A 43,561-nucleotide genomic window follows, 5' to 3' on the forward strand; every position below is an offset into this window, starting at 1 on the left:
TTCCATTTCCAGACGCCTGATCTGTTTTTCCAATGCCGGTATCAAAGTACACAAGCGATGAAAAGAAACGATAGAGCGGAGTTTTTCGGATGCAAAACAGCATCACGGGCATCGTTATGCCCATTTTCGCGGGTTGCAGAAAGTTCAGATACAGTGCCTGTTGGCGGCAACAGCACAAAATATCAAGAAGATAGCCTTACTGGCGGCGGCACTTTGTTGGTTTTATCTGTGGCTCATCCGCGAATGTCTCGGGGCAGAAAACCAATCCTATGCAGGAAAAGTGCATATTGGGGATCAATAAGGAAAAATTGGCAGATAATGACTGTTAATTAATGTGACAAACCCCGTTATTTTCAACGAGGTTTGTCAGCGGTCTGACCTCGCAGTTTTACTGCGAGGTTTATGTTTATAACGAAATAACCCTATTGACTGACGCAATCGTTGTTTCTCTGTGAGCAATAATTACACGGGTTATATTTAATCCTTTTATAGCCTGATTTACGTAATTTTCACTTTCTTTATCTAATGCACTGGTAGCCTCATCCATAAATAAGATGCTAGGTTTTCTATAGAGTGCTCGTGCGATAAAAATACGTTGTTTTTGCCCACCAGATAACCCTTCACCCAATTCACCTATTAGTGTTTCATAGCCCATTGGTAAAGCCATTATTGTATCGTGAATGTAACTGGCTTTAGAGCAATCAATCATCCATGTTTCGTCAATTGTCTCTGAAAAACCACAAATATTTTCACGTATCGAACCTGAAAATAATTTATCATCTTGCATCACACAACCAATAATTTTGCGATAATTATTAATGCCCAGTTGTTGAATGTCGTTCCCATTGACAATTATCTTACCTGAGCTAGGTTCAAAAAGCCCGCATAATACCTTCATTAAAGTGGTTTTTCCTGCTCCAGAAGGACCAATAATTGCCACACTTTCACCTGGAGCTATAGCCATATTTAGGTTACTGAAAATGTTTTGAGATTGACTATCATAGCGGAAATTAAGATTCTTAGTTTCTAATGATATAGGATGTGTAACGGCCTGATAATTATTATCAGGTTTTCTGGATTCCTGTTCATTGAGAGCTATATCGGCAACTCGCTCATTGTGAAGACTAATCATTCGTAGATGAAGAAAAAAATTAGTCAGTGAAGCGACTCGATCAGAAAACTGTCCTCTGTATGAACTGAATGCCACAAACATCCCTATGGTCATTTGATTTTCAATTACCAAACTTCCCCCTAGCCAAAGTATGACTATTTGGTCACAGGCAGCAATAAAAGTATTGACCCCACCAAAAAACAGATTCATTTTAGTAACTTTTATTCCAGTATTTATCGAGTCTATTTTCATGTTAATCCAGTGGTTTTGGCGACGTTCCCCCATTCCCTGTATTTTGACAGTCGCTATTCCATATAATGTTTCCATAAAGTAGGAGCTTACACGAGCATCACGGATCAATGATTCTTCTGATAGCTGACGGTAGGACTGATAAGTAAACAATCTAATAAGAACATAAAGAGTGGTAAAGCCTAAGACGATCCAAGTTAAATAACCTCCATATAGGATAAGCATAGTAAATAGGCCTATTACCATGATACTGTCCATAATGACACCGACAATACTGGACGTAAACGTGCTTTGGAGTGTATTTAATGATGCAAAACGCGATTGAATATCGCCTAATTTTCTCCGTTCAAAATAATTGAGAGGCAATTCTAACAAGTGTTTAAATAGCCCTGATTGCCATTGTACATTGATCAACGTAGCCATCACTAATGATGACCAAGAGCTGATTATACTTAGCAAAGTGCGCAACAGTATAAACAACATAACGCCTGCACAAATTGCCATAATAAATCCCTTGTCACCTGCCGGAATAGCATGGTCCATGATTAATTGCGTTCCTATGGGCATAATAAGATTGATAAATTCGATTATCAATGACAAGAAAAAAATTTTTGTTAAAGTTCCCTTAATTCCATGAATGCTCTGGAATAACGTTTTTAATTGAAGTCGGCTTTTTTTTGTTTCAGCAGTAAATTTGCTGTTCGGGAAAATCTCAAGTGCGATGCCGGTAAATGATCGCGACATTTCAGCTAGCCCAACAACTATCCGTCCTTGCGCCGGGTCATGAAGTATAAATCGATCTTTTCTTACACTGATAAGAACTACAAAATGGTTAAAATTCCAATGCAGAATGCAAGGTGTTTTCAGTGCATTAATCTCATCTAAATCCAGTGATAATGCACGACTCGTCATATCTAACTCTGCAGCCATTTCTTTTACGCTAGCTAGAGTAGTGCCACGTGCAGAAAGGTTAAATCGTTGTCGCAATGTTATTAAGTCAATATTTTTACCATAATACCCAGCAACCATGGCCAAACTAGCCATTCCACACTCTGACGATTCTGTTTGGTGGATCAGTGGCACTCGATGACAGAAGCCAATATCTAACTTGCTTAAAAAGGATTTCAACGTTTTATTATTCATTTACGGGTCCTTGTACGCTTTGTTTCATGTCATAAAATGGTGAAAACATCCATTGGTAAATATTTCTTTTTTCGAGAAATAATGTAATCTGAGCTTTCATACCATTTCTTATCGGTACAGTCTTACCATTGTAATGAATGCTCTGTTTTTCAGGTTTAACAATTACTTTGTAATAAGGTATGGAAAGTCCTTGCATATCTTTAGGTGCCCCTGGATAAGTCAACATTTCCTGAGGGGAAGCAGGGGTTTTTGAAACCAATTCAACAACGGCAGAAAATTGACCAAATTTTTCGGATGGGAAAGCTTCATAACGAATATTTACTTTATCACCATTGAAGAGATAGGGGATCGCGTCATTAGGAACCCATATTATTAAATAGTAGTTCGCTATTTTTTCTGGAATAACCTGCAACAGACTATCTCCAATATTCACCATCTGCCCTACAGTGACGCTAAAAGAATCTATTATTCCGTCAGATGAAGCCCTAATAATAATGTCTCCACCGACGTCAGTATTTAACAATTCCTTTTGCAAATCATACCGTTTAAGCTCCGTTTGATAAATTTGATTATCAAACTCTGCCGATTGAGTCTGAATCTGGCTCTCTAAAATAGTTACTTGCAATAAATTTTGTTCATTTTGGCCACTTAGGCTTAGTAAACCATTTTGTTGCTGATAATACGTTGACACTTGATTTGTTAATTGATCTTTGTTAATTAATCCTCGGGCATGATAACTTCTATAGTTCTCCATGTTTTCTTTCGCAATTTTTATCCCCTCCTCCGCATGTTTAATAATTTTAGAGGAATGGCTAAGAGCTTCTGTATATTGTTTCTTTTGCTTTTCTAAGGTCTCTAATGTTATTTTTTTGTTTTCTCGAAGTCGAGTAATCATTTTATCGATACGCACTAACTGGTTTTCAATGCTTTTTTTCTGGTTATCACTAACAACACCGCTTCTTGTGCTTTTACTTACGTCAATTTGATAAATAGGTTGATTTTTTTTTACTGCTTGCCCTTCTGTTACAAACTGTTTTACAACAACCCCCTGCACATTAGAGTAAATATTAACCGTTCGAGGTGAAGTAATAACTTCTCCGGTAACATTAACTCTTCGTGTGTATGAGCCAAAGATAATAAATGATATAAAAATAACAAGAAAAAAGAGGCTTGCTATACTGACCAAGCGGGGGGATAACCCTGGAAGCAAAATTGCTTTTCCTTGCCATTTTTTCTTTCTGTTCTCAATTGCCTGTTGACGAAACAATTATTCTCTCCGAATCTGAACAATAAATTCCCACCATAGTTATATGGTTATTAAACACTTTATCGCTGTAATGTTGGATTATTTTTGCACAGGGCGGTTAACTCCTTAATATATACTTAAGTTGTCAATTGTATTTCACATGTTTTTTATGCAATAATTTTATTTTTATGTATTGGAAGGATAATTCCTGAGCAAGACTTTCATGTTTATGTCGTTATTGCTTATTTATGAAACATAGGGGTAAAAACCAATAGATATTGGCCCTTACTGTTTTACCATTTAGCAATAAATAACTACGAGCCATGGATATTATATCTTTTGGCCAAAAACTAGAAGCTCAACTATGAACATATCTCAAAAGATATTTTGTAGTATAATTATTCAGCCTTTTTATTAATCTCTATTTGATGGTGATTATAAGCAGTAATAACACACCACAATAGCTTATTTCTGATGAACTTTAGAAAAAAATGAATCCGTTACTGCCTAAACATAAAACCCATCATTCTTTGGGATACAATCGTGTCGATGAGCATTGCCGTGAATGCTACCGTCTTTGCCTTAAGAACCGGATGTCAGTGGAATGCCCTCAATACAACAGGAATTGGCTTTACAAGCAGTACTCACTGCCTTTTTCAGGAGTGGCAGATTATGGGCGTATTTAAATATTTTGGAATTATAACCGTTTAATTATTACTTATAGAGAAACAACGATTGCATCAGTCAATAGGGTTATTTCGTCATAAAAATAATCCTCGCAGTAAAACTGCGAGGTTTATTTTTGACCGACTGGATAAACTCCTAGCACACTTTACTCCAGTCCATCAAACATCAGTTATATCGTTATAGGCACCGATGCATTCCATTCTCGCTCAGAATAAATCTACAAAAGTTGTCCATCTGTAAATGAATTAACTTAAGCCACCTATTAGGATTTGATTTCACAAAACTCCAAGTGCCTTTCTTTCTTCATGAATTCGATTCGCCATCTCCTCAGTCATGTAACCAAAACTTGGTATCACTGGCATTGATGGCATTGATGGTGGCACATAGGGTGCTGGTGTCTGAATACTCGCTCCAATAGCCATGCTAACTCCCCCTGCTACTGCTCCAACCACAACGCCTACAGGCCCCCCAGGAAGTCCAGCTGTTGCGCCAATAATTATTCCTGCCCCGATAGCATTCTCTTTTGTCAAAGGAGCGCCACCGGCACCAGAAACAACATTTAGTAAGTTATTATCAAGTTCTTTCATATTATATACCTTTTAATGTAATTCATTGTAGGAGTAATAATTATTATTAATTTAAAAAAATATTTCAATTAATTTTTTACATATATATTTAAAACCAAAAAATGATAAAATTGCTAATATCACATCATAATAATGATGTAAATAACCATGTTGCGTTATTGATAGTGATGACTGACTTATAAGAAGTATGGAAAGACATAAACTAACTATATTTGAAAAAGCCATTGTTTTTAATTTATTCATTTTAGTTACCAACCTTATTGATTGCTAGTTATTAATATACCTTGCAATTAAAAATACATAAATTAATTATACATTATCAATTTCTGGTTACTACCGAATTCGGAAAAATAGTACACTAAGTGCAACAGCTAAGCCATAATTGCCAGTTTGAAATGCACTCTATAAAGATAATCAAAAATGTTCAATGACAAGCGAAATAACCGAACAGTGTTAAAGTTGAATGAATATGACCGACTGCTCAAATGTCTTTACCTGTTGGAATATGGGGTTTTCCGACCATAGCCCCCATTTGTTCCCTCGACCCCCTTGCTACGACAGGTTTTCAAGGTAAATATCGTTTTCTGCACTCATCAATAGTAATTCAATAACTTTTTGAATATTAATGCTTTTGTCTTTGTTGCAAAATTCATATTTTCCTAAGAAGCTTAAATGCCGCCAAGCAACGGGGGACATTTGAGCTATCGCTTTCGCTTTTTGTTGATCTTTCTTTAAAAAATACTCATAGAGTCGACATAGCAACTGTGCATTGTAAAAAATAACTATTGTTGCAATAAGGCGAATGGATTCTGTATTGATACCCAAGTCTATTTCATCTTTTCCATTTAACACTTTACCGCCACTAATCTTTGCTATTGCTGATGTTAATTGATGGTAAAATTCACCACGACAAAGGCTGGATTGCACAATTTCACGTATTTCCTTCGAATCTATGTAGTCTAATATATAATCACTCATGATGATCCGATCAAATTCTATCAGTGCTTTCAATGTAGGATTCTTTTTATAAACTGATAACTTACGAACAATTTGGCTTTGTGTTGTTTGTTTTAATGCTAAGGAGGCTAAAATCCTTAAAACATTATCCCATTTATTAATAATCAACCCAATATCTGCTTTATCACTCGGTTTTATCACATATCTAGCGTATTTTTTTGGTTCCAAAAATCCCACTAAGTTATTATTGGCTTTATTATTTAGCTGTTTAAATCTCAGCATAAAACGGTATCCAAATAAATGGAGTAATGCAAAGTTCCCCCAATTAATGCTGTGCATATCACCGGAAATGGAAGCTATTTCAACGTCGGACTGATTACTTTCAATAATCCAAAATATTTTTTTGAATACCGAGATTTTATTGTACTGTATTTTGTACCGAATTTTTGTCCATCAACACTGGCATGAACTCCATAGTCTGCAAGATTATATTCACTGAAAATAGGGAGTTTTTTCATTTCATTAATAATCAGATCACTTGCGTGGCTGAGTGTTTGCTTTCGGATAAAATTGTTCTGCATATTTTCGAAATTGTTAGCTTCAACATCGCTGATTTCTTGCATTTTAGCCGGTTCTATACCTGTAGCACTTGCAACTATGACTGCATGAAGCGCCTCTTGGTTTGGTTCTGTTTTTGCGTGACGAGGCTGAATATGAATAAAAGATTTGATATAACGTGTTTCTTCGGCAACAAAACACATAAGATCACCAATGCTTGATACGGGTAACTTCTTAAATAAGTGGTTATTTACATCATTATCTGTCTTAATATAAGGGATATTCCACTTAATTAATTCTCCATTCTTTTTGCATTTGGCTTTAAAGCCAGTATTTTCACCTTTAAGGATACGGGTATTAACGACATGGTATTTATTTTCTAAGGATATTTCTAATATCTCCAATAAATTAGAGATATCGTGTTTTAACAATGGCATATTTAACTGTGAAATAATTTTTTCTTTATCTCTTTTCCATACCTCAGCATTAATTAACTCGTCTTCCAGTGACCTAAAATTATTGCTATCTCGAATAAATACAGTACCATTTTCAATGCCTTTCATCAGGTTAAAATACAGCATAAATTCGTAACAGCCTGAATTAATCGATTTGATTTGTTTACCATCTATTGATTTTATTTTATAAAATAGGTGATTACGTTGTGCTTTTGGAAAAAAATCAAAAGGAATATCGTCCATAGAGATAGAGTGGAAATTAACACCACCTTCAAGGAGATAACGTTTAAAAAATGTCATCGCACTTCGTAATTCGATATTTGTACAGGTGAATTCTAATACTTTGAATATTGGTCGAAGATTTCTTTTGATAACAAGAGATTGCTGTCCATACCATTCCCAGCGATAGACATCACGGTTTAAATTTGGCTTATGGAAATCTTTCAGAAATTTTTTGTAATTTGATTGAGGAATAACCTCAAACGCTCTTTCCCTGATTTGGTGATCGGGAATGGTTTTGTTGATATTGATTGCTAATATTTTACTTGCCTGTGCTCTACGTTCTTTATTTTCAGCTTCAAAAGTCTCAACTTTCGAACGCTGATATTGCTCAGCATCATCTTTGTATTTGTTTATTTTGTAGGAAAAACTGTTCATCAAATAATCATTAAAAATGAGTAAACGGCGATGAATATAACAAAGGAGATACAATCTCGCTTGATTACGGCTTTTAAATCGCTCTAATTTTTGAATTGTATAAAATTCAGCCAAATTAGCGTAATAAATCACATTTTGTTCAGAGATATTAAGGCGAGAAATGAGCTTTTTTGATTCATAAAAAAGAGGATAGATCATTTGTTGCTTTTTAACTGTATTGATTATCTCCATTGTAGTGAAATCTTTCTGATCCTTTTTTATCAGTGTTAATTTATAAAATAAATCATCCATATTTAAAAGGTTATCTAATTGGCTTCGAATCGTCGGTTCTATTTTGGCATAAAACTTATTATTTAATCTCTGTTGTTCTTGGCGAAGTGCACGAGAAACAATGTTCTACATTGTTGAGTAAGCTGGACGTAATAGATTGTTATTTAAACAGTAATCTAATAGTTCTTGAAGAATAAATTTAGGTAAAGCGTGGCGTTTGAATAGTGATTTGGCTTCTTTTTCTAATTGACTAATCATCACGTTATTTATGTCAATTACGCCATATTTGTTTATCACAAACGTCGATTATTATAGTGGTATTTTCTCGCTATTTGCTTTTTAGGGAAAGTTTCATCAGGAAAATAACGCTTTAAGATAAAAAGGACATCAGACTTTCGTTTTTGGAAACTAAATTGAAAAAAGTAATTGGTCGCTTTGTAGCATCCTAATTGAAGTATATAATTAATTTTCTGAGATATATTTTTTATTGAGTCAAGGTATTTTATGTCTTCAGCGTCTAACTCAAACAAGAATTCTCTTTCTTCGTCATTAATATCAGGGATTTCATAAAGGGAGTAAATTTCTTCATCGGTAAGAATGGATAAACGCGAATACGTCATCTTAGCCCCCCTTTCTGTGGAAATTAGCCTAAAGTCTATCGGAAAACAGTTGTTTTTCGATAGCGTCTATTTCCAAATATTTCCAAGGGAAAAACAGCAATAATTCGGTAAAAAAACATACAAAAAACTCTGTCGGTATATTATACCATACGAAAATGATAAGTTATAGGTTTTCCGAACATGCTTGTTGGTTATATGAGAGTTTCTTCCTCTTCTTATCGTCAAACTACCGATCTTCAACGAGATGCTCTGTTGGCTGCGGGTGTTGACCCTCGGCATTTATTTGAGGACAAAGCTTCCGGGGCAAAAGATGATCGTCCTGGGTTAATTAAAGCCCTCGATTTTGTTCAGTCTGGCGATATTTTGATTGTTTGGAAACTCGACCGACTTGGTCGCTCTTTACCCCATTTGCTAAGCATTATAAATCAACTGCAAAGTCAAAATGTCCAGTTCCGGTCTTTGACGGAAGCGATGGACACAACCCTTCCATCAGGTGAATTATTGTTTCATGTGTTTGGTGCTCTGGCGCAATATGAACGTTCTCTGACAAAAGAACGCGTTATCGCCGGTTTAGCGGCAGCCAATCGGCGAGGAAAACGAGGAGGAAGGCCACGAGCGGTCACAGGTGAAAAATTGGAGGCAATTCTTACCACATTGGAAGGCAGTATGTCCAAAACCGCTATTTGCCGTAATTTTGGTGTAAAAAGAACAACCCTCATTGATACATTGAATCGTATAGGTCAAGATAGAAAGAATAAACAGGAATGATTCCAAAGGTAGCCAAACGGATTACATGAATTTTTAAAAAAAATAAAAAAACCTATATTCAACAGGTTATCATGTTTTATCAAGTGCTATTCAAAATCAATTTTTTCGTTGAAAGCTAGACGTAGCAAGGGCTAAGAGGGAGCAAGGGAACAAATCGGGGCTATGGTCAGAAAACCCCTTATCCAGAATTCAGGTTAATTAATAACCCAGAGTTATAATACCACCCTCACTAAATATGAATGAACACCTGATGTGGTTGCTTATCTAATATGAAAAAATAAGCATCGCGTAATGATCATTAATCTGGAATCGCACTTTTTGCGTATACGATAAAACAGAAATTCTTAAAATGGGCCACACAATAACGTTAGTCATTATTCGTATCGCTATCTTTTCAGCTAAAGGCCCACATATGTGGGAGGAAAATATGTTAGAAAATGTTATCAACGATATTGTCAAATGGTTAGAAAGCCAACTTCAACAAACTGAAGGGATCAAAATAGACGCCATTGCCCATAAAAGTGGCTATTCAAAATGGCATTTACAACGAATTTTTAAGGAATTGAAAGGCTGTACGTTAGGTCAGTATGTACGCCGACGCCGCCTACATGAAGCGGCTAAGTCTTTGCGTGAAGATAAGTTGCCAATTCTTGATATTGCTCTGCAATATGGCTTCAGCTCTCAGGCTACATTTACCCGCATATTTAAAAAGTATTTTAATACTACACCCGCTAAGTTCAGAGAGAATGGTCATCTCCCTGAATTTAAGACCTTCTTATGTTGTAGAGAATAATGTTGTAGAGAATAAATAAGTTGTGGGAAATAAATACGCAATAAGAAGTATCTCAACCATTTTTATCATAAGTGTCACCTTTTAGGGTCAACATCACCCTCGTTGACCCTTTTTTTTCATGCCCACCTGATTTTTCACTCACTTTAATTCATTGACTAACCAGTCATGCAATTGCTGTAATTCCGGGTCTAGGGAGGGATATATTTCACTGATTTGCTGAATAATCTGCCCGACTGCCTTTGGCTGATACAATACACCAATCAGTTTTTCAGCCAGTAATTCGAATGGAGCCGGATCAAGACTGTCAGTAAACATCTGGCAGCGGCTGATCACACCCTGTTCGATATCAACATGTAATTCAATACCACCCCAACGGAATCGCGTGTCCAGTGTGTGACAGAATGCAGGAGCCTGACCAAAATTCCATTCCCAACTACTCTGTTTAGCAAAAGTATCGCTAAAACCGGGCAAATCAGGTAAAGCTTGCGGTGAAATTATTTCTGCCTTCGCTGTCTCACCAAAATATTCAAAGAATGCGGCAATAATACCCCGACACACTTTTTCATGTGTGATATCCGGCAATAATTCAGATAGGTTGGTTACTCTGGAACGAACGGAAGTGATACCTTTCGCCTGTAATTTTTTAGGATCAGGATTAAGATAATCGGCAAGACGATTTAAATCTGCATTAATCAATAAAGTCCCATGATGAAATCCCCGATCTTTCGTTTCCCTATACGCAGAGCCAGAGATTTTACGCTCCCCTTCAGGTGAAGATAAGACTAAATCATTACGCCCGGAAGCCGTTGCATTAATACCTGATTTTTTTAATCCATCCAGAATGATTTGTGTAGAAACAGTTTTGTTGTATTCAGGTTTGCCAGCCATAAAGGTAAAACATGTATTACCTAAATCATGAAAAACCGCCCCGCCTCCACTACTGCGTCGAGCCAGTTTTACTCCGTTCTGTTCCATTCGTCGGGTGTTGCACTCTTTCCACGGGTTTTGCGCCCGTCCGACCACAACGGTATTGGCGTTACGCCATAAAAACAGAACACGCTGATTTGCTGGCATCTGCCGGAAAATACATTCTTCAACAGCAAGGTTAAACCAAGGGTCATGGGAATCTGACAGCAATAGGCGCAATGTGGACATTTTTGACTCCGGCCAAGAAAAACAGAGCATTAAAATATCATAAAGTACTACCGGAATAATGGATTGAAGATAGGATTGAAGGTGATATCACATTCTACGAGCTTGCCAAAAAACGCGACGCCAATATACATTGTCCAGGGAGGAACGTATTACGCCTTTACTGGTTGATGCATGAATAAATTCATTGTTTGTATCATAAATACCGACATGCAACCCACTCTCACCACTGCCTGTCTTGAAAAAAACCAGATCGCCGGGCATCAGATCATCTTTGCTAATCCGTGTGCCTAATTTGGTCTGCTCACTTGTTGTGCGAGGAAGTTGAATATTGAAGCGATCATGGAATGTACGGTAGACGAAACCCGAACAATCAACACCGCGCCTATCCATGCCACCATAGCGATAGGGTGTATAATGCCATTGGACAAGTTGATCTTTTAGCTGCGCGATAACCATTATCGGGTCCGAAAGAGCTGATCTCAACGGAGGCAATTTAGATTTTGAAACAGGATTGGTACAACCAATGAGAAGAAAACTCAATAATAAGCATAAATGTCCTACTCTTATTACCATCCCCTTCCCCTTATTCATCGCGAAATTTCTGGTCTGCTGATTAACCAAACTCCCAATAGGATAAAAATAATTCCCGCTGTTTTCAACAATGAAATAGTTTCATTAAACCAAGGCAATGAAGCTGCCATTAAATAAACAAAAACATAACTCAAACTGATAATAGGATACGCCTTGTTCAATGGCAGATATTTCAAGGTAAAAAACCAGCATAACATGGATAATGCATAACCAGACAATCCAGCCATAACCATCAATAATGAGTTATGATTAGACCAAATCCAGTCGATATCCAACCAATGCGCCGATAGCGAAAGCTCAGGCAAGTGGGCAACCCCCAACTTCAACAGTAATTGTGCTACAGTGATCAATAAGACACTCGACAGCCCCCAAACATAACCCTTCATTGATTCAGACTCATCAATAAAATACCCAACATAATGGCAAAAACGCCGATCCAGTGTTTTAGCCCCACTTTTTCTTGGTACAGAAATTGTCCAATTAAAGTCACGACGACAAAATTCATGCTGAGCATAGGATATGCAACGCTCAGCGGCAAAAACTGCAATAATCGCAGCCAAAATATCATTCCTATACCCAACAGAAGAATAGCACCAGACAACCACATCGCCATAAATACCCCCTTATTGGGGGTATCTTTTTTCTGCCACCAGATAACTGCCTGCTTTTGGCATAACTGTCCCCCACAGGTCAACAGGCTAACCAAAACCAATAATGTTATATTGCTGCTCATGCTTGTTTCTTATAAATGACAAGGACAAAACGATGATTGCGGCGGACGGCATCAGGTTTTGGTAATTCAGGGAGATCGCCTTTTGAAGATAATAGGAAAACCATCGCGACCTGACCTTCTTTACGTGCTTGCGCCAGCCATGCAGGCAATTCGTCTTGTGTAACATACCGATATTGGCTGTCAGGATAAGCAAGCCCATATTCCAATTCCCCGGTGCGATCGAACATATAAATATCGCTGCGTTTTAATTCCCAGGCTATCGCCGCTCCCACACCAACGGACCGAGACAGAATATATTTACTGTCAGCTAACTCTTTTTCATTTTGTCTGACGAAGGATTGAGGAAGTTTTGAATTCATCGTCTTAGTTGGTAGTGCACTGCCTATCGACAAACTGAGCACAATTGTACAGGCAGCAGCCCATAACCAATATTTACCATTGCGAATAAAGCTTAAGTAGCCAACTATGCCCCAAAACCCAAAGGCAATAATGCCCATAATCCATTTCAGGTGCTCATTGGGCTGATAAAGTGAATGATTGGGAAGCTTTTCCATGACAAAAAGCACCAGAATTGCAATCAATCCAAAGGAAACATTCACCAGCCCGTTCATTTTCAACGCTTTCATGTTGCCATTTTTGACACAATCAACACTGTATTTTGCCATCATCACGGCCAAAGGGCCGATAAATGGCAGGACGTAAGTTGGCAATTTTCCTTTTGCTATGCTGAAAAATACAAGTGGCACAACAAACCAACAAAACAGGAAAAACATTTCTGGGTGACTTTTTTTCTCTTTCCAGCTTTTGAACAAAGCACCGGGCAGCAATCCCAACCACGGGATCACACCTAAAATAAGTATCGGCACGTAATACCAAATGGGGGCGATATGTTGTGCTTTCTCAGAAGCAAAACGCTGTATATGTTCTACCCAGAAGAAGTAATGCCAGTAATCAGGTTCACGTAAAGCAATCGCAATGACCCACGGCAAACTGATCAAAACCGCAAAAATGACAGCAAGAGATCCGAAACGAATCATTTCCAGAAAGCGTTTCTGATACATCGTAATAGGTATCATGGTAATGACAGGCAACGCCAAGGCCAGAAAACCCTTAGTCATAAAAGCCATGCCGCAAGTCAGCCCCAGTACAGACCATGCCAGAACCCGTTCTCGGGTACTGCCTGCCTTAAGTGCCCAATAGCAACTCACGATCCCCGCAGTAATCCATAAAGAAAACATCGGGTCAAGAACACTATAAGAACCAATGGAAAGAACAATGAACATGGAAATATAAATCAGGCCGGCAACAAAAGCGGTCTGACGACATTGCCACATCATCATTGCCAGTCGATAAAGGAGAACCGCACTGATTAGGATACTGAATACAGAACCGAAACGAACAGCAAAGTTGTTGTGGCCAAAAATCCACTGGCTGATATTGTTTATCCAATACCCAGCAACAGGTTTTTCAAAATAACGAATATCCAAGAAATGAGGCACAATCCAATCCCCACGTAGCAGCATTTCCCGGCTTATTTCTGCATATCGCGTTTCATCTGGTTGCCATAACAGGCGACTATCCAGTGGCAACAGGTAAGTAAGGATAAAAAAAAGAGCCATCAGAACGGCTCCAGCTTTACTCGTCCGAGTATTCAACATATTTGTGTTATACCTCTTGTTGGCAACCTAACCAGCCTTCACGACCGGGAAAATCCGAACGAACAATTTTCCCAACAGGAAGTGTGTCTCTATTTTCAGGTAATAAATGACTTAATTTACAAAACTGAATATCTTGTTGATGAAGCATATTCAGCAATGTTTCAAACTGTGAAGACTTAGACATACCCTCAACTTCGGTATGGATGGTATAAACAGGCACTCCACGATCATTTTTAATCGCGTCGAGGATAAAATGATTAAAGTCTGCATCACTTACCAATGTTCCGACAACTTCGTCATAAGTAGGCAATGTGACAGGAATTTGTACACTTCCCAAGCACCCAGCAGGTAAAAGAGGTCTGAATGGATGTGTTCCCCGGCAATCGCTGTTGTAATCAAAACCAAACTGCTGTTTAACCGCCAGTACATGTTCATCCGCTCGCCAACCGGCAACTGCTGAGCATGTAATAGCCTGCCCTATCGCTTTTTCCAGTGCATCAACCCCTAATTGTATTTGCGCTGATAATTCAGCTTCTGGCCAACGTCCTGCGTTCGCCTGCCAACCCTGATGATCCCATGCATGCAGGCCAACTTCATGACCCGCATCTACGGTTTGTTTCATCAAATACCCCAGTTCTTTGGCGATTTTTTTTCCCGGCCAAGCCGTACCAGCCAGTAAGATATCTAAACCATAAAGGGATGCGGCATTTGACCTCAGCATTTTCCAGAGAAATTTCGGACGCAACAGGCGCCATAAATGGCGCCCCATATTATCTGGCCCAACACTGAAGAAAAAACTGGCTTGAATATGATGCTTTTGCAAAATCTCAAGCAACTTAGGTACTCCTTCCTTTGTACCCCGATAAGTATCCACATCAATTCTCAAACCAATTTTCTTCATCACTTTCTTCCTACGCTTTTCCTAATATCTTCCTGACTTAGCATTGATTTTTAATTTTCCCGTTTTAATTCTTCAACAGCCCCACGCAGGAAGAAATCCAGTGTTTCATCAATGGTTTGCTTCATATCAATGGTGGGTTTCCACCCCAATAGACGCTCTGCGTTCTTAATGCTGGGTTTACGATGTTCAACATCCTGATAACCTTGACCATAATAGCTGCTGCTTTCAATTTTCTTGAATCCAGAAAACGGTGGAAAATATCCGCGCAACTCATGTTTTTCAAAGCTATCCAGCAGCATTTCAGCTAATTGGCGAATACTGGCTTCATTAGTTGGATTACCGATATTGATAATTTGGCTGTCACATAAACCATCCCGGTTTTCGATGATTCTGAACAGTGCTTCAATGCCATCATGAATATCAGTGAAACAACGTTTTTGCTCTCCGCCATCCACCAGCTTGATAGGAGAACCTTCCACCAAATTCAAAATCAATTGGGTGATCGCTCTTGAGCTACCAATTCGCGCTGAATCTAAGTTATCCAATCTTGGCCCCATCCAGTTAAACGGACGGAATAAGGTGAATTTTAAACCTTCTTTTGCACCATATGCCCAAATGACACGATCAAGTAATTGTTTAGAGACTGAGTAAATCCAACGCTGTTTATTGATTGGCCCCACGATCAGACGTGATGTATCTTCATCGAATTCTTTGTCGTCACACATGCCATAAACTTCAGATGTTGACGGGAAAATAATCCGTTTGTTGTACTTAACGCAATAGCGGACAATTTTCAGATTCTCTTCAAAGTCCAGTTCAAAAACACGCAATGGGTTACGGGTATATTCAATCGGGGTAGCGATTGCTACTAATGGAAGAATGACATCACATTTTTTGATGTGATATTCAATCCACTCTGTATGGATGCTGACATCCCCCTCAATAAAATGAAAACAGGGATTGCCTATAAACCGTTCAATGGCTGAAGAACCAATATCCATCCCATAGATGTCATAATTACCATCATCCAACAAACGTTCAGTCAGATGATTACCAATAAATCCATTAACACCTAAAATCAGGACACGCTTGCGGCGACTGACTTGCGTTGTTGCTTTCTGACCAACATGAACACCCGTCACAATCCCCATCTCAAGAGCCAGACGACTGCCTTGAACATAAAGCCCTGACTCCGCCTGTCCGCTCACAATTTCCAATGCACCATCACCACAAGCAATCACCAGAGGGTTAGTCGAAATTACAGTGCCGGGACGTTTACCATGCTCCTGACTAAGCGGGCGTGAGCGCCAGATGGTTATTTTTCGTTCACCCAAAAAAGTAAATGCGCCAGGATAGGGTTCTGTTACTGCTCTGACTAAATTATTAATTTCTTGTGCAGATTTATCCCAGACGATTTCACCATCCTCAGCGGTACGACGACCAACATAAGTGGCCTGACTCTCATCCTGCGGAGTTGATGGATAAGTGCCCGTTTTTATTTGAGGAAGAATATTATTTAATAATTCAACGGACGCTTCACGTATTTTTCCATGTACTTCTAGTGATGTATCGGTTGCACTGATCTGTACAACCTGCTGCGCAACGATGTCACCTGCATCCGGTTTTACCCGCATTTTGTGCAGTGTTACACCCGTTTCGGTTTCGCCATTGAGCACAGCCCAGTTAACCGGAGCACGACCACGATATTTCGGCAATAAGGAACCATGAAGATTAAATGTGCCTTTTTCAGCCAGTGATAAAATATCCTGACTAAGCATCTTGCGATAATAAAAAGAGAAAATGACATCTGGTTTCATTTCACGAATGCGTTCAACCCAGAGAGGATGATTCACATTTTCTGGTGCGAAAACAGATAGCCCTAAATCTGCGCCAGTACGTGCAACAGATGAGAAAAAGTGATTTTCATTCGGATCATCGGTATGTGTAAATACAGCCTGAATATCAAAACCAGCTTTAACTAACGCATTAAGTCCGACACAACCAATATCATGATAGGCAAAGATAACTGCTTTCATTAGCTTTTTTCCTGATTGTCGTTGGTCTTTTTAACTCCGACCACTTTTTGAATAAAATAACGCGGGCGAGCACGAACGTCGTTATATATCCGGCCAATGTATTCACCGAGCAAACCCATTGCGACGAACTGTGCGCCAATGAACATAAAAAGAATTGCAAACAGGGTAAACACACCTTCAGCAGCCCACATTGAGCCAAAGATAAGGCGAAGAGTAATCAACAGTACCGCCAGCATGAAACCTGTTACGGCAATGATGCTTCCCACAACGCTCAATAACCGCAATGGCGCGGTAGTCAGGCAAGTCAGCAGGTCATACATCAGGTTTATCAATTTCATGAAACTGTATTTAGAATCCCCGAACTCACGTTCTGCATGGGATACATCAATTTCTGTCGTTTTACGTGCAAAAGTATTGGCCAGGATGGGAATAAATGTGCTGCGTTCATGGCATTGCAACATCGCACGTATAATATGATGACGGTAAGCTCGCAGCATACACCCGTAATCTCCCATTGAACGCCCCGTCGCCTTAGTGATCATGGCGTTGATAATTTTGGACGCACTTTTACGGAACCAAGAATCCTGACGGTTGGCGCGTCGTGTGCCCACGACGTCATACCCTTCTTCTGCCGTTTTAACTAATCTGGGGATCTCTTCTGGCGGATTTTGCAAATCAGCATCAAGCGTAATAATTAAATCACCATCAGCCTGATGAAACCCTGCCATAATCGCAGAATGTTGCCCATAATTGCGGTTGAGCAGAATGGCAATAACATGATTTTCAGGAACTTCTGCCGCCTGAGTTAAAATATCAGCAGAGCTGTCGCGACTACCATCATCGACCAATATTAATTCGTATGTCTGTTCGAGTTTTTGGCATGTTGCGATTGTTCTTTCCAGTAACTGGGGCAAGCTTTCTTCTTCGTTATAGACTGGAATAACAACAGAAACCTTTTTGATCTTCTCAAATGTCACTTATTTATGCTCCAAAAGAATTTCAGTTATTGCATTCACGACACGATCTACATCGGCATTGTTCATATCTGGAAAAAGCGGTAATGAACAAAGTGTGGCGGAGTTCCACTCAGATGCGGGCAGAGAAAGTTGTGGATAACGCTCCCGATAATATTTCTGTGTGTGCGCAGCTCTGAAATGCAAGCCTGTACCAATATTCCTGTCCTTTAGGCGTGCCATGAAAGTATCACGATCAATGCCACAAATATTTTTGTCTACTCGCACCATAAAAAGATGATGGGTATGCAAGTGTTCATATTCGGGAACACTCAGCATTTGCAACGGTGAATCCGCAAGAGCAGCAGAATACCGTACCACCAGCTCACTGCGGCGGGCGTTCATTGAGGCAAGTTTACCTAGCTGTATTACCGCCATCGCTGCATGGATATCTGATAAGTTATATTTAAAACCCGGCTCAATCACTTCTGCCTGTGGTTTCCGTCCCTGAATTTGCCTATCAAAAGCATCAACAGCCAATCCATGGAATTTTAAACAGCGGATACGTTGGGCAAGTTCGTCATCATCTGTAACGAACATGCCACCTTCAGCACAGGTCATGTTTTTAATGGCATGGAAAGAAAAGATTGCTGTTCCCCGCTCTCCTACCCATTCATTTTTATAACGAGTCCCTACAGCGTGGGCAGCATCTTCAATCAGCGGGATATTGGCTTCTTGGGCAACCGCTCGTAATGCATCAAGATCACAAGGCGCTCCCGCATAATGAACAGGAATAATCGCCCTGGTTTTGGAAGTAATCGCTTTTTTGATTGTATCTGCACTAACCATCAGAGTGTCACGGTCAACATCAACCATGACAGGTTCAGCACCCAGCAGACAAATCATATTGATAGTGGAAACCCACGTTTGGGAGGGGGTAATGACTTCATCTCCAGGACCTATCCCCAATGCCAGCAGAGCAAGATGCATTCCCGCAGTCGCGGAACATAACGAAATCGCATGTTTGCATCCAAACATACGTAAAAAATCTTGCTCTAATTGGTGATTTTGTGGCCCTGTAGTTATCCACCCTGAACGTAAAACCTTTTCTATTGCTTCTATCTCTTCATGTCCAATCGATGGACGAGAAAATGGCAGAAAACTATCCATAATTGCCTTATGCCTTCTTATGCCTTGCGTAATCTAATTCGTTTTATAATGAGAAATTCTAGATGATGCTTATTCAACGAAACATAAACGAACGAAAGAACAGGTTCAGACCAACCGAAGAATCAAAGGAAATTTAAAAACAATCAATTATGGTATAATTCACTCACCGAAATTACATACGGCTGACCCTCCATAATTTATAGCTGGTATTTTGGATATGTCTAATATTTGCTTCAAAAATTTCTGATAAATTTCGTTCATTCATAACATTCTGTGGTACACCCGATGTCAATAATTTACCCTGTGACAGTAACCATACTCCATTGGCTTGCTCGTATGTGTGGTCAAGATTATGGCTACTCAATAGTACGCCCCCCCCTAACGCACAAAATTTATTGATTAGATTATCCAAAATGGCCTGCTGGGTAATATCAAGATTATTTGTCGGCTCATCAAGTAGGAGTAATTTTCCTTCACGATTCAATTCCGGCCATACTTGAAAAAAAGTCCCGGCTAATCTGACACGCTGCCACTCTCCTCCTGATAACTGCCCGATTGACGAAGAAAGTAAAGGCAGGAGTTTCATTTGCTGACAAAGTTCATATAACACGCTTTCACTTTGAGCCAATGGCGCAGCTTCAGGGCGAAACATATCCAGATACTGAAAAACAGGCATAACCGGAATAGATACTGATTGAGATAACCAAGCCCGGCATTTTGCCAATTCGTGTTGGCGGTACTCCTTCAAATTTCGTCCATTCAAATGAACACTGCCACTAAAGGATAAAATTCCGGCAACGGCTGAAAGCAAGGTACTCTTCCCTGAGCCATTTAGTCCTACCAGATGTATTTGCTCTCCAGCCATTACAGACTCAGATAATGCAGTCAGCCTATTGCCAACCGTAACATTATTCAATGTCAAAACGGGTTGTTTGGTCATGACCCTCACCTTAGTTGACCTCATTGGCAGATTTCATACATTTATCTATGGTGTGTTCTTAATAACAGCCATATAAAAATGGGTGCCCCTAATGTTACAGTGACAACACCAATCGGAACTTCTGCATGAGATAATGACAGACGGGAAAATAAATCAGCCAGCAATAGACCGCTGCTTCCTGCTAATGCGCTTGCTGGAAGCAATGTTTTATGATCTGTCAGGCCAACCAATCTTAAAATATGGGGGATAACTAACCCGATAAAACTTATCGCACCAGCTAAAGCAACACTCAAACCAACCAACAATCCAACTATTGATACAAATAAATTGCGCCATTTATGATGAGATATGCCCAATTGACGCGACTGCAATTCTCCTAGCGACAGATAATTCAAAATGCGACCTTTGCTGCTTAGCCAGAAAATAGCAGGGATCAATGCAATAGCCAGCCATTTCTGACGCCAGTCAATACCACTGAAACTGCCCATCATCCAATACATTAACTGCCGCAAATCTAAACTTGTGCTGAAATAAACCATCCATGTCATCAAAGCGCCAAATATCACGCCAAAGGCAACACCAATCAATAGCAGACGAGCATTGGTTACATGGTGTCTTCTTGAAAATCCCAACAAGATAGCTGTCATAAAAAGCGCCCCAAGGACTGCACCTATGCTCAATAGCCACAATGGAGCGATACCATGAAAGGCAAGTATCAAACCCACCACTACAACGCCTGCTCCATTACTGATGCCGAGTAATCCCGGCTCTGCCAAAGGATTTTCAAACAAAGCCTGCATGACAGCACCCGATACGGCCAAACTTGCACCGACCACCATCACTGCTATCGCTCTGGGTAACCTCAATTGCCAAATAAACAGTTGAGCAGAGTCAGACAGCCATTCATTAGGCCAAAACCAAATTTCGCCTGAGCATAATGAAAAAACAAATAGGGTAATAAAAAAAATGGACAAAACAGCCATCACTCGATGGTCACGTTTTCTCTGATAAGTGAGCAAATCATAGACAGAATTCATGATGGTATGAAATCATTCAAAAAGGAGAAACCATCCCGATATATTATTGGGATTTAGAGATAAGAAAAAGACCGTACAAGTACGGCCTTTTTATGTTTTATTCTTTTGGTAACGCTTTTTCCACCCGATTTTTTAGTTTCTGGCCCGGTCGAAAAGTGACAACACGACGAGCTGTAATCGGAATATCTTCACCTGTTTTCGGATTACGGCCTGGACGTTGATTTTTGTCTCTCAAATCAAAGTTACCAAATCCAGATAATTTAACCTGCTCCCCATTCTCCAAAGAGCGACGCACTTCTTCAAAGAACATTTCCACTAGATCTTTAGCGTCACGCTTGCTAATCCCCAGTTTCTCAAATAGATTTTCTGACATTTCAGCTTTAGTAAGCGCCATAAGTTCAGTCCCTCAAGGATGCTTGGAATCGCTGTTCTAATGCAGCAACGCATTTGTTGACGGTCGCAGCAATCTCTTCTTCTTCCAGTGTACGCACTGTATCCTGCAAGATTAAGCTAATAGCAAGGCTCTTGTAGCCTTCCGCGACACCTTTACCACAATACACGTCAAATAAGTTTATGCCAACTATATGATTTACGCCAACTTTCTTACATTCAACCAGAACATCTTCTGCGGCTACATTTTCAGGCACAACTATGGCGATATCACGGCGATTAGAAGGGAAGCGAGAAACTTCCTTCATCTCAGGAATCATGCGGTCCACCAGATTGGTCCACAGTAATTCGAATACCACGGTACGGCCGTTTAAGTCAAGTTTGCGTTCCAGTTCTGGGTGAACAACACCAATATAACCAATATAATTATTTTCCAAATAAATCCCAGCACTTTGTCCAGGATGTAAAGCAGGATGTTCTTCTGCCTTAAAGGAAATGCTAGATAGTTTACCTGTTAATTCTAAAACAGATTCTAAATCACCCTTCAAATCAAAGAAGTCAACGGCTTGTTTTTCCATCGACCAGTGTTCTTCGAAACGATTCCCTGCAATAACACCACCAAGCATCAACTCCTGACGGATACCGTGTTCTGCATTTTCATCCGGTACAAAACGCAATCCTGTTTCAAACAAACGAACCCGGTTTTGCTGACGATTTTGGTTATACACAACAGTGGTCAATAACCCTGTAAGCAGAGATAAACGCATCGCGGACATATCAGCCGAAATTGGATTTGGCAGGATCAGCGCTTCTTCGTGTGGGTGCAAATGCTTCTGAACTTTAGGATCAACAAAGCTATAAGTAATTGCTTCTTGGTAATCTTTGTCCACTAACATTGTTTTGACACGTTTCAGTGGCAAATTCGCTTCACGATGTGGCGTCATTACGAGATCGGCACGTACCGGCACATCTGGGATGTTGTTATAACCGTAAATGCGTGCAACTTCCTCAACCAGATCTTCTTCAATCTGCATATCAAAACGCCAGCTAGGCGCAACAACTTGCCAGCTATCGTCCTGAACAGTTACCTGACAACCTAAACGGGTCAGGATATCCGTGACTTGCTCATCTGCAATGTGATGACCAATCAAACGATCCAATTTTTGGCGATTCAGAGTAATGGTTGCTGGTTTCGGCAAATGGGCTTCGTTGGTGATATCTACGATTTCTCCCGTTTCACCGCCACAAATGGCAATCAGTAACTGAGTAGCATATTCCATAGCCTTATGCTGAAGCTGCGGATCAACGCCACGTTCGAAACGATGAGAAGCATCTGTATGCAAACCATAGCGACGAGCACGACCTGTAATTGCCAAAGGTGCAAAGAATGCACACTCCAGCATAATATGCCGAGTTTCAGCGCTAACACCAGAATATTCTCCGCCAAAAACCCCTGCCATAGCAAGCGATTGTTTTTCATCAGCAATCACAAGTGTATCAGCAGAAAGTTCGGTTTCATTGCCGTCTAGCAGAGTGAGTTTTTCACCTTGCTCGGCTAAACGAACAATAATAGAGCCATTTAAACGTTCCAGATCGAACGCATGCAGCGGCTGCCCTAACTCAAGCAAGACATAGTTGGTGACATCAACAACCGGATCAATGGAACGGATACCACCGCGACGCAGTTTTTCACGCATCCACAATGGTGTTGCTGCTTTGACGTTCACATTCTGGATAACACGCCCGAGATAACGCGGACAGGCTTCAGGAGTGTCAACACGAATAGGGAATGTCGCATCTGTGGTTGGCTTAACCGCTTCGATTTTTGGTTCTGTTATAGACAGTTTATTAATAACAGCCACATCACGGGCAACACCCATAATACTTAAACAATCTGCGCGGTTTGGTGTAATGCTGATTTCAATCGCGCTATCATCCAACTTAATGTAATCGCGCAGATCAGTACCAATCGGTGCATCCGCTGGCAATTCGATAATGCCATCATGATCATCTGCAATACCCAATTCGGAAAATGAGCACAACATCCCTTCTGACGGTTCTCCGCGCAGTTTGGCGGCCTTTATTTTGAAATCACCCGGTAGTACTGCGCCAACTGTAGCAACAGCTACACGCAGTCCCTGACGGCAATTCGGCGCACCACAAACAATATCCAGCAGACGTTCGCCACCAACATTGACTTTTGTAACACGCAGTTTATCTGCATTCGGATGCTGGCCACATTCTACAACTTCACCAACAAATACACCGTGGAATTGACCTGCCACTTTTTCAACACCATCGACTTCCAAACCAGCCATGGTGATCTGCTCAGACAATGCTTCACTACTAATGGCTGGGTTTGCCCACTCGCGTAACCAGAGTTCACTGAATTTCATGGATATACCCGCCTTATTTAAATTGTTTAAGGAAACGCAAATCATTTTCGAAGAATGCACGCAAATCTGTAACGCCATAACGCAGCATAGTCAGACGCTCCATTCCCATGCCAAAGGCAAAACCAGAATAAACTTCAGGATCAATACCAACATTGCGCAATACGTTCGGATGTACCATCCCGCAACCCAATACTTCTAACCACTTACCATTTTTACCCATCACATCCACTTCGGCAGAAGGTTCAGTAAATGGAAAATAAGAAGGACGGAAGCGAACTTGCATATCTTCTTCAAAGAAGTTATTCAAAAAATCATGCAGTGTGCCTTTCAGATTGGTAAAGCTGATATTTTTATCAACAATCAGACCTTCTATCTGATGGAACATCGGGGTATGTGTCTGATCATAATCATTGCGGTATACACGCCCTGGCGCAATAATCCGGATCGGAGGCTCACGATCTTTCATAGTACGGATCTGTACGCCAGAAGTCTGGGTACGCAGCAAACGCGTTGCATCAAACCAGAAAGTATCATGATCAGCACGCGCAGGATGGTGCGCAGAGATATTCAGTGCATCAAAGTTATGATAGTCATCTTCGATTTCTGGGCCGGATTCAACAGAAAAACCCAACTCGCCAAAGAAAGTTTCAATACGTTCAATCGTGCGGGTAACAGGATGTAATCCACCATTTTCCATACGGCGACCAGGCAATGAAACATCGATTTTTTCTGCTGTCAGGCGTGCATTCAGAATATCTGATTCCAGCTTTGCCTTACGCGCATTCAATGCTTCTTGTACTTCTTGTTTCGCCTGATTAATAACAGCCCCTGCCGCTGGACGCTCCTCGGCGGGTAAGTCACGCAGCGATGACATCTGGAGAGTTAAATGGCCTTTTTTTCCCAGGTATTCAACTCGCACCAAATCCAACGCGGCAACATCCTGGGCTTCCTCTACGGCTGCTTTTGCCTTTGCAACCAGCTCAGTAAGATGTGACATCGTTTTCCTCTTCCTTCGGCCAGATGTGGCCCTTTAGTTGTTATCGACTATGTCCTCAAGTTATCTATTCCTGAGGTCATAAAAATAAAAAAGCCTCCACACTGGAGGCTCAAGCGCTGTTTTTCGTTTCTTTTCTTACGCGCAAAGCCCCCTGATTTCAAGCGCTAAAGTAAAAAAAGGAACGAAAAAAGGCTAATTTCATCATTTTTATTTTCTCTCTTGTATTCTTCCTGAACCCATCGTTCTTAATTTAATCAACAGTAAGCCATATTTTGGACAAAAGTAAAAGAGGGAGCAAGCTCCCTCTTCTAATCTGACTTATGCCAGAGCACCCTTCGCTTTTTCAACCAGAGCAGCAAATGCTACTTTGTCGAATACAGCGATGTCAGCCAGGATCTTACGGTCGATTTCAATCGAAGCCTTTTTCAGGCCATTGATGAAACGGCTGTAAGACATTCCGTTCTGACGTGCAGCAGCGTTGATACGTGCAATCCACAGTTGACGGAATTGACGTTTACGCTGACGGCGGTCACGGTAAGCGTACTGACCAGCTTTGATAACAGCCTGGAAAGCAACACGATAAACGCGCGAACGAGCACCGTAGTAACCTTTCGCTTGTTTTAAAATTTTCTTGTGACGTGCACGGGCAACAACACCACGTTTTACGCGAGCCATATACTTCTCCTATCGTCTCTAAATTCTAATCTAAAAAAACTTGCTTATGCGTATGGCAGGCAGGCAATAACTAAACCCAGATCCCCTTTGGAGACCATGCCTTTTGGACGTAAATGACGTTTACGCTTAGTTGATTTTTTAGTCAGAATGTGACGAAGGTTAGCGTGCTTACGCTTGAAACCACCACTTGCGGTTTTTTTGAAGCGTTTAGCTGCGCCGCGTACTGTTTTAATCTTTGGCATTTTAATTTCCACTTCGCATTGTTAATTACAACGAACTAGTAAGGCGAATAGACTCCGACCAAAACTGGCTGAAGTCTATTACTTGTTTGCCTGACTATTTCTTCTTAGGAGCGAGCACCATGATCATCTGGCGGCCTTCGATCTTCGTTGGGAAGGATTCGACCACAGCCAGTTCACTCAGATCGTCACGGATGCGGTTAAGCATATCCATACCAATCTGCTGATGCGCCATTTCACGCCCACGGAAACGCAGGGTGATTTTAGCTTTATCGCCATCTTCCAGAAAACGAATCAGGTTGCGTAGTTTGACCTGATAGTCGCCTTCATCTGTACCAGGACGGAATTTAATTTCCTTGACCTGAATAACTTTTTGTTTCTTTTTCTGCTCTTTGGTTGACTTACTCTTCTCATAGAGGAACTTGCCGTAATCCATGATCCGACAAACCGGCGGTTCGGCATTTGGGCTGATTTCAACTAAATCAACACCAGCTTCCTCAGCTGTCTCAAGAGCTTCCCTCAGACTGACAATACCAATCTGTTCGCCATCTAATCCAGTTAAACGAACTTCAGTGGCGCGAATCTCTTCATTAATGCGATTTGGGCGCGCCGGTTGAATTCTTTTTCCGCCTTTAATACCTTATTCCTCCAATTGATGAAGATTACGACTGCGAATTTCTGTCAGCAGTTTTTCTGTAAACTCAGTGACGTCAATGCTGCCTAAATCCTTGCCACGACGTGTGCGAACGGATACTTTTCCTGATTCGACTTCTTTATCGCCACAAACAAGCATGTAAGGCACACGACGTAAAGTGTGTTCACGGATTTTAAAACCAATCTTCTCGTTTCTCAAGTCTGCTTTTGCACGAATGCCTGCATCTTGAAGTTTTTTTACCAATTCCTGTACATAATCTGCCTGACCATCGGTAATATTCATGACGACAACCTGCTGAGGTGCCAACCATGTTGGGAAAAACCCAGCATATTCTTCTGTTAGAATACCAATGAAGCGCTCCAGAGACCCCAGAACTGCACGGTGAATCATTACAGGAATCTTACGTTCGTTATTTTCACCTACATATGACGCACTCAAACGCGCTGGCAGTGAAAAATCCAATTGCACAGTACCACATTGCCACGCACGATCCAAACAATCATATAGAGTAAATTCAATTTTAGGGCCATAAAATGCCCCTTCACCCGGCTGGTATTCAAATTCAATACCATTTTGGGTCAATGCTTCAGCAAGATCGGCCTCTGCTTCATCCCATTGTTTGTCTGTACCAATACGTTTTTCTGGTCGGGTGGACAATTTTACAATAATTTTCTCGAAACCAAATGTATTGTAGACATCATAAATCATTTTGATACAGCTACTGACTTCCTGATTGATCTGCTCTTCGGTACAGAAAATATGAGCATCATCCTGAGTAAAGCCACGCACGCGCATTAATCCATGCAATGCCCCTGACGGTTCATTACGGTGACAGCTACCAAACTCAGCCATACGCAGCGGTAAGTCACGATAGGATTTCAGGCCTTGATTAAAAATCTGGACATGTCCTGGGCAATTCATTGGTTTTACACAATATTCACGGTTTTCAGATGAAGTTGTGAACATGTTTTCTTTGTAGTTTTCCCAGTGACCGGTTTTTTCCCACATGATACGATCCATCATGAATGGGCCTTTCACTTCTTGATACTGGTATTCTTTTAATTTGACGCGGGCAAAAGTTTCCAGCTCACGGAAAATTGTCCAGCCATCATTATGCCAGAAAGCCATACCAGGTGCTTCTTCCTGCATATGGTACAGATCGAGCTGTTTACCAATTTTACGGTGATCGCGTTTAGCCGCTTCTTCCAAACGTTGTAAATAGGCACTAAGCTGTTTTTTATCAGCCCATGCAGTACCATAAATACGCTGCAACATCTTATTGTCGCTATTGCCGCGCCAGTATGCACCTGCAATTTTTTGCAGTTTGAAATGGTGGCAGAAACGCATATTGGGAACGTGCGGTCCACGGCACATATCAACGTATTCTTCATGGTGATACAGTCCCGGACGATCATCACGACTGATATTCTCATCCAGAATTTGTACCTTATACTCTTCGCCACGAGCCGCAAATGCGTCGCGAGCTTCTTGCCAACTGACTTTTTTCTTTAGAACGTCATAGTCTTTTTTAGCAAGCTCCAGCATACGCTTTTCAAGCAGCTCGATATCTTCCTGCGTCAAAGAGCGATCCAAATCGACATCATAATAGAATCCATTGTCAATCACAGGACCAATAGCCATTTTCGTATTAGGCCACAATTGCTTGATTGCGTGCCCTAACAAGTGAGCGCATGAGTGGCGGATTATTTCCAGACCTTCTTCATTCTTGCTAGTGATAATAGCAAGATTGGCATCGGTTTCGATTAATTCACAGGCATCAACCAATTCACCATTAACACGGCCGGCAATACACGCTTTTGCTAAACCAGTACCGATATCACGCGCTACATCCATTACAGAAACAGCTTGCTCAAATTGACGTTGACTACCGTCAGGAAGAGTAATTACAGGCATTTAAAATCCTTATATACAGTGGTGACCCACACGAAAGATCACTTGCATTAAATCAAATTTATTATTAATCAATACGTTAGAAACAAACTCTTGCTTCACTCCGCAAGATGTGTACGCGTTTATGGACACATTGTTCAAAAGTACCCGGTACATTTGTTCTAACTCATTCAACATACTATCACACAGAACATATGTTGAAATAGTTCATATTGATATCAAATCAGCTTGATCAATTAATTGATAATTATTTATTCTGGTGCAAAATCAAAAGCTATCTTTTCGACATGCATTCTATCGAAAGGTTTTGATATCTTAGCAGGTAAAACAGTTTTTTTCGCAATGCCACAGAGTTCTTTATCATTTTCTTCATGACAACTACAACAGCAATTTTTCCTTATAATATTAATGATGCATAATAATAAAATAAAAAATCATTATATTAACCAAAAAAATATAACTTTTTCATTTAACATATAAAAACATTTAATCTTAATAAACTTGCCACTCAATAAAGCATAGATGTAAATTATTAAATTAAATAAAACATAGAACTTAAACTCATAAAGGAAATGGGCAATACTACTCTAATTAACCAAAAAAATAGTAAATTGGAGATTTTATTATGCAACGGAAAAAACCTCAACTGACAGATTCACAGCACATAAATAAAAGGATGTATATTTTAATTAGACAATTACGAGATAAAATAGGAGGCTTTGTTCCTCAACATCTCATAGCACTACAACATTATGCAAAAAAGAATAATTGTATCATCGGATTTCGACCTGTCGAAGTATTAGCAAAGGGACTAATTAGTGAAGGACACTCTACTAAGTCACTTAATATAAAAGGAAAAAGTTCCTCATGGGGAATGCAAGCGGGACATGTATGCTTAAACCAATTTTATAGTAAACTAGAAAATACGAACGCTGCAACTATCGATAAATACAATACAGAAGTACAAAAATGTATAAATAACCACCATGCAATCTCTGTTCATTTGGTTCTAACACGTCAACGTATAAACGAGTTATTACAGAGAAATATAATCAAAAAAGAAGCATCCTCCAAATCTATGCATACATATAATGCGGCTGGACCAAGTAGGATAAATTATTTATATCAAGCTGTTCCGGTTAAATCCAGAAAAAATCGGTTTCAGATTTATTGTCAAGATAAACCGCTTTACGTATTAGCCCCTGGAGCTAACAGAAGACCATTCACAGCAGATTATGATCTTTTATTGGTTGCTCCTCATATTTCTGACTTTGGTCCTAAAGATAAATTTATAAATAATGATTTATCTCAGGAAGAATTCTATGAGAAACGTAAATATATGAGAGGATATCACAAATCAATAAACACAGGTGATTCAGATAGTCTCAAGGAGAAATTACATCCAAATACCTTAAACTTGTGTTATCAATCAATTAATCTAAAAGAAGATCACCCGGAATTAGGTAATGTATCACCGCGGATAAAGGAAATAATTAAAGATATCAACAAAATAATTGCTAAAGATGGAATAAAAAATGTAGTACATCACGGGCCTGATAGCGCCAATCCAAATACTGACGCTAATGCAAATTATCCAGCTATACTTATATTGCCCAAAGATCTTGGAGAATTTAAGATCATTTGTGCAATCAACAACGCGAATGAATTATTAAAGTTCATTCAAAAATCCAAAGATTCAGGCTATTATATCAAAAGTAACCCAGCCTGGTTTGATAATATACCTCGCATATCAAGTTCCAGTTTTCTTCAAAGTTATAATACAATCAGAAAAAATCTTAAACGGTAATTTAAAATTAAAGAAAAAACTCAACTCTATTTAATCATTCAATTATTTCCAAAGCACGATAAGCATTTTTTACTTTCCATAAATAACGCGGAGCCTGTGGTGCAGGATGATTATTCTGAACATATTGATAAAACTCATTTGGTGTCATTCGATTAATTTTATTAATTGCCAACACTCGATTTGAATCAAATGTTCTCAACAATGCCCCTGCACCATTCACATAAGCGACTATCGTTGCATAGTACAATGTCTCAGGATTAGCAATTCCTCCCAAATGCTGCTTTTTCAAGATGCTGATATAGGCAGTTCCAAGATCGATATTGGTTTCAGGATCTTTTAATTCACGCATCGTTGGCTGTCCTGATCTTCCTTTCATTTTGTAAGCATCCCGTCCCGCCGTAGATGCTTTAATTTGCATAAGCCCGACTGCATTTGACTTGCTGATAACTTCTGGACGAAAGCCTGATTCCACCTGAATAATCGCTTTGATAAGCATTTCATCAACACCATAGCGTCTTGCGGCTTGCTCAATAAAGCCATCAAATGGTGTTGGTTCAGTTCTATTTGTGAGCCTGCGAGAACTAAAATTGAGGTTATTGTCACCAAGCATACGTTTTGCCATTGACTGTCTATTATCTGATTGATGCGCTTTTTGACCAACACAACCCGTCAATAATAGTGCCAACACAATATAGCTGAATCTTAATTTCACGCGACTTTCCTCTAATAAAAAGGTTAACCTTATAAAGCATATATAATTTTACTGCTAAGCAAAAAACTTTTTCTGTGTCTTATCAAAATAAGTTTATTCAGTTACCTTGATAACCCTAGACAACATGCTGTTTTTTTGTTCGCATGAAAGTCATTGTTATCATGTAAGTGAACAGGCAGTTAAGGAGGTACTATCAAATCTGTCATTGATTTCATTCGATATCGCCTTGACTTTACATAAATGATACTGATAATCATTATCAATAATTATATATATAACAAGTAAGGTTTATCATAATGAACAAAAAATGCTCTATATCTACTTTCCCGATATTCGGCATAACCATTGCACTATTAACAATGGCTTTATTCAGTCAACAGGCCCATGCGGATAAAAAATTCAGGGTTGTGACGACATTTACTATTATTCAAGATATGGCTCAAAATATCGCTGGGGATGCTGCAATTGTCGATTCCATCACAAAACCTGGTGCTGAAATCCACGATTACCAACCAACCCCAAAAGATATTATCAAAGCACAGAGGGCAGATCTCATTCTTTGGAACGGTTTGAATCTTGAGCGTTGGTTTGAACGCTTTTTTGAAAATATGAAAGACATCCCTATGGCTGTTATTACCGAAGGTATTACACCTTTGCCTATTCGTGAAGGGCCCTACAATAAAAACGCTAATCCCCACGCTTGGATGTCACCCCAAAATGCCCTGATTTATATCGAAAATATCCGTCAGGCTCTCGTTAAACACGATCCTGCAAATGCAGAAATTTATAATCACAATGCCAAAACTTATGCTGAAAAAATAGCTCAACTAGATACCCCTCTCAGAGAGCGCCTTGCACGTATTCCAGAAGAACAACGCTGGCTTGTAACCAGTGAAGGTGCTTTTAGTTATCTCACACAATATTATGGTTTTAAAGAAGTTTACTTATGGCCAATCAACGCTGAAGAGCAGGGTTCTCCCCAGCAAGTTAAACATGTCATTGATACGGTAAAAGCCAATAAGATCCCCGTCGTCTTCAGTGAAAGTACGGTTTCAGATAAACCTGCAAAACAAGTCAGTAAAGAAACGGGTGCCCGTTACGGCGGAGTGCTCTACGTTGACTCGCTCTCCACTTCCAAAGGGCCTGTGCCTACTTATATTGATCTTCTAAACACTACTGTAGACACTATTGCGAAAGGATTTAATCAATGAATCGTTTATCGCCAAGCCGCCAGCCATTATTTGAGCAGCCCCATTTAGTTGTTGATAATGCAACTGTCACTTACAACAATGGGCATACAGCCATTTATGATGCTAGCTTTGATATTACTGGCGGCACGATTTGCGCGTTAGTCGGTATGAATGGCAGTGGTAAATCCACATTATTTAAAACAATTATGGGATTAGTTACCCCTTCCCAAGGAAAAGTCACACTTAACACACAACCGATAAAAACAGCGCTAAAACAAAATATCATCGCATATGTCCCACAAACCGAAGATGTAGACTGGAACTTTCCAGTTTTAGTTTCCGATGTCGTTATGATGGGGCGTTATGGAAAAATGGGGTTCTTGCGCCGTCCCAGTAAACGTGACCATGAAATTGTAAACGAGGCACTTGAGCGCGTTGGATTAACTGAATTACGTGATCGCCAAATTGGTGAGCTTTCCGGGGGACAGAAAAAAAGAACTTTTTTAGCCCGTGCACTTGCCCAAGAAGGAAAAGTCTTGCTGTTAGATGAACCTTTTACTGGTGTAGACGTTAAAACAGAAAATACCATTATTGATCTACTTCGTGAATTACGTGATGAAGGACATTTAGTCTTGGTATCAACGCATAACCTCGGCAGTGTGCCTGAGTTTTGTGATCATGTGATTTTAATCAACCGCACTGTATTAGCCAGCGGCCGAATTGAAACTACGTTTACCCAAAAAAATCTGGAAATCACCTTCGGAGGTGTCCTGCGCCATATTAATCTTTCCGGTTCTGAACTGCATGAGGACGATGATCCACGCTCACTGACCGTCATTACTGATGACGAACGTGCAGCCGTCTTTTATGGATATGACCATCATGTTCCACCACGACAAAGTCCAGAACAAAAGGAAAACTAACCATGATGGAGCTGCTTTTACAACCATTCAATTACAACTACATGGTGAAAGCCATGTGGGTAAGCGCTATCGTTGGTGCTGTCTGTGCTTTTTTATCCGCTTATTTGATGTTGAAAGGTTGGTCACTGATGGGAGATGCCCTCTCCCATTCTGTTGTACCGGGTGTCGCAGGCGCATATGCTCTCGGTCTACCTTACGCTGGCGGTGCTTTTTTTACTGGAATGTTAGCAGCACTATCCATGACATTAGTGCGCCATATTACACGGTTGCGTGAAGATGCGGTCATTGGTTTTATATTCTCTACTTTTTTTGCTGTTGGGTTGCTAATCGTTTCTTTAAATCCCACGTCAGTGAATGTACAAACTATTATTCTCGGTAATATTTTGGGAATTGCAGATGAAGATGTTCTACAAGTCGAAATCATCATTGCAGTCTCCTTTATTATATTGATGCTGATCTGGAAAGATTTGTTAGTTGCTTTTTTCGATGAAACACATGCTCGATCTATCGGGTTATCACCATTACGTTTAAAAATTATTTTCTTCACTTTATTAAGTGCCTGCACCGTTGCTGCATTGCAGACTGTGGGAGCTATTTTAGTTATCGCAATGGTCGTCACTCCCGGGGCAACTGCCTATCTCTTAACAGATAGATTTAAGAACCTGTTAATCATTGCTGTCGTTATCGGTTCACTCACAAGTGGCATCGGCGCATATTTGAGTTACTTTCTCAATGGTGCGACTGGTGGTGTAATTGTCACTTTGCAAACAGTGATTTTCTTGCTGGCTTTTTTCTTTGCTCCCAAACATGGCATGCTAGCTTCCCGCAGGCGAGCTAGAAGAGAATCGTTGGCATTAACTCAGGAGGGGCGCCCATGAATACATTCATTGAATTCATGACTGAACCCTTTATGCATGATTTTATGCAGCGGGCTATCTTTGCTGCCATTATAGTAGGAGCAGTCTGTGCAGTGCTTTCCTGTTATTTGGTCTTAAAAGGCTGGTCACTAATGGGGGATGCAATTTCCCATGCCGTCCTGCCAGGTATCGTGCTAGCTTCTGTAGCAGGTATTCCACTTGCGATAGGTGCTTTCCTTTCTGGTATATTTTGTGCGGTTGCTACCGGATATCTGAAAGAACATAGCAGAATCAAAGAAGATACTGTCATGGGGATTGTTTTCTCAGGTATGTTTGCATTTGGTTTAGTCTTGTTTACCCGAGTAGATACCGATCAACACCTGACGCATATTTTATTCGGTAGCATATTGGGCATTACTCAGAACGAATTGCTCCAGACACTATGTATTGCAGGAGCCACACTGGTCATTGTGCTGCTGAAGCGGAAAGATTTTATGCTTTACTGTTTCGATCCCAACCAAGCTCGAGTTGTTGGCCTTCCAGTGAAACGTCTTCATTACGGCTTATTATCTCTGTTGGCCCTAACCATTGTCGCATCACTGCAAGCAGTTGGTATTATTCTCGTTATTGCTATGCTCATCTCACCCGGTATTATTGCTTTCATTCTGTGCCGAAGTTTTGATCGCATGCTTATAGTCGCAATGCTTGCGTCAATCGCCTCCAGTGTATTAGGCACAATCATCAGTTTTCATATTGATGGGGAAACCGGGCCTTGTATCGTCATCATTCAAGCTATTTTCTTCACCGCTGCACTTATTTATAACCAAATAAAATTGGCTCACAAGAAAGTGAACAAGGAATCGTTTGAAAGAATAAGCTCACCGACATTATCAATTCCAGAAGAATCAAAATAACAAGATGCAGAGCCATGTCTAATTTAAGATATGGCTTTATTAATTGCCATTAAAATCCCTTTTAGCCTGTTCAAATGTTGCATCTCTCTGTAATATAAGTAGGGCAATTGTCAACTTAATGAGGTGAATCATGTGGCAAACCGTGAACCGTCTATTAAGTGAGCATTTTGGTGACGCTGAAATTCACGACAAAATAGAATTGGCGGGAGGCGACATTCACTGTTCTTGGTCTATTGGATATGGTGAACAGCGCATTTTTGTCAAATCTAACGTGAAAGAAATGCTGCCAGTTTTTAAAGCAGAAGCAGAACAGCTGGAATTGCTGGCTCGTAGTAAAACAACCCGTGTTCCCGACGTTTACGGTGTAGGGCACGATCGTAATTATAGTTTCCTTTTACTGGAATATTTGCCTTTAAAACCATTTAATGCCCATAGCGCGTATTGCTTTGGTCAACACCTCGCAAAACTTCACCAATGGAGTGAACAGCCTAAATTTGGTTTTGATTTTGATAACATGCTCGCGACTACCATACAGCCTAACGGGTGGCAAAAACGTTGGAATCAATTTTACGCGGAAAAACGTATCGGCTGGCAATTGCAACTTGCCGCTGATAACGGGATGATATTTGGAGATATCAACCTGATTGTTCAGGTAATCAGTGAGAAATTACATTCCCATCAGCCTCAACCTTCCCTTCTGCATGGTGACCTATGGCCTACAAATTGTGCATCTTTAAATGACGATTTTGCTGTAACGTTCGATCCTGCCTGCTATTGGGGAGATCGCGAATGTGATCTGGCCATGCTGCCACTCTACTCAGAGCTTCCCCTACAAATTTTTGATGGTTACCAAAGCATCTGGCCATTACCACATGATTTTATCGAGCGCCAACCAATTTACCAACTTTATTACCTACTGAATCGATGTAATCTTTTTGGAGGAGATAATTTTATCATGGTGCAAAATACAGTTGATAAAATCTTATCTAAGGAACCATAAGAAAATATTTTTCAAGGAGATATTTGAAAACAAGAACATTATTGTTAACTCTGAACGAATTACCTGTAAAAGTCAGAGTTAACAATCTTAATTATTATACGAGCCATATTTATTTTGTTATTAATAAATATCAAACCCTTAAAAAATAAATAAAATTCATTATATTAATATGATGAATTTATTTTTTCACCACCCCAGCAATCTTGACAATAAATAAGCAATCGCACCGATAATGATTGGTGATATATAAAGAGTAAATATCTGGCTGAATAAGGAATGTCGAGGAAATTTAATTTTAGCCTCCAACTGCTCCTTAGTTGTTCCATTTTCTTTAGCATTTTCAAGGATCATTTGATCCTCAATATGTTCTTTGATGAATTTAAATTGACGGTACATTCTCAAACCAGAGGCACTCATTGCCAAACCGACAAATATCAAAAAATAGATAATAAGGAAACCAATATTTACACCTGTAATTCCAGCAGCACAATCAGGGACTGGAGAATGTTTCCAAAAAAAATCCAGAAATGATGTATTAAACTTAACCATTTCTACCATCATCTTGAGAAAATCATTCAATACTGCATTAACACCATCACCTTTGACACCATGCAGCCACGCTAAATTTATCACCGAAACAAAAGTTGATAAAAAAGTGGGTACAAAAATAACCCAGCCCAAGATCCGTTTTGCAATAGCAACATATCCAGCTTGTAAATATCCCATAATTTTAAATACCCCATTAAAAACAACTAATTAAATGCTATTATTATCTTCATAAATTCACCTATGAACACAGCCATGTACAAACAGAAAATGTGCCCAATGCAGAGTATAGCAATAGATTTTATACTGGTTATATAGGAAAAATTGAGATCAGTTCCAAGGAAGGGTAGGAAGGATAATCACTATAGGGCAGGTTTCTGCCCTTTAACATACGGGATAACCACCTGAAAGGGTTTTCCGATTTGAAATCGGAAAACCTGTACCATGCAGGAAATAAGATATATTAAAGAGGACAATTCTCCCCCTTTAACTTAATCTGTTGATTTTGCTTATTTCCGTCACAGTGCCAGAGTTTAATTAAATCAAGGAGTTATAAAGACGAGAATTCCTCTTATATCGCACCCAGTTTTATCAGTGATCTGACAAATTCTATTAATTCCCCACCTGTCATGTTATGTCATGCTACCTATCAAATATTAATCAAGCCGCACCCTCAAGTATTGATGAACCAATTTTATTGATGTTCATAGGCGGAGAAGTATCCCGCCTTCATGTTACTTAGCAATACATATTGTTGATTAAATGAGGGAGTAAATATGAGTACACAAGACAGCAATAACTCCGTAGAAGTCCCAACAATGGATGATGTTAGAAGAGCAATCAAGGAAGCAATTGAAGAACATGCCGCAAGCCGTAATCATCCCTATGCGACTCAAGCAGAACCGGGATTTGTGACACTAAACAATGAGACAGACAGTGATAGTGAAATAACCGTTGCAACCTCCAAAGCTGTTAAGAAAGCATACGAACTAGCCAATACCGCCAATCAAAATGCCATTAATTCACTTATGGGTGGCTCTAGTTTGCCTGTTGGTGTTCCTGTTCCTTGGCCTACAGAAATACCACCTCAGGGTTGGTTGATGTGTAATGGTGAGCCATTTGATAAATCCAAATATCCGAAACTTGCCCTTGCTTACCCATCAGGAAAACTACCTGATTTAAGAGGGGAGTTTATTCGTGGCTGGGATAATAAGCGCGGTGTGGATACTTTACGTAAGGTTTTATCATGGCAACAAGGATCTTATTTAGTACAGGAAGTGAACAATAGAATTGATAACGTTGTTAACTTTTCAATAAATGACCGTAAAAATTTAAATTGGGATATTCCAAGCGAAGAGACTCAATTACGCGGTAGATCATCAGTAAGTTCTGCTGGGACTTGGTCTGTACCCAAAAATTACGTAGGCGTAACCCGCCCACGAAACATAGCATTCAATTATATAGTCAGAGCTGCTTAATTCTAGCCTAACAGTTGAACCCGCAATTTTATGCGGGTTTATCATTCACCGGCTCACTCACCTCCCCATCGGAAGCCGTCTTCCCCCTCAAATTCCACACCGAATTTTCCGGCATCTGGACACGGACATCCAAGTGACAGCCCTCGGGAATGTCACAGGGTTCTCCATCCGCATAGTAGATCTTTTCACCGTCCATGAGGGCCTTGATGCGCTTGTTCTGAAAGCGTTCGGGTAAATGGCTGTGCTGACGGTGGAAGATTTCAAGGATGATGCTGCCGTCCTTATTCACCTTGTCATCAATGTAGATGAGTTCCAGTCCGTTGTTGTTCTTCGGCAAGGAGATACCGTCATGCACACCCCATGCCCCATCGGCGTTATAGCCAAGGACATTGGCTACGCGATAGGTACGGGGTGATGGCATGGGTTATTGCTTTAACCACTCAAGGGAATGGGTAAAAAATAGTTTGTTTGGTTTCAGAGGTTAACCAATTGTTAAGAATTATTCGCTTTTAATTAAGATGAAATGGAGTTATTAGATTCTGCGGTATCGTAAGTAATAAATGGTGGATAAGATGAAAAAATACATTCTTCTTTGCCTGTTAGCAGGCTCGGTTATTCTAGCGCCAATGCAAACTTATGCCTCTATTTGTTCGAGATGGCCCAGTGATACTCAAGATTGGCGGAATTGTATGAATTGGTGTCTGACAACCAATCCTGACGCCCCAGGCTCCTACTTAATTTGCCTGTAATGCACAGTCATCTTGGTTCCAATGCAAACTTAATCATAACTCTATCTGGCTCTCAAACTTTCATCTTTTCAGATTGATTGTCAGATAGAGTTCATAGCTCACGACACTGAGCCCTAATATACGCCCCCCAGAATCATTTGCTTTGGAGTGGCAAGGCGTTCTCCACCCTCTGGTTCCATGCCTGAATCGCAGAATAATGATCATGGCCCTCTGGCCCATCAGCATTACATTCAGTACATTGCACAAAAAACCACGCGTCATCTGAATATGATTTCATTTCTGTGTGCTCACTATTACAAAATGGGCAAGGTCTAAGTTCATTTGTTTCAGCCATCATTGCCTCTGCACCCAATCTTCACATAATCCCTCAATCCAACGTACTGGGTTTCGAGGGTTTCCAGTTCTCCGAGGACGTACATAATCTTGTTCAGCGTCTTTCTCCAGTCGGGCGGGTCTTGTGTCATCCAAGCCGGAGGGGGCAGCGGTTTCAGACACTGGACACTGGGCTTTGACATACACGCGCTTAACGTTAGTGCGCAAATCATCGCTAAGCTGAGTGATCTTAGATTTGGCATTCGTTAGCTCCTGTAAGCGAATGGTGTCTATTTCTGAGAGATGATCGATGTGTTCTTGTTGGTCTTTTATGGCAATGGTCTGCTCGTCATACTGTAACTTTAAGCTATGGTATTTTTCCGCTTTATCCTGATACTCACTGTAATAGAACCAAAGCAGGCCAGCGACGACGACAAAAGCACTGAGGGTGAAGTATCGGCTGTTAAACCTCATAGCATTTCAAATGCCCGTATAAAAACATCATCAGGATAAGGTTGCTTGCCGTTCTCGTGGTAGATAATTGCCTTAGCCAGGGCAATCAGGGTTTGTTTATTCAATTCGAAAATCTGGAGAGGATCGACACCCAGAGACTGAGCAACATTTTTGATGTAAATTAATGTCTTGTTTTCATTTGGAGGAGCCCAACGGTTTATCATCTTGGCCACGCTCTTGTAGCCGTTACCGTGGTAATTGATGAGCAGCTTTATCAGTGCCCTGATACCATGCTCAGCCGTCTCAAACCGACAGAACCGCTTTTCAATACTCCGATCATGCGGCAACTGACCCTGCCACTTATTCGCCGGATTATGGTCAATGTTGCCGGGGTTGTTATTGCGTATGCCTCTGGTCATCTGTTCACCCCGAATTATTTCGCTTTGAGGGCGAAGATGCCATTTTAGTTAATTATCAAGATTACCACTGAGGAGTAACACTATGAGCAGAATGCATAATCCCGCCCATCCCGGCATTGTTTTGCGCGAATATTTAGGCGACATTTCTGTTACAGACGCAGCAAAAGCACTGGGCGTCACTCGTGTGGCTTTATCCCGTATTTTAAACGGTAACACAGGCATATCAGCAGATATGGCACTTCGTTTAGAAGCCGCATTGGGAACCAGTGCCGAAATGTGGACGAATATGCAGTCCCAGTATGAGTTATGGCAAGCCTCCCAACAACAGCGCCCTGAAATCAAACCGATATTCGCTCATCCATAAGTTTTAGCGCGCTCGGATAAATACATGAAAGTGCAATACATCAATGATGAAACAGGAAAACCGCTATATGTTGTCCTGCCAGTAGCTGAATACGAAAAACTGATCAGCGTAAAGGAAGACTGGGAAGATGTGCCATACACCTCGTCAAGATACGACGATGTGACCGTGCCTAACGGCGTCGTGTCTATCATGGTTGACCAGGATGTTTCTATTCTGGCGGCTTGGCGCATCTATCGTGGGCTATCTCAGTCGAAGTCGCTGAAAAGCTCAACACTGCTCAATCCACTGTGTCTCAGTGGGAAGCGTCAGATCGACCTCAAAAGCGCACACCAGAACAATTGATTCCATAACCCAACGGCCCCGCTCAGAGAAGTCAGCTTGCTGACAAAATCAACACTTTACTTTAACCATTACCATTTAATTTCTTCGAAAAAGGAAGGGATACCCTATCTCAACGGGTTAAATGCGTGATCTGAATTTACACATAGACCCGACGAAGGTGTAAATTCTCAAATATAATTTTGAAAGCGGATCACTTCTGAGTGGTCGCAAACCGACACTGGTTTGGATCATTCATACAGGCTTTGTATTCGTTACTTTCACACCAAGGATTCCATGATGTGATACAGTTATCTTCAGCTTTGATGCTACAGCACGCTTCTCTAGATGGGTTAGAACTAGAATTCGCAAATGCAAATTGACTTGGGTTGAATGTAAGTATTGCGATTGCAATTAAAATAATTTTTTTCATAACTACCTCACTTAAAGGTATATTTTTTACGACTATATTAATATTTAACTCCAGTCACGTCTTCAACCCGTTGAGATAGGGTATCCCTTCCTTTTTCGAAGAAATTAAATGGCAGAGTCGGTTATGATACGCTTAGACTCCTCGGTTAAAACGTATCATTGTTCACACAGTTGGAAGTCGTTACAAGAAAACGCTTAAAAAGCGTCTCAGATCGCTCAGGAGTCGTTTACTTTAACTGAGACAGAAAATATTTCGTTGATCTCCTGCTCGGTCTGCTTAAACCGTTCTTCTTCCAGTTCAACCCCCAGCACACGACGATTGAGTTTTAACGCCGCTTTCAGTGTCGCCCCGGAACCCATAAAGAAATCGGCCACCACATCCCCTTCCTTGCTGCTGGACTGGATAATGTGCGTCATCAGGTCAGCGGGTTTTTCACAGGGATGCTTGCCCGGGGAATATTGAACAGGTGAAAATTGCCAGACATCGGTATAGGGCACATCGGCCGTGACCGAGAACGGGCGGCGCAATGATGTGTAATCCTGCTGTTTCAGTGCATCCTTGTATTGCCGTGATAATTGCTGGTGTTCTGCCACCAGCTCAGGATATGGCCTGTTCAGTTCTCCGCGAAACAACTCCTGCAGCGTTTGATAATCCGTTTCATTGGGTAATGCCCATTGTCTGTCGCTGAACCAGTGGCGCGACATCTGTTTACCCGTCGCCTGATTGATGTCTTTCACCTTAATGCCAGACGCTTTCAGGGCATTGAGAAAGTAATCTATCAGGGGCTTAAATACCGTCCCGCTCAGTGCCTGAGATTTTCGGTAACGTCCGTCGTCTTTCGGGTAATCAAACCCCCGGTAATGTTCGGCAAAGATAATGCGTTCAGTTGCCGGGAAATACATTCGCAGACTTTCTTTATTTTGTTTTAACCAGTAGCCATAAGGTTTCGCCCAAATAATATGGTTTAACACATTGAACCGTTCACACACGAGCAGTTCCGTATCAGACGCCAGACGCGACCCACAGAACATATACAGGCTGCCATTGGGTTTCAGTACCCGCCAGAATTCGGCCAGTATTTCATCCAGCCACGCAAGGTACGCCGTGACATCTTTCCACTGGTTATCCCATTGATGTTCTTTCATCTGAAAGTACGGCGGGTCAGTGGCGATCAGGTCAATGCAGTTATCCGGTAATGTTCTGATGAATTTTAGCGAGTCGTCGTTAATTAATGTTATGCCATTTAAATTCACAATAGTTTTCCTGAAGCGACGGGGCTTGTTCTCTGGAAAGCCACAGGATGAACGGCGGGATTTTAGACAACAAAAAAGCCACGCCGGAAGCGCAGCCTTGAATATGTAATATCTATAGGGATCGGGGTGTTTCGAAATATGGAGGCAGGCATTGATCTCCTGCATTACGTCGCCCAGTTCCCCATCCCGCACACCGTAGTGATTATTGAGATATAGAGCAAAAACCAGCATTATTAACATGCTGGTTTACTAAAAAGTATTTCATGTGAATGTATACTAAATTAGTAAACTATTGCCTTTGCCTGATGTCCTTCAAGTTTAACTTTTACAGTTTTCCCTTGAATAAAAGCATCATGGACAATACCAGCATGTCTCGCGTTTGAGGCATCAACACTAATACACCCCACATCATTTGATTCTAATCCCGTAAACCAATAAACATTTCCGCTCAAGATTCCTAAAGAAATTACATAATCTAGTTTTCCTATGTAATTACCAGAAGTCATTACTTTTGTGCAATGAAAATTATCAGGTGAAACGACTCCAAAATTTCCTGTGACTGCTTTCTCAGACGCCACTACTGTCCCGGCAACCAAAGATAAAAGCAGCCCCGTAAGCACACTTACTTTTTTATTTATCATAATGATCCCCTTATTTATATGAATTAGCCTCGCCAAATATCGATTAGATATTACCAACATAATATCTGAATGCGTCATATTAAAATAAGGGCAGCGCTGATAACTTAAATCAGATAAAGGAGTCAATTAATAATAATCAGGGCAGTGATAATTATCATAAATAAGGTGTAATTTCTCTAAAAAACAAAAAAAACCGCCGGAGCGAGGTCTGAAATTAATAAGCTGTATGACGTTGCTATCACTCTTATCACAATAACAGTATTTTTACGATCGTAAAGCGACTTTCAAAAATTACTGCATAATTGGTGTGAATTAATATTCGTTGGCTCTAACTGGACGTGCTTGTCCATTTCCAGAGGAACATTCAGTATCATTAACATCCCTTCAATGATCCCCTCCGCTTTTTGTAATCTCTTCCCAATATGGGTATCAGAACAGTTATGATCACGTGCCAACTGCATAATGTAGTAGTACATTAAATCCGGACACCTCAAAAGTCTGCCAATGTTATTAACATGACAATGAGGTATGACGATGAAATTGAACCCCACCAAACACCATTATTCCGTTGAATTGAAGCTGGAAGCTGTTCAGCAGGTTGTTCTCCATCAGCAACGGGTTGTCGATGTAGCCCGTTCACTGGGAGTCGATAGC

Annotated in this window: 40 protein-coding genes, 7 pseudogenes and 1 other annotated feature; of the genes and pseudogenes, 14 read left to right on the forward strand and 33 right to left on the reverse strand. The window is 40.4% G+C overall.

The annotated features are described in order from the left end of the window. Positions 1–301 (forward strand): annotated as a pseudogene (locus FE394_RS09375) (transposase); the annotation flags it as partial. A 105-nt stretch (positions 302–406) separates the two neighbouring features. Here FE394_RS09375 and FE394_RS09380 read toward each other — a convergent pair. Further along, the gene (locus FE394_RS09380) at positions 407–2,503 is read right to left on the reverse strand and encodes a peptidase domain-containing ABC transporter (RefSeq protein WP_319926131.1); all 2,097 of its coding nucleotides are present in this window, start codon (positions 2,501–2,503) and stop codon (positions 407–409) included. Further along, entirely contained in the window at positions 2,496–3,770 is a 1,275-nt protein-coding gene (locus FE394_RS09385; protein WP_319926132.1) for an HlyD family secretion protein, read from the reverse strand. The genes FE394_RS09380 and FE394_RS09385 overlap by 8 nt, the downstream gene beginning before the upstream one ends. A 470-nt stretch (positions 3,771–4,240) precedes the next feature. Between FE394_RS09385 and FE394_RS09390 the strand changes: the two are divergent. Beyond that, positions 4,241–4,442 (forward strand): annotated as a pseudogene (locus FE394_RS09390) (transposase); the annotation flags it as partial. Between the two features lie 395 nt (positions 4,443–4,837). Here FE394_RS09390 and FE394_RS09395 read toward each other — a convergent pair. The 3 genes and pseudogenes from FE394_RS09395 to FE394_RS09405 form a co-directional block, all read right to left on the reverse strand. Further along, positions 4,838–5,023 (reverse strand): annotated as a pseudogene (locus FE394_RS09395) (microcin H47); the annotation flags it as partial. Between the two features lie 552 nt (positions 5,024–5,575). Further along, positions 5,576–7,941 (reverse strand): annotated as a pseudogene (locus FE394_RS09400) (Tn3 family transposase). A gap of 272 nt (positions 7,942–8,213) precedes the next feature. Continuing rightward, positions 8,214–8,540 carry a DUF4158 domain-containing protein gene (locus FE394_RS09405; protein ID WP_319926133.1) on the reverse strand — a complete coding sequence of 109 codons (327 nt, stop codon included), beginning with the start codon at positions 8,538–8,540 and terminating at the stop codon, positions 8,214–8,216. Positions 8,541–8,720: 180 nt separating this feature from the next. On the opposite strand from FE394_RS09405, the gene FE394_RS09410 reads away from it, so the two are divergent. Together FE394_RS09410 and FE394_RS09415 are read left to right on the forward strand one after the other, a co-directional pair. Beyond that, positions 8,721–9,308, forward strand: coding sequence for a recombinase family protein (locus FE394_RS09410; RefSeq protein ID WP_319926134.1), 588 nt, complete (start codon positions 8,721–8,723; stop codon positions 9,306–9,308). A 427-nt stretch (positions 9,309–9,735) separates the two neighbouring features. Continuing rightward, positions 9,736–10,101 (forward strand): helix-turn-helix domain-containing protein, encoded by a 366-nt coding sequence (locus FE394_RS09415; RefSeq protein WP_319926135.1) that lies wholly within the window; start codon positions 9,736–9,738, stop codon positions 10,099–10,101. A gap of 138 nt (positions 10,102–10,239) precedes the next feature. Here FE394_RS09415 and FE394_RS09420 read toward each other — a convergent pair whose 3' ends face one another. The 18 genes from FE394_RS09420 to thrS all read right to left on the reverse strand — a co-directional run bounded on the left by FE394_RS09420 (position 10,240) and on the right by thrS (position 28,541). Next, positions 10,240–11,256, reverse strand: coding sequence for a lipoate--protein ligase (locus FE394_RS09420; RefSeq protein ID WP_319926136.1), 1,017 nt, complete (start codon positions 11,254–11,256; stop codon positions 10,240–10,242). A gap of 87 nt (positions 11,257–11,343) precedes the next feature. Further along, a complete protein-coding gene (locus FE394_RS09425; protein WP_319926137.1) occupies positions 11,344–11,829 on the reverse strand; it encodes a C40 family peptidase in 486 nt (161 codons plus the stop codon). A gap of 14 nt (positions 11,830–11,843) precedes the next feature. Beyond that, complete coding sequence (gene arnF / locus FE394_RS09430; protein WP_319926138.1) at positions 11,844–12,233, reverse strand: 4-amino-4-deoxy-L-arabinose-phosphoundecaprenol flippase subunit ArnF; 390 nt, start codon at positions 12,231–12,233, stop codon at positions 11,844–11,846. Further along, a complete protein-coding gene (gene arnE / locus FE394_RS09435; protein WP_319926139.1) occupies positions 12,230–12,580 on the reverse strand; it encodes a 4-amino-4-deoxy-L-arabinose-phosphoundecaprenol flippase subunit ArnE in 351 nt (116 codons plus the stop codon). The genes arnF and arnE overlap by 4 nt, the downstream gene beginning before the upstream one ends. Beyond that, the gene (gene arnT / locus FE394_RS09440; protein ID WP_319926140.1) at positions 12,577–14,238 is read right to left on the reverse strand and encodes a lipid IV(A) 4-amino-4-deoxy-L-arabinosyltransferase; all 1,662 of its coding nucleotides are present in this window, start codon (positions 14,236–14,238) and stop codon (positions 12,577–12,579) included. Before arnT ends, arnE begins: the two co-directional genes overlap by 4 nt. A gap of 7 nt (positions 14,239–14,245) precedes the next feature. Then, entirely contained in the window at positions 14,246–15,139 is an 894-nt protein-coding gene (gene arnD, locus FE394_RS09445; RefSeq protein ID WP_319926141.1) for a 4-deoxy-4-formamido-L-arabinose-phosphoundecaprenol deformylase, read from the reverse strand. Between the two features lie 50 nt (positions 15,140–15,189). Then, complete coding sequence (gene arnA / locus FE394_RS09450; RefSeq protein ID WP_319926142.1) at positions 15,190–17,175, reverse strand: bifunctional UDP-4-amino-4-deoxy-L-arabinose formyltransferase/UDP-glucuronic acid oxidase ArnA; 1,986 nt, start codon at positions 17,173–17,175, stop codon at positions 15,190–15,192. Continuing rightward, on the reverse strand, positions 17,175–18,152 hold the full coding sequence (gene arnC / locus FE394_RS09455; RefSeq protein WP_319926143.1) for an undecaprenyl-phosphate 4-deoxy-4-formamido-L-arabinose transferase: 978 nt from the start codon (positions 18,150–18,152) through the stop codon (positions 17,175–17,177). The genes arnA and arnC overlap by 1 nt, the downstream gene beginning before the upstream one ends. Then, positions 18,153–19,298, reverse strand: a complete 1,146-nt coding sequence (gene arnB / locus FE394_RS09460) for a UDP-4-amino-4-deoxy-L-arabinose aminotransferase (protein ID WP_319926144.1) — start codon at positions 19,296–19,298, stop codon at positions 18,153–18,155. A gap of 172 nt (positions 19,299–19,470) precedes the next feature. After that, positions 19,471–20,262 (reverse strand): vitamin B12 ABC transporter ATP-binding protein BtuD, encoded by a 792-nt coding sequence (btuD, locus tag FE394_RS09465; RefSeq protein WP_474068161.1) that lies wholly within the window; start codon positions 20,260–20,262, stop codon positions 19,471–19,473. Positions 20,263–20,279: 17 nt separating this feature from the next. Further along, a complete protein-coding gene (btuC, locus tag FE394_RS09470) occupies positions 20,280–21,275 on the reverse strand; it encodes a vitamin B12 ABC transporter permease BtuC (RefSeq protein ID WP_319926146.1) in 996 nt (331 codons plus the stop codon). A 97-nt stretch (positions 21,276–21,372) separates the two neighbouring features. Next, positions 21,373–21,669 (reverse strand): integration host factor subunit alpha, encoded by a 297-nt coding sequence (ihfA, locus tag FE394_RS09475; RefSeq protein WP_038233943.1) that lies wholly within the window; start codon positions 21,667–21,669, stop codon positions 21,373–21,375. A 4-nt stretch (positions 21,670–21,673) separates the two neighbouring features. Beyond that, on the reverse strand, positions 21,674–24,061 hold the full coding sequence (gene pheT, locus FE394_RS09480; RefSeq protein WP_319926147.1) for a phenylalanine--tRNA ligase subunit beta: 2,388 nt from the start codon (positions 24,059–24,061) through the stop codon (positions 21,674–21,676). A 13-nt stretch (positions 24,062–24,074) separates the two neighbouring features. Continuing rightward, a complete protein-coding gene (gene pheS, locus FE394_RS09485; protein WP_319926148.1) occupies positions 24,075–25,058 on the reverse strand; it encodes a phenylalanine--tRNA ligase subunit alpha in 984 nt (327 codons plus the stop codon). 83 nt (positions 25,059–25,141) lie between these two features. Next, positions 25,142–25,266 (reverse strand) — a sequence feature (Phe leader region). A gap of 110 nt (positions 25,267–25,376) precedes the next feature. After that, positions 25,377–25,733, reverse strand: coding sequence for a 50S ribosomal protein L20 (gene rplT / locus FE394_RS09490; RefSeq protein WP_319926149.1), 357 nt, complete (start codon positions 25,731–25,733; stop codon positions 25,377–25,379). 44 nt (positions 25,734–25,777) lie between these two features. Then, positions 25,778–25,975, reverse strand: a complete 198-nt coding sequence (rpmI, locus tag FE394_RS09495; RefSeq protein ID WP_004157374.1) for a 50S ribosomal protein L35 — start codon at positions 25,973–25,975, stop codon at positions 25,778–25,780. A 94-nt stretch (positions 25,976–26,069) separates the two neighbouring features. Further along, positions 26,070–26,609, reverse strand: a complete 540-nt coding sequence (gene infC, locus FE394_RS09500; protein WP_319926164.1) for a translation initiation factor IF-3 — start codon at positions 26,607–26,609, stop codon at positions 26,070–26,072. Positions 26,610–26,612: 3 nt separating this feature from the next. Further along, on the reverse strand, positions 26,613–28,541 hold the full coding sequence (thrS, locus tag FE394_RS09505) for a threonine--tRNA ligase (protein WP_319926150.1): 1,929 nt from the start codon (positions 28,539–28,541) through the stop codon (positions 26,613–26,615). Between the two features lie 622 nt (positions 28,542–29,163). Here thrS and FE394_RS09510 point away from each other — a divergent pair. Then, positions 29,164–30,345 (forward strand): anthrax toxin-like adenylyl cyclase domain-containing protein, encoded by a 1,182-nt coding sequence (locus tag FE394_RS09510; RefSeq protein WP_319926151.1) that lies wholly within the window; start codon positions 29,164–29,166, stop codon positions 30,343–30,345. A 34-nt stretch (positions 30,346–30,379) separates the two neighbouring features. On the opposite strand, the gene FE394_RS09515 is transcribed toward FE394_RS09510, so the two are convergent. Further along, entirely contained in the window at positions 30,380–31,057 is a 678-nt protein-coding gene (locus tag FE394_RS09515; protein ID WP_319926152.1) for a transglycosylase SLT domain-containing protein, read from the reverse strand. A 296-nt stretch (positions 31,058–31,353) separates the two neighbouring features. Here FE394_RS09515 and FE394_RS09520 point away from each other — a divergent pair, with 296 nt between their 5' ends. The 5 genes from FE394_RS09520 (at position 31,354) to FE394_RS09540 (ending at position 35,941) form a co-directional block, all read left to right on the forward strand. Next, positions 31,354–32,268 (forward strand): metal ABC transporter substrate-binding protein, encoded by a 915-nt coding sequence (locus FE394_RS09520; protein WP_319926153.1) that lies wholly within the window; start codon positions 31,354–31,356, stop codon positions 32,266–32,268. Further along, positions 32,265–33,170, forward strand: a complete 906-nt coding sequence (locus tag FE394_RS09525) for a manganese/iron ABC transporter ATP-binding protein (protein ID WP_319926154.1) — start codon at positions 32,265–32,267, stop codon at positions 33,168–33,170. Before FE394_RS09520 ends, FE394_RS09525 begins: the two co-directional genes overlap by 4 nt. Positions 33,171–33,172: 2 nt before the next feature. Beyond that, the gene (locus tag FE394_RS09530; protein WP_319926155.1) at positions 33,173–34,048 is read left to right on the forward strand and encodes a metal ABC transporter permease; all 876 of its coding nucleotides are present in this window, start codon (positions 33,173–33,175) and stop codon (positions 34,046–34,048) included. Then, positions 34,045–34,941 (forward strand): metal ABC transporter permease, encoded by an 897-nt coding sequence (locus FE394_RS09535; protein WP_319926156.1) that lies wholly within the window; start codon positions 34,045–34,047, stop codon positions 34,939–34,941. Before FE394_RS09530 ends, FE394_RS09535 begins: the two co-directional genes overlap by 4 nt. 130 nt (positions 34,942–35,071) lie before the next feature. Beyond that, the gene (locus tag FE394_RS09540) at positions 35,072–35,941 is read left to right on the forward strand and encodes a fructosamine kinase family protein (protein WP_319926157.1); all 870 of its coding nucleotides are present in this window, start codon (positions 35,072–35,074) and stop codon (positions 35,939–35,941) included. Between the two features lie 186 nt (positions 35,942–36,127). Here FE394_RS09540 and FE394_RS09545 read toward each other — a convergent pair whose 3' ends face one another. Next, a complete protein-coding gene (locus tag FE394_RS09545) occupies positions 36,128–36,667 on the reverse strand; it encodes a YniB family protein (protein WP_319926158.1) in 540 nt (179 codons plus the stop codon). Between the two features lie 596 nt (positions 36,668–37,263). Between FE394_RS09545 and FE394_RS09550 the strand changes: the two genes are divergently transcribed. Beyond that, the gene (locus FE394_RS09550; RefSeq protein WP_319926159.1) at positions 37,264–37,965 is read left to right on the forward strand and encodes a phage tail protein; all 702 of its coding nucleotides are present in this window, start codon (positions 37,264–37,266) and stop codon (positions 37,963–37,965) included. A gap of 28 nt (positions 37,966–37,993) precedes the next feature. On the opposite strand, the gene FE394_RS09555 is transcribed toward FE394_RS09550, so the two are convergent. The 5 genes and pseudogenes from FE394_RS09555 to FE394_RS09570 form a co-directional block, all read right to left on the reverse strand. Next, positions 37,994–38,386, reverse strand: a complete 393-nt coding sequence (locus FE394_RS09555; protein WP_319926160.1) for a phage tail fiber protein — start codon at positions 38,384–38,386, stop codon at positions 37,994–37,996. A gap of 461 nt (positions 38,387–38,847) precedes the next feature. Continuing rightward, complete coding sequence (locus FE394_RS19910) at positions 38,848–39,051, reverse strand: Lar family restriction alleviation protein (RefSeq protein ID WP_419836324.1); 204 nt, start codon at positions 39,049–39,051, stop codon at positions 38,848–38,850. Continuing rightward, entirely contained in the window at positions 39,041–39,289 is a 249-nt protein-coding gene (locus FE394_RS09560; protein ID WP_319926165.1) for an Rz1 family lipoprotein, read from the reverse strand. The genes FE394_RS19910 and FE394_RS09560 overlap by 11 nt, the downstream gene beginning before the upstream one ends. After that, positions 39,180–39,500, reverse strand: a pseudogene (locus FE394_RS09565) (lysis system i-spanin subunit Rz); the annotation flags it as partial. The pseudogene FE394_RS09565 and the gene FE394_RS09560, both read right to left, overlap by 110 nt. After that, entirely contained in the window at positions 39,497–39,898 is a 402-nt protein-coding gene (locus FE394_RS09570) for a structural protein (RefSeq protein WP_319926161.1), read from the reverse strand. The pseudogene FE394_RS09565 and the gene FE394_RS09570, both read right to left, overlap by 4 nt. Positions 39,899–39,980: 82 nt before the next feature. Between FE394_RS09570 and FE394_RS09575 the strand changes: the two genes are divergently transcribed. Together FE394_RS09575 and FE394_RS09580 are read left to right on the forward strand one after the other, a co-directional pair. Then, a complete protein-coding gene (locus tag FE394_RS09575) occupies positions 39,981–40,262 on the forward strand; it encodes a HigA family addiction module antitoxin (RefSeq protein ID WP_319926162.1) in 282 nt (93 codons plus the stop codon). A gap of 24 nt (positions 40,263–40,286) precedes the next feature. Next, positions 40,287–40,612: pseudogene (locus FE394_RS09580) on the forward strand (helix-turn-helix domain-containing protein). A gap of 616 nt (positions 40,613–41,228) precedes the next feature. On the opposite strand, the gene FE394_RS09585 reads toward FE394_RS09580, so the two are convergent. The 3 genes and pseudogenes from FE394_RS09585 to FE394_RS09595 all read right to left on the reverse strand — a co-directional run. After that, positions 41,229–42,266: a DNA-methyltransferase gene (locus tag FE394_RS09585; protein ID WP_319926166.1), complete on the reverse strand. Its 1,038-nt coding sequence runs from the start codon at positions 42,264–42,266 to the stop codon at positions 41,229–41,231. A 281-nt stretch (positions 42,267–42,547) separates the two neighbouring features. After that, positions 42,548–42,907 (reverse strand): hypothetical protein, encoded by a 360-nt coding sequence (locus tag FE394_RS09590; protein ID WP_319926163.1) that lies wholly within the window; start codon positions 42,905–42,907, stop codon positions 42,548–42,550. 284 nt (positions 42,908–43,191) lie between these two features. Then, positions 43,192–43,368 (reverse strand): annotated as a pseudogene (locus tag FE394_RS09595) (antiterminator Q family protein); the annotation flags it as partial. A 73-nt stretch (positions 43,369–43,441) separates the two neighbouring features. Between FE394_RS09595 and FE394_RS19915 the strand changes: the two are divergent. Next, a partial coding sequence (locus FE394_RS19915; protein ID WP_419836325.1) for a transposase occupies positions 43,442–43,561 on the forward strand: 120 nt, incomplete at its 3' end.

It is taken from the genome of Xenorhabdus littoralis (genome assembly GCF_033949345.1).
GTDB classification, from domain to species: Bacteria; Pseudomonadota; Gammaproteobacteria; order Enterobacterales; family Enterobacteriaceae; genus Xenorhabdus; species Xenorhabdus littoralis.

What these genes read in the sequence shown, in the direction of transcription:
- FE394_RS09380 (WP_319926131.1), bottom strand. Translation starts at nt 2,503, where the DNA reads ATGAATAATAAAACGTTGAAATCCTTTTTAAGCAAGTTAGATATTGGC.
- FE394_RS09405 (WP_319926133.1), bottom strand. Translation starts at nt 8,540, where the DNA reads ATGACGTATTCGCGTTTATCCATTCTTACCGATGAAGAAATTTACTCC.
- FE394_RS09410 (WP_319926134.1), top strand. Translation starts at nt 8,721, where the DNA reads ATGCTTGTTGGTTATATGAGAGTTTCTTCCTCTTCTTATCGTCAAACT.
- FE394_RS09415 (WP_319926135.1), top strand. Translation starts at nt 9,736, where the DNA reads ATGTTAGAAAATGTTATCAACGATATTGTCAAATGGTTAGAAAGCCAA.
- FE394_RS09420 (WP_319926136.1), bottom strand. Translation starts at nt 11,256, where the DNA reads ATGTCCACATTGCGCCTATTGCTGTCAGATTCCCATGACCCTTGGTTT.
- FE394_RS09425 (WP_319926137.1), bottom strand. Translation starts at nt 11,829, where the DNA reads ATGGTAATAAGAGTAGGACATTTATGCTTATTATTGAGTTTTCTTCTC.
- arnF (WP_319926138.1), bottom strand. Translation starts at nt 12,233, where the DNA reads ATGAAGGGTTATGTTTGGGGGCTGTCGAGTGTCTTATTGATCACTGTA.
- arnE (WP_319926139.1), bottom strand. Translation starts at nt 12,580, where the DNA reads ATGAGCAGCAATATAACATTATTGGTTTTGGTTAGCCTGTTGACCTGT.
- arnT (WP_319926140.1), bottom strand. Translation starts at nt 14,238, where the DNA reads ATGTTGAATACTCGGACGAGTAAAGCTGGAGCCGTTCTGATGGCTCTT.
- arnD (WP_319926141.1), bottom strand. Translation starts at nt 15,139, where the DNA reads ATGAAGAAAATTGGTTTGAGAATTGATGTGGATACTTATCGGGGTACA.
- arnA (WP_319926142.1), bottom strand. Translation starts at nt 17,175, where the DNA reads ATGAAAGCAGTTATCTTTGCCTATCATGATATTGGTTGTGTCGGACTT.
- arnB (WP_319926144.1), bottom strand. Translation starts at nt 19,298, where the DNA reads ATGGATAGTTTTCTGCCATTTTCTCGTCCATCGATTGGACATGAAGAG.
- btuD (WP_474068161.1), bottom strand. Translation starts at nt 20,262, where the DNA reads ATGAGGTCAACTAAGGTGAGGGTCATGACCAAACAACCCGTTTTGACA.
- btuC (WP_319926146.1), bottom strand. Translation starts at nt 21,275, where the DNA reads ATGAATTCTGTCTATGATTTGCTCACTTATCAGAGAAAACGTGACCAT.
- ihfA (WP_038233943.1), bottom strand. Translation starts at nt 21,669, where the DNA reads ATGGCGCTTACTAAAGCTGAAATGTCAGAAAATCTATTTGAGAAACTG.
- pheT (WP_319926147.1), bottom strand. Translation starts at nt 24,061, where the DNA reads ATGAAATTCAGTGAACTCTGGTTACGCGAGTGGGCAAACCCAGCCATT.
- pheS (WP_319926148.1), bottom strand. Translation starts at nt 25,058, where the DNA reads ATGTCACATCTTACTGAGCTGGTTGCAAAGGCAAAAGCAGCCGTAGAG.
- rplT (WP_319926149.1), bottom strand. Translation starts at nt 25,733, where the DNA reads ATGGCTCGCGTAAAACGTGGTGTTGTTGCCCGTGCACGTCACAAGAAA.
- rpmI (WP_004157374.1), bottom strand. Translation starts at nt 25,975, where the DNA reads ATGCCAAAGATTAAAACAGTACGCGGCGCAGCTAAACGCTTCAAAAAA.
- thrS (WP_319926150.1), bottom strand. Translation starts at nt 28,541, where the DNA reads ATGCCTGTAATTACTCTTCCTGACGGTAGTCAACGTCAATTTGAGCAA.
- FE394_RS09510 (WP_319926151.1), top strand. Translation starts at nt 29,164, where the DNA reads ATGCAACGGAAAAAACCTCAACTGACAGATTCACAGCACATAAATAAA.
- FE394_RS09520 (WP_319926153.1), top strand. Translation starts at nt 31,354, where the DNA reads ATGAACAAAAAATGCTCTATATCTACTTTCCCGATATTCGGCATAACC.
- FE394_RS09525 (WP_319926154.1), top strand. Translation starts at nt 32,265, where the DNA reads ATGAATCGTTTATCGCCAAGCCGCCAGCCATTATTTGAGCAGCCCCAT.
- FE394_RS09530 (WP_319926155.1), top strand. Translation starts at nt 33,173, where the DNA reads ATGATGGAGCTGCTTTTACAACCATTCAATTACAACTACATGGTGAAA.
- FE394_RS09535 (WP_319926156.1), top strand. Translation starts at nt 34,045, where the DNA reads ATGAATACATTCATTGAATTCATGACTGAACCCTTTATGCATGATTTT.
- FE394_RS09540 (WP_319926157.1), top strand. Translation starts at nt 35,072, where the DNA reads ATGTGGCAAACCGTGAACCGTCTATTAAGTGAGCATTTTGGTGACGCT.
- FE394_RS09545 (WP_319926158.1), bottom strand. Translation starts at nt 36,667, where the DNA reads ATGGGATATTTACAAGCTGGATATGTTGCTATTGCAAAACGGATCTTG.
- FE394_RS09550 (WP_319926159.1), top strand. Translation starts at nt 37,264, where the DNA reads ATGAGTACACAAGACAGCAATAACTCCGTAGAAGTCCCAACAATGGAT.
- FE394_RS09555 (WP_319926160.1), bottom strand. Translation starts at nt 38,386, where the DNA reads ATGCCATCACCCCGTACCTATCGCGTAGCCAATGTCCTTGGCTATAAC.
- FE394_RS19910 (WP_419836324.1), bottom strand. Translation starts at nt 39,051, where the DNA reads ATGATGGCTGAAACAAATGAACTTAGACCTTGCCCATTTTGTAATAGT.
- FE394_RS09560 (WP_319926165.1), bottom strand. Translation starts at nt 39,289, where the DNA reads ATGCCAAATCTAAGATCACTCAGCTTAGCGATGATTTGCGCACTAACG.
- FE394_RS09570 (WP_319926161.1), bottom strand. Translation starts at nt 39,898, where the DNA reads ATGACCAGAGGCATACGCAATAACAACCCCGGCAACATTGACCATAAT.
- FE394_RS09575 (WP_319926162.1), top strand. Translation starts at nt 39,981, where the DNA reads ATGAGCAGAATGCATAATCCCGCCCATCCCGGCATTGTTTTGCGCGAA.
- FE394_RS09590 (WP_319926163.1), bottom strand. Translation starts at nt 42,907, where the DNA reads ATGATAAATAAAAAAGTAAGTGTGCTTACGGGGCTGCTTTTATCTTTG.